The organism is Mesorhizobium sp. ESP-6-2 (assembly GCF_020164675.1).
Classification (GTDB): Bacteria; Pseudomonadota; Alphaproteobacteria; order Rhizobiales; family Rhizobiaceae; genus Mesorhizobium.
Genome location: NZ_JAIUGT010000010.1, coordinates 115,344 through 171,954 on the forward strand (window position 1 = coordinate 115,344; position 56,611 = coordinate 171,954).

Genomic DNA, 56,611 nt, shown 5'->3' on the forward strand with positions numbered 1-56,611 from the left:
AAATCCTTCCGGCCCTGTGGCCGCTGGCATAGGCCATGCCGGCGATACAGCCGCAAAGTGCGATTGCGAGCGCAATTTTGATCTTCATTTGGCTCTTGCCTTGCGAATGGATTGTCACGAAATTGCGGGAACTGAAGAATCCACTCCATTCAAGCTGGGAGCATCCCACAATGGAAGGCACATTGACCGCGTTGTTTGCGAGTTTTCAGAAATACTGGGACGAATGGGCGCCAGCTTTGGGCGTCTCCATCGCAATTGCGGTCTGCCTGGTCTGGACCGTCTACCTGCCAATCGTCGGCCTGCGCCACCTTATGGGATGGTGAGGCGGCCAACGACAAGTTTCTATCCGGAGTGCGCGCTCTGGGAAATTGTCATCCATCTGCGCCGCGAGCGACTTCCATCGACGTGTCATCAGGGGCAATCCAAACCGCCTCGTTGCGTCGTCAAGGGCGCGCCGCTGATCCGAACGGCGATCCGCGCAGGCTTCTGCCCGATTAGGTCATTATGGTCGGCATCCCGCACGATTGCGTTGAGCCGGTAGCCAGCTTTGCGGCGTCCAACGCGACGATTCCAAGGTCCGGTCGTTAGCGCCGCCCGAATGGGACAGAGGTGAACCTCCCCTCCCCTCCCCTCTTTCTGCGGCTCGCCAAGTTTTGGCCAGCGCGCGACTTTATCGGTGGCCTTGATCTAGCTTTCCACAGTGAGTCTCAAGCCATGGCCTGATCGGCTTCGCCGAGAAAGACTTGGGCGTCCTTGGCAGCCGCGATGAACGCATCTCGTGCCATTCTCGGCGGCTTGCGACCGTTGATCACCTCGAGGCAAACCTCCATCGCCCTGAGGCGTTTGGACGATTGTGGCGCAGGCCATTCCCTCAGGAGCAGCCCGGCCGCATCGGCCACGGTGATCACCACCCGATCCCGATCAATGCGCCCGAGCTGAATTATCACTGGCTTGTGGAAGCGCTTCATCCCCAACCTTCCGGTCCCCCCGCCGTGTTGCGAGGCACAACAAGGCTGCCTGCAACGCTCGACGGTGCTTTTGGTTCCCTCAACGCCGACGCCCCGCGAATGTGCGCTCCTCGGTGCCTGGCCGTCTGTGCGGGCTCCGGTAGCGACCGGAGCAGGTGAATCCAATCGACGGACGCAGGCCAGCTTGCGCCAGCCGGTGCACCCGCAGTGTCTGGTCCTCCCCGCCCCTTGACGTTGACGCCTCGTCAAAACGCGTCGGCCGATGCCTTCACGTACATCCGTGAATCAACGAGGAGATCGCCAAGAATGGAGGAGCGCGATTGGCTCCGGAAATCCAGGCGGCGGCTTGCAACGTCGTCGACGGCGGGTCAGCCGTTCCGATCCGGATGAGATCGTCCTTTGTTGCCGGCGGAATTTACCGCAGTAAATTCTTGCACAAACCGCAACGGAAACAATCAGCTAGGCTTTCGGGCTTGCATTTTGGCTGGATGGCGTTCGCGGCGGCGTTAACCTGTTGTTAACCCAAAACTTCTTGCCGGGGCTGCCGAATCGGAGCTTAATGGCGGTTGGTGGGTCATTTCCCGGCAAAAAGCGCCAATTCAGGTTTCCAGAAGTATGAACATCGCAATGCGGCTGCCCAGCTTCGAGTTTGACGACAAGATCCTCGAACATGGGGCGGAGATATCGCGCCGGCTCAATCAGCTTCGCATGGAGAAGTTCCCTCCCAACGCGGCGAAAACCCTGCGCACGTTCTCCATGGCTGAGGTCGCCCACTATCTCGGCGTCTCGCAGAACAATCTGAAACGGCTTCATCTCGAAGGCAAGGGCCCGATGCCTGACCAGGCGGTTTCGGGCCGACGCAGCTATACGGCCGGGCAGATGCTGGAGCTTCGTCATTTTCTCGACCAGCACGGCAGAACCGAAGTCAAGAAATATGTCCCCCATCGCAAGCCGGGAGACAAGCTGCAGGTCATCGCAGTCGTCAATTTCAAAGGTGGTAGCGGCAAGACCACGACGGCGGCCCACCTCGCCCAGCATCTTGCACTTACCGGCCACCGCGTCCTTGCCATCGATCTTGATCCGCAAGCCTCGTTGTCGGCGCTGCATGGCTTCCAGCCGGAGCTCGATCGGAATCTCTCGCTCTATGAAGCAATCCGCTATGATGAGGAGCGCAGGTCGATAGCCGACGTCATCGTGCCCACGAATTTCCCAGGCCTGGACATTGTCCCGGCCAATCTTGAGCTTCAGGAATATGAGTACGACACGCCCTTGGCCATGCAGGACAAAACATCCAATGCCGGGCGCCAGTTCTTCCTGCGCATCGCCAAGGCTCTGAGCGAGGTGGACGACCGTTACGACGTCGTCGTCGTCGACTGTCCGCCGCAGCTCGGCTATCTCACCTTGACCGCCATGTCGGCTGCGACATCCGTGCTGATCACCGTACACCCCCAGATGCTCGATCTCATGTCCATGAGCCAGTTCTTGCTGATGCTGGGCGGGATCTTGAAAACCATCAAAGGGGCGGGAGCGCAGATACAGCTCGACTGGTTCCGCTACTTGATCACGCGTTATGAACCCACCGACATTCCCCAAGCGCAGATGGTCGGCTTCATGCAGTCGATGCTGGCCGGCCAGATCCTTGAGCATCCGATGCTCAAGTCGACAGCCATATCGGATGCTGGACTGACCAAACAGACGCTCTACGAGGTGGAGAAATCGGCCTTCACCCGCACCACCTACGATCGGGCGATGGAGTCGCTCGATGGCGTCAACTCCGAGATCGTGTCCCTGATCCATCGTGCGTGGGGCAGAAGCTGATGTCGGTGATTTTTACTGCAGTAAAAACGGGCGGTTTTGTCCATAAAATCAGGCTCCTAGCTGATTTCGGGAACGGTTGAATGGCACGTAAAGACATATTCGGCAGTGTGATGGGCTCTTCCGCCACCGTCGAGCAAGCCAGGGACGTGTCGGGCTACGCGGTTCGCGGCGCATCGCGTTCCATCATGCAATCCTTCGAGGAGCTGTCGAAAAGCTCGGTCGTGGATCTGGATCCTGAGCTGGTCGACAATTCGTTCGTGGCGGACCGCATCGGGGATGATGAGCAAGAATTCGCCGAACTGGTGCGTGCCATCCGCGAACGCGGGCAAGATTCTCCAATCCTGGTCAGGCCGCATCCCTTGTTCCCTGGGCGCTACCAAACGGTTTTTGGGCATCGAAGGGTCAGGGTCGCCCGTGAGCTGGGCAGGCCTGTGCGCGCCGTTGTCAAGCAAATGGGCGACGTGGAGCACGTTGTCGCCCAAGGACAGGAAAACGCCGCCAGAGCTAACCTGTCGTTCATCGAACGGACGCTTTTCGGTGAGCGCATGCTCGAGAAGGGATATTCCCCCGATATCGTCAAGTCGGCATTGGCGCTCGACGATACGACGTTCTCCAAGATGCGTTCTGTGTCCAGCAACATCACCGAACCCATCATCCTGGCGGTCGGCGCGGCCAAGGGGATTGGCCGTGATCGGTGGTGGCAGTTGGCCAAGCTGATGGAGCATCCAGCCAATGCCGCCAAAGCCCGTGACCATATCCAATCGGGCGAGTTTCTCCAGGCCAGCAGCGATGCCCGTTTCAATCAGCTTTTCGAGGTGCTGGCCGCAAACGGCAAGGCCGCAAGATCGACGCCGCCGCGAGCACAGGCGAGCGCCTGGGCGCCAAAAGACAATTCCGTGAAGGCAAAGATCACCGATGACGGCAAGGTATTCACGCTCGCCCTGAAGTCCAGGGAGGCTTCGGCCTTCGGAACCTTCATCGCCGGCAGGCTCGAGGCGCTCTTCGAGGCGTTCCGAGAGGCACAATCTGGGAAGACAACAGGAGACTAAACCGCAAAAGAAAAAGGCCCCCGAACGTCACCGTCACGGAAGCCCTTCTCAAGTCTGTCGCGAGCTGAGAATCGCAAATCCGCGAATCACTGTCAAGTGTCATGGGCGTCGTTTTGGCGAGCAGATTTCTTTTGCCTGATTAGAGGCAGAGGGAAAATGGTAACGCATATTTCGACGACGCCGTTTGGGCGGCGGCCGATGACGCTTGGCCTGATCGCCAGCCAAGCGGCTGCAAAAGCAATAGATCGAAATACCACGGTGCCCAAATGGCAGGTGTTTCGAGACATCAGAGAGGCCAGGTCCGCCATAGGCGCGACCGATCGCGCCTTGGCGATCCTCAATGCGCTGTTGTCATTTCACCGTGACGACGAGCTTTCAGGGGAGGGCGGACTGGTCGTATTCCCCTCCAACGAGCAACTTATCCATCGCGCCAACGGCATGTCGCCGGCGACGCTCAGGCGACACTTGTCGGTCCTGGTGACTTGCGGCCTGGTGATCAGGCGCGACAGTCCGAACGGCAAACGCTTCGCCCGCAAGGGAGAGGGCGGCCAGATCGAACAGGCCTACGGCTTCGACCTGTCGCCGATCGTGGCGCGCGCGCAGGAGTTCAAGCAATTGGCTGGTGCCGTCCAGGCCGAGCGGAAAGCCTACAGGCTGGTCAAGGAGCGTCTTACCATCTGCCGGCGGGACATCGTCAAGATGATCGAAGCCGGGCTCAACGAGGACGTCCCGGCCGATTGGCGGCGGTTCCAAAGGCAATTTGAAACGATTGTCGGGCGATTGCCGCGGACGGCGTCGCGCCAGGTGCTGGAGTCGATCGCCGATGAGCTGGAAGACCTTTGGGCTCAGGTGCATCAGCTGTTGGAAACATTCGTAAAATCACAAGATTCGAACGCCAATGAGTCCCATTCTGAGCGCCACATACAGAATTCAAATCCAGATTTTATTTCTAACGATGAAACTGAAACCAGCTTTGGAAATAAGAAAGAAGCGAGCGGCAGCGGCGCGCCACACGACAATGTACGCAGCTTGCCCAAGCGGGACATGCCCTTGGCGATGGTGCTGGATGCCTGCCCGGAACTTCTGACCATGGCCCGCGGCGGCCAAATTCGGACCTGGCGCGACTTTGTGGCGGCGGCCGAGCTCGCCCGGCCCCATATGGGAATCAGCCCAAGTGCGTGGCAGGAAGCGGTCGGGGTGATGGGGCCGGAGAAGGCCGCCATCACCGTTGCCGCAATCCTGCAGCGGACCGACCAGATCAACAGTTTGGGCGGCTATCTCAGAAACCTGACGGAGCGTGCTCGTGGTGGCCAGTTTTCGGTGTGGCCGATGATCATGGCGCTGCTGCGGGCGAGGCTTGATGCACAGGCCGGTACTGGTCCCGCGAAATCGTCCTGGAGCGACGTCGGAGAAGGCAGTGAGTCGGTCGATGGTGGTTCCAATAGCGCCGAAATCAGTGAAGCTTTGCGGCTCAGTATGAAAAAGAAGGGCTGGGATCGATAATCGGTTGGACTTCGCTGCCGGCGTGGGAAACCGGGTTCGTCGAAGCGTGCACCAGCCAGTCTATTGGATCGGCACCTGTTCGGATCCTAAGTCGGCAGGGGAGGGGAGCATCTTGCGTCGCTTGATCCCGTGCTGGTTCCCTAGGGGAGGGAAGCGCCTCTTTCGAGGTTGCCTAAAGGCCTGATGCTTTGGTTAGGTTGACTCGGAACCGATCGCGGCGGCGCTGGTACTTGCGGGTCATTTCTGCCGAAGCATGGCCGAGCTGCTTTTGCACATGGCGCTCGTCGACCTCTGCCGACGAGGCGAGACCGGCGCGTAGCGAATGGCCGGCAAACAGCCTTGGCCGTTCGCCCTCCGGCAGATCGCCCCGCACACCGGCCGCCAATGCCGTCCGCTTAACGACCCGGGCTACCTCCTGGTCGTTGAGCCGATCGGCGCCGACTGCCTTGCCCTGGCAGGTGACGCGCCGAAAGATAGGACCGTGTGCGATGCGCGCCAGCTTGAGCCAGGTCTCCAACGCCACCACCGGGCAGGTGGCATCGGACGAGCCGCGCCCGACTTCCACCTCGCGCCAGCCTGTTTTTCCCCGCAAGATCACCAGCATGCCTTTGTCGAGGACGTCCACCCAGCCGCGGCCGTCCCCGGTCTGGTCGCGGCCGACATCCAGGCCCACGATCTCGGAACGGCGGAGCCCGCCAGCGAAGCCGACAAGCAGCATTGCGCGATCGCGCAGGCCACGCAACGTGCCGCGGTCGAGCGTCTCCAGCATGGCAATAAGATCCTCCGGGAGAATGGCTTCCTTCTGTAGAGGCGGTTTTGCGTGGCTGTTGCGAATGCCGGCCAGCACCGTCGCGATATGCCGGTCTTTTCTGTCTAATGGCTGGCCGCGCTGGGCAAAATTCCACGTCAGCGAGGATAGCCGGCGCTCGATAGTCGCCACCGAGCTAGGCTTCTTGTCCCCGGTCGCCGTGCCGGAGGCTTGAGCCGTGATGTAGAGGCCGACCACCTGCGGATCAGGTGGAAACATTTCGACGCCTTGCCGGCGGCACCAGCTGGAAAAATGCTTCCAGTCGGACGCATAGGCGCGCCGCGTGTTGGCCGAACTCGCGGCTTCGACATAATCGCGCGCGCGAACGGCGAGGTGCTCGAGGTGGCCGGGTAAGCGCTGCCGGTTCACAAGATTTGACTCCGGTAGGGCAGGGGAGGGATCATTCCTGACGGCCGTCAACCGCGCATTTGCCCCGTCAGCGGTATCTTGTGCCATCGCGTGGACGATCTCCACGATATCAGGCAGGTCATCTTGTTCGGGCAATTGCGGATCCTCAACTACGATTCGCAACATATCATGTCAGTGACGGTTAGCTGGAACGTCATCCTCGACCGCCAAAAATATGCCCTAAAATCAGAAAATCAGATCGCGGGGGTGATGATGTTCAACAGCTTTCATTTTTGTTGAACATGCGGTATGCTCAACAATAACCCATTTCGTTGAGCATCATGATAACACGCCATTCACCGCTCGCCCATTCGGCCTACCACGATCTGCTATCGTCCCTGCGCGACGAGGTCGTGGCCGAGATCCGCGGAACGCCGACGCGGATCGACCGCAACGGCCGCGTCTACTGGTACGACACCTACCGCGTCGGTTCGGACGTCAAGAAGACCTATATCGGGGAAGATAGCGAGGAACTTCGCCTTCGGATGCAACGCATCCAAGCGCTGCGCGACGACCGCGACGATCGCCGACGCAATCGCGCGCGGCGGGTCCGCCTGCTACGTGCGGAAGGGTTCCTTGGCGTCGATGCAGCAACCGGCAGCCTTCTGCATGCATTTGCTTCCGCCGGAGTTTTCCGCCTCGGCGGGACGGTCGTGGGAACTCAGGCCTTCCGCCTCTACGAGGGCGAGCTCGGCGTTCGCTTCACCCTTGACCAGACTGCTCAAACGAACGACGTCGATATCGCTAGCTTCGAGCGACTCTCGATCGCCCTGGAGGACAGTGTGTCGGCGCCGCTTGAACGGGTTCTCAAGGATTTCTCATTCGAACCGGCGCCGACGCTGGACCCCGGCAAGACCTGGCGCTGGAAGCAAACGCGCAACGAGACGCTCGTCGAATTCCTGACGCCGTCTTTTGCCGAGGAGGAGGGACTGCGTCCACTGCCGGCGCTTGGCGTCCATGCCCAATCCTTGCATCATCTCAACTATCTCCTGGCAGAGCCAATGCTGGCAGCCGTTACCTATCGCGACGGCGTGCTCGTGCAAATTCCGCGACCGGAACGCTTCGCAATCCATAAGGTCATCGTTGCCGATCGCCGCCGCGATGGGCCGGACAGCCTAAAATCCATTAAGGACCGCCTGCAGGCGGAATTCCTGGTCGATGTGCTCGCAACCGATAGGCCGGACGACCTGCGTGAGGCTCTCGAGGACGCTCTGGCGCGCGGCAAGCGCTGGCGGGACAGGATTACGGCCACCTTGAAACGATCGCCATCGCTGCAGGCTGCCCTTGGCGACATGATGCGATAGCAGCCGCACCAGAAAATGTTTGGCGATGAACAAATGCGCGTTCTCAATGAACGCGGTTTCTCGTCGATCTGACGCCTAAACGAGCCCGTCTGCCGTGAAGAAAGGGGTCAGAGAGGCCATTTCTGGGCGGCTTTGCGAAACGAGCGATAATGCAAGATTATCATTCGTTTTAGTCGCGCGACAGGCTGTGCGTTTTGGTGCGAAAATGATGGCGAAAAGCGCACCGGCATTTTACTCTCCAAACCCATGATTCGCCTCGATCCCGCGACCGCCAGTCCCGCCCCGCCCCCGACCGTGCCGGCCTGGGCGCTCGGCACCCGCGCCTCCAGCGACGCTGACGCCGCCTTCCAGGCCGGCGCCGCCCTGGCTTCGCTCGACACGCTCGCACGGGCGCAACCTGCCTGGGCCGGCGCCTGGCGCCAGCGGCTGGCGCTTCGCTGCGCCGCCGCCAGCATGCGGCTCGCCGGCCGCGCCGAGGACGAGGCCGGCTTGCGCGACGCCTGGCAGCTTTGCCCGGCCGGCGCCGATCCCGGTCCCGCCGGCGCCGTTTTTGGTGCCTGGCGGCAACTGGCCGTGCAGCCGCCGGTCGCCACCCCCGACCGGTTCGAAAGGATCGTCGATCAGCTTGGGCTTCATTGGGACGACGAGGCGCTCGCCGACCTCTGCACGCAGATCGAGGACGTGGCGGGCTCGCGGCGGCCGGCGCCATTTGCCGCCGCCGCGATCGCCGCCCGCGTCGTCGCCATGCGCCCTGATGCCGAACTGTTCGCTTGGTGGCTGGCCGACCTGGTGCTGGCGCAAAGCCTGCGCTGGCCGCGGCCGCTGCCGCTGTTTTTGGCTCAGGCCTTTGGCCCGGCCTTCCGCGCCGAGGCCGGCTGCAGTCGCATCCGACCCGGGGACAAAAATTTTGAGCGCGCGGTCTGCATCGCACTGGTGCAAGCGGCGACGGAGGCCTGTCGGTTGGCCGCCGAGCTGTCGCGCCGCGCCGAAAAGCTCTTGGCGGTGGCGTCAAAACTGCGCGCCAAGGGAGCCGGCGACGTGATTTTTTTGCTCCTGAATGAAGATGCCGTCCCGGGCTCGCTGACGACCAAGAACCTGTCGCGTTTTGCGGCGCGACGACTGTTCGAGCGGCTTGCGCAGCTCGATGTCGTGCGTGAGTTGTCGGGCCGCACCAGCTTCCGGCTGTTTGGGCTTTAGCGATGAGCCAAGCGTCCGCCCGCCGCAAGCCGAACGCACAGCCGGCGCTGCTTGACACCGAGCTCGATCACCTGCCGCCGGAACTGCGCTGGCGTGAATGGATGGGCCGCGTCGAAGCAGTGATCTTTTCCGCCAGCGAACCGGTGACACGTAGTGTCCTCGCGCGCGTGGTGGGAAAGAACTGCAATATCGAGCTGATCATCGACGACATCCGTGTTGAACTCGCCGGTCGCCCCTACGAGCTGGTTTCGGTCGCCGGCGGCTGGCAGCACCGGACCAAAAAGGTTTTTGGGGATGTCATCCGCAGTGCATTTGGCGCGGCCGGGCAGGAGGCGAAAGAATTGTCGCAGTCGGAGGCGCTCGTGATGATGTGCATTGCCTATTTCCAGCCGATCACGCGTGGCGAGCTGTCTTCCTTCTTCGGCAAGGAGGTGTCACGCGATCTGATCGGCGTGCTGCGCGCGCAGGACCTGATCGCCTCGGGGCCGCGCAGCCCGCAGCCGGGAGCGCCCTACACCTACGTGACGACCAAGAACTTTCTGTCGCAGTTCGGGCTCGACACGCTGCGCCAGCTGCCGGATTTCGAGATGCTCGAGGACGCCGGACTGCTGTCGAAGGATAAGCTGCTGGCCGGCGACATCATGCCTGAGTTTTCCTCTGATCCGCAGGACGCCGACATCGAAATCGGGGATTAGCGGCCCGGTAATCACGCCAGCCGTGGTGAGCGCCAAAGGGAGTTTGGCGTCTGAACTCGCCCCTGACGAGCGGACTTCCGACTCTTCGCCGGCCCCAAACGCGGATTTGTGAAGACCGGCCCATCCTTTTCGCGAGGCGCAGCTTTCCCTCGTCCCGCCGTATTTTTTGCAGCGCAACCCACAGATGGCGTTGCGCCACGCGCTCCTCAAGGAGCTTGGTCAGCAGCTGAGGAAACTCAATCGCGGCGTGCGCGTCGCACACGCGATTTTCACTGAAACGTGTCCTCGTCCTTGAGTTCGCGCTTCCCATCCTCAAGAAAGCGCGCCAGCAAGGCCTCCATCGCCGCGACGGAGTTCTGGGCATCGTCTTCGCGCAATTTCTCGGCTTGCTCGACAAAACCCGAAACCAGACCTCTCATCTTATCCGGAGAGGTCGTCAGCCGCTTCATCATCTTCACCCCGTTGTGTGCGTAGCCGAGAAACGTGGCGTTGCGCTCGGTGATGTCGACCAGCATCTGGTCGGTGATCCGCTCGCTCGGGGCCGCGAACGCGCCATCCACCCAGTCGACATAAAGAGCGGCGTTCTTCGCCTTGTTCGACGCTTGGTGGAACTCTTCCTGGGACGTCTTAAACGCCTCGATGGCGCCTTTCAGATCGCCACGCGACTTGGCGTCCTTCTCCGCCGCGGACCCCTCGAGCATATAGGCATTGGACTTGTTCTTGGACGAATGCCTGGCAAGTGCGGCCAGAACCTTCTTCTGGTCGACCTCCAAGCCGGTCAGCAGGCTCACCGCCCAAGCCCCCAGAGTGTCGACCTTGGAGCATTCTTCGAGCGAGATCTGGTGCAGGTAGAGCGCCCGCGACACCGCTCCCGCCTTGGCCAGAAGCTCCGCTTCAAAATACAGTTGCTCGGCATTCTCGAACGTCTTTTCAGCCCCCCTGGCAAGAGCCTCCAGGGACACTTGGTCCGATTTCGCTTCGTCGTTGCTCACGCGTCCTCCTTTGCTCAGGACCGGTCAATAGCGCTGTTTCATATAGTGAGGAATAACGAAGCGCGGCACATAAGGCCGCGACCGCGAGCGGTTCATGGCGTCCCAGTACATCGCGACCGCCACCGGCTCGGTGATCGCCGACGGTATATGATAGCCGTAGATCGGGAATTCCACGGTCGATGTCGCCGCGACATGGTACGACCGCCGAAACTCGGGCTGCAGGTAGTCATAGATCGCCCAGCGGATGTTGTTCAGAAACTCACCGATGAGGCTTGCGTGGTAGATGAAAATGTCCTGGTGGAACCATTCGAAGAAGGTTTCGACGGCGAGGTAGCCCTGCTGCTCGCTCACCTGATGACCCGCCCCCGCAAGCAGTTTGCGCAGATGCCCGACATTCGTTGCGAGCCGCGCGAGATTATGCTTGGCCATGTCGCCGCACATCTTGAGGTAGCGGTAGCGCGCCACGCGCAGGTCGGTGACGACATCGATCGAATGAAGGTTGACGCCCGACGCCGTGAATTCCCCCTCCAGCCAGCTCGCGAAGGTCTCTATTGCGGCCGACAGGCCGGAGCCGTCCGCGCCCAGCTTCGGATCGGCACAGACCTGCCTTAGGTGAAACAGGAACGTCAGATCGGACGGGCGCGCGTTGCTCGGCGCCGGCCGGAGGCCAAGCGGGATCGCCTCGCCCTTGAACGCGCGAATCTCCGAGAGGAAGTCGCCGAGCAGGATGATGAAGAGCCGCGCGTGTCCGCTGGTCTGGAACATAAGATTCGACGGGTCCGCCCGCTCGATCTTCATGAACATCGCCCAGTTGACCATGCCATCGATCATCTCCCAGGCCGAATTGAGGATGATCGCCTCGCGCTCCGTATCGTTCATCGTTATCCCAGCGTAGTCTTGCGCGTATTTTCTTCAGTGACGGCGGCAACGCCCCCAAACCGGACCCAATATATGACCAGCGACTGGACGCCGATATTCGTTCTGCCCAATATTCCGCTCGACACCGCGATCGGTTGCGACATCGCGGCGCTCGCCCCCGCGCACGATCGCCGGGTTGCGGCGCAGAAGCGGACGCACCCGATGTTCCGGCGCTTCCTCAACCGCTTCGGCGACAATTTCGGCGCCAAGTTCCAGCCGACCGTCCTGCTCCTTCACACCGCAGCACCCGCCGTCTTTCGCGAGATCGGCGCGCTCGCGAGTTTCCGTGACCTCATTGCGCTCGCCGCCGTCACACGCGGCCGGGCGCTCGAACTCCGATATCCCCGTGGACACCGGATCCTCTTCGGCGAGGCCTTCGCCATCTACCCCTGGATGCTCGACCGTCACTACGAGGACATGATCGGCAGCACGCCCGCCATCCTCGGCACACATGAGGTCGCCCGCTTCAAGGGGCAGTCCTCGCCTGCGCTGTTCCGCACGCAATTGAGCGGCAGCGACATCGACCAGCCGCTCCTCGCGGCGCTGATGACGCGATGGCGACGTCGCTACGAGGCTTCGGAACCGGCATGGGAAGACATCGCTTTGATGCGTTCGCTCAACATGGCGTACCAGGCTTCCCTCCTGCCGGCAGGGACGGATACGACCTTCTATGACGTCGGCCGCATCGTCTCACTCTGGGTCAGCGCGTTTGAGATCCTCGTTCATCCCGGCGGAAGCGGCCAGGCCAACCGCGACAAGGTGTTCGAGCTCATCGAGCGCACGCCATGGGAAATCCCGGCAAGCGGCCGGCTGACACACGACACCGGCGGCAAGACCAAGGTCAAGCGCACCCTCGCGTCCTGGCTCTACCAGGGGCTCTACGACTGCCGGAACGACTTCCTGCATGGCAACCCGGTCGAGCGCAGCAACCTTCTCCTCGCGACGCCGCAGCGGTCGATCTTCGAGTATGCCGCGCCGCTTTATCGCATCGCGCTGACCTCCTTCCTGCCCCTGCCTTACCCCGCCGCGATGCCATCAGCCCAAGACGCGGCGTCCTTCGGCGCCTATATCGCCGACCATATGGAGTTCATGGGGCCGCAGAAGGACGCAGAGGAGGCACTGCTGGCAGCAATGCAGCCGCCAGAACGCGGCAGGCGCCGACCTCGCGTCATGCGACCCGCACCCTAGCCGAGCGGCTCCTCGGCCGGCTCCTCGACCATGTTTTCGGCAAGCTCGGACAGCCACGGCGACACGTCTTCGATCCGGACCGCCGCGCCATGCGCCGCAAAATAGTCCCCGACCGTCCGGAACGCTGTTCCAAACCGGTTGGCGAACATCTTCTGCAGCTTGTCGTTGCGACTGAGCACGCTCGACAGCGCCCGGCCGCCGCGCAGAAAGCGCAACGCATGGTCCGTGCCCAGGAGGTAGAGGTATTTGCGCTTGGCGGAGTGATGTTCCGCCAGTAACAGATAGTCCTTGAACACCGAATTCTGGCGAATGGACTCGGCGCCGCCGCGCCAGCGGATGAACTTGAATTCGGCAACCCTGAGGTTCGTCTCGAGGTCGAAATCGCGCCCCGTGTTCCCGGCGCCGAGCGACAAATATTCCACATGCTCGCCCGGCTCGAGGATATGCGGCAGGCACAGCAGGATGCCCAGCGCATGGATCGTGACATTGACCTGGCCGGCGAGCCGCTTCAGTTCTGCCGCGGCCGCCAGTGCCTCCCGTCCGGCGCCAGCACTTTCGAGCAGGCCCGCGCAATCCGCGGCCGTCACGCCGCGCACTGCGCATTCGATGCGCGACAAGGTCTGCGTCAGGTCCGGCCCGCTGAACCGGTGGACCAGCTCGACGATTCGTGCCGGGTCCGCGTTCAATTCCGGCCTGCCAGTTCGAGTTGCATCCACTCTGTCAGGACCTCGTCCAACTCGGCATCGACATAGACGTCCGAGCGGGGCGCCTTGCCCGCCTTCACGTCGATCACCAGATGCAGGCCCACGGCATATCCGTAGGGTCCGGCCTGCTCGGTCATGCCCCTGAGCTTCCAGATGTCGCCGTCGAAGACCTTGTTCGATGCCTTCTTGACCTCGACCACCAAGAGGTTCTCGCGCTTGCCCACCCGATGGACGATCAGGTCGGGCACGATCGCGTCCTTGCCGATCAACTCGTCATCGCTGAGCCCGTAGCGAAGCCGTTTGATGACGTCCTCGCGCCGATTCCATTCGAGGTCGATCGACCAGCCCGCATATTGACCATGCAGCAGATGCCGGATCCGGGCGACGAGCGCGCGCTCGGCCGGATCGGCGTAGGCCAGATCCTTGTCTTCGAGCAAAGCCCGGACCGCGGTCGCAAAAGTCGCCAGCGTTACTTGCAATTCGCCCCTCATCGCATCCACTTACCATGAATTGTCGACTAGCAAACAGGAGGTCAGCGGGTGAACATCGATAAGGCTGAAGTCGAGCACTACGGCCTCTATCTCAAAGACAAGTCGCGGCCGCCCAGCCGCGGCGGCAACAAGCGGCCCTGGCACCAGCACGTCATCACCATCGGCGGCGAGCGGTACTCGTTCCTCGCGCAATGGTCCGGCAAGTTCGTCTATAGCGGCGAGACCGTCAGTTTCGCCTGGGACTGGGGTGAAAGCGGCAAATATCGAAATGCCGATTGCCTTTCCGTCGTTGCCTGGGACCAGGACGGCAAGCCGAAGCGCCGCGGCGAGCGAGGCAGCAAACCTTGGCGCACTGCCGACACGCGCCTGCCTGCCCGCCGCGGCGAATGGAACGACTGATCGCGAGGCCGGAGGGCGAGTCGGACAATGTGGAGCTTCACATGAATCCTGAGATTGCCGACCAGCGCTTGGGACTCGACAACCTGCTCGACGGCCGCGACTACCTATTCCGATTGCTCGATTCGATCGACTGGGACGCTCAGCTCGGCGCCATCCGGTCCGTGCTCGTAAGCAACCGGTCCGCGGCAGAGGGCGTCGCCGCCGACATCGCGGAACTCGGCGAACGGGCGGAAACCTATTCGGGTCCGCACCATCATCACGTGGTCGACGAGCACGTCGATGCGATGTGGCGTTCCACGTACAGCGATGCCGCCGTCAGCCTGTCGGAATCGGCATGATCGTGCCGATGCGCGGGATGCGCCTGATTCGAGCCGAGGCAGAATTGCAGTCACGATCTAGCGGCCGATCTCGTCCTCGAATTGCTTCAGTCGCATGTTCAGCTCGCCATTGCTGCATAGCGAAAAGAAGACCCGGTCGGTCGCCTGCCAATAGCCGGCCTGGGTTTCGCTGACGAGCGTGAGCGCCTTTCGCACGAGCGCGGGGAACAGCACCTCGAGCTTTTGCAAGGCATAGTCCAGCGTCTTCTCGTGGAGCAGGGCCCAATCGTCTTTCCAATCGTGCCGATCCATCCTGTATAGCTCGATTAGCTCTTCCAGCGGCCATTCACTCTCCAGATAGAGCGAGGCCATCCGGCAGGACTCGTAGAGTGCCCGGAACTGCAGGTGCCGCTCGACTTCGACCTCCATGAAGCTATCGCGATTCTGGTTCATGCGGATGAAGTCGGCAAAGGTGTCCATCTGGCTGATCAGGTTCGTGATATGAAACGCGAATTCCGGCTGGAGCCGCTCGCGCGCATAGAACCAGCGGAATAGCCGAGGTCCATCGCTCGATTTGAGTGAAAGCGAGTGGGATAGCGGAAAGGTCATCGAGCCCTGCTTTTCAATTTTTTCAAAATTGCCCCGGATGACCTCCTTGACCGGCACAAAATAGATGTCTTTCGCGGCGAGATCCGCGACCAGCAGGAAGACCGGCACTGGCAGACCGTGCCAGTATGCTGCCGTGCTGGTCTTGATTTGCGGTGACGCCGCCAACTTCTTGCCGCCGTTGCCCTTCTTCCACGTGATCGAGTCCACCCCTTTGAGCTGGGCAGACATCAGTTGGCCGGTCACCTCGTCGTTCTTGTCGACGAGCTCGATGTACGCGTCGATGCCGTAGTCGCGTTCCGTAACCTCGCGCACGATCCAGTCTTTGGGCGCCAGACTATCGAGGATCCGCCAAGACTCCGTCTCGGTGACGTGCGTTTTCGACCGTTTGGGAAATTTGAGCTTCATTATGTCCTTCGTCGCACCAGTACCACCTATGGGTAGTATCGCTTTATCTTCGCTGCCGACGGCAACGTCAGTACACAGCACGGAGTTGATTGTCGCGCCACAATTTCTGCGGGGCCGGAAAGCCGGATTTCCATTTTGTGCCTTTCAGAGTTCGAGGGAAATCTTTCTGTATGGCTCAGCTGAGATTTCGACCACGCATTTGCAGGGAGATCCGCAACATCCCTTGGAGTGAGAGTGCGGACCGGGGTGCCGTAACGCGTTGAGGCTTGGGAGAGGCTTTCGGCGCCCGTCGCCGAGAACTCCCATGACCAATGTTGAGATTCTGGACGCTGCCGGCGATAGGCACGCAACAGTTTTGGTCAGCCAAGCAAAAGGGTCAAGCGAATGCACCGTCAAAAAAGGGGCGAGAGGTCCGACCTAAATTTCGTGACCTCACGCACTAGGCTGTTGCGGAACGCTGCCGGACTTTGATACCGAGCCAAGCTGCCTTCACCCGTGCGCCGTAACGGCTTGGGCTGGATTAACTTAGCGTCGGCATTCTGCCTGAGCTCCTTGTTCTCGGGCCCGGAGAGTCCTTCGAATGGCATTTCGATTTGTTCACACGGCCGACATCCATCTCGATTCTCCACTGCGTTCGCTCGCACTCAGAAATTCTGACCTCGCCGAGCTGGTCGGAGATGCTAGCCGCCAGGCATTCACCGCGATCGTGGATCTGTGTCTTGCGGAGCGTGTCGATGCGCTTGTGATCGCCGGCGATCTTTACGATGGCGACCAGACTTCGATGAAGACGGCGCGCTTCCTGGCCGCGCAGATGGCGCGTCTCCATCAAGCTGGCGTCGGGGTCTACATGATCCGCGGCAATCATGACGCCATGTCGCGGATTACGAAGCAGCTCGTCTTGCCCGACACGGTGACCATTTTCGGCGGCCGCTGCCAATCCGTGATCCAGCCTGGCTCTGGAGTGGACGTTGCGTTCCATGGGCTCAGCTTCGCCAGCCCCAAGGCGCCTGAAAGCCTGCTGCCCAAATATGCTGCCCCGCAAGAGGGAGCTGCGAACATCGGCATCATGCACACGAGCCTGGCCGGTTCCCCAGGCCATGACGTCTATGCTCCCTGCAGCGTCGCCGACCTGCATGGTCACGGCTTTAACTACTGGGCGCTTGGCCACATTCATGTTCGCCAGGTGTATTCCGGTGCGAGCACGCTCGTGATGCCAGGCATCCCTCAGGGGAGGGACATCAATGAAGCGGGCGAGAAATCGGTCACGCTGGTCACCATTCGCGACGATCGCTCTGTCGAGATCGAGGAGAGGCTCACCAGTGTCGCGCAGTTCGAGCGGGTGAGCGTCGATCTGACCGAGGCGTCGGAATGGAGCGAGGCCATCATTCGTATCCGAGCAGGGCTGGAGCAATGCCGGGAGGTTGCCAGATCGCGCTACCTTGTTGCCCGCCTTCGCCTGGTCGGCACTTCTGCCCTTTCTTGGTCGCTGATGCGCGACCGGGACTTGACCGTCGCAGAAGCCGAGCAGGCAGCGGAGCAGGTAGGCGACACCTGGGTGGAGAAGCTGGAGCTTGATCTTTCGGCTTCCGCTGTCGGTGCTTTGGGAGATGCTGCCGATCCCACTCTGGAACTCGCAGAGTCGATGCGCGCCAATGCGGGCTCAGAAGCATTTCGAGCCGAAGCGCGGGAATTCGTGTTGAAGACGATCGCGGACCTGCCGCCCGATGCGCGGGGTTTCGCCGGCAGGGACGAAGCGGGGCTTGAACAGTTTCTCGACGATGTGCTTGCCGGAAGCGTCGACCTGGTCGCCGCGAGGCTCAAGGTAGGTGCGACGCGATGAGATTGCGGCGCCTCGATCTGACCCGCTACGGCAAGTTTACCGATAAGGCGATCAACTTCGGAGAGAAGCCGGTTTCAGGTCCCGATCTACATATCGTGTTCGGCCTGAATGAGGCCGGCAAATCGACCGCGCTTTCCGCCTACCTGGACCTACTCTTCGGCATCGAAGAGCGCAGCCGCTACAATTTCCTGCACGAATATAGCTCCATGCGCATCGGCGGGCTGCTCGAATTCGAGACGCAGACGCTTGCCGTTTCACGCACCAAGAGTCGCAGCAACTCACTGCACGACGCCGAAGGCCAGCCACTGAGCGAAATTGCCATTTCGGCGCACCTCGCGGGCTTGTCCCGCGATGCCTACAGCAGCATGTTCTCGCTGGATGACGAGACGCTGGAGGTAGGGGGCAAGTCGATCCTTGAATCGCGTGGCGATCTCGGCAAGCTCCTTTTCACCGCGAGCGCAGGACTAGGCCATGCCAGCGATGTGTTGACCGCCTTGGAGACGGAGGCAGACGGGCTTCACCGAAAACAAGCCCAGAGCACGGAAATCGCGTTGCTGAAGAAACGCTTCACGGAGCTCAAGTCACGCAAGGAGGCGATCGACACGCTGGCCTCGACATTTGAGGCGCTCGAGGCGGAACGGGTGGAAACCCAGGACAAGTATGACCGCGGCCTGGCTGAACGCGCGATGTTGTCGGCGCGGCTCGCCACGATCGACCGATATGTGCGCGCCGCTCCGCTCCTGGCCGAAATCGCACGCAAGGCAAGCAGGCTGGCTGAGCTGCCTGACATACCATCTCCTCTCAGGACCTGGAGTGGCAGCGTCGCGGAATTGATCGATCAGGACGCGCAGCTGAGGACCCGTCTGCAGGCGAATGCCGATGAGATCGATCGGGCGAAGGCCAAGATCGAGGCAATCACTGTCGACGACGCTGTCCTGGCGATCTCCGAACAGGTGCGCGGACTTGCCGATCGCAAAGCGCGCTATTTGTCCGCGGGAATGGATCTGCCGACCCGCAAGATGGAAGTGCAGATACTCGACCAGGTCGTAGCGAGCTGTCTCGCCGCGCTTGGAAGGTCGGCGGAACAGGATCCGTCTCGCCTCATCCTGCCTGCCTTTGTGGTTGGCTCGCTCCGCACCATGGTCGAGCAACGCTCCGGCATCACGACGAGCCTGCGGATGGCCCGCGATGAAGCCGCTGCCGCGCTCGACAGCCTCAACGCTGCACGAGGTCGCGTTGGCGAGGAGAGGGCGGTGCCCGAGCCCGCAAGAGCCAGGCTGATGGCAGCCGTATCAGAGGCGAAGGCCAGTAGTCACGCACGCGAGATAAGAGAGGCGCGCGCGTTGGAGGACGAGCGGCAAACAAGGCTGGCGAATGCGATGCGGCGCCTTCGGCCGTGGTCGGGAGAAGCGGAGGCCCTTTCGAAGATGCCGATCCCGCCAACCATGCAGATGGCTGGGTGGAAGACATTGGCCGCGGACCTTCAAAGGGAGAAGGCGGTCTTCTCCGAGCGCTTGGCTGAGCATGAACAAAGTCGGATGGCGATGTTGTCACGTCTGGCTGCTGCTCGCGCCTCGGCCGACATCGCCGACGATGACACAGCCGAAGCCATTCGACGTGAGAGGGACGAGGCCTGGCGAAATCACCGCGCCGACCTCAAGGCGGAAACCGCAGATGTCTTTGCCGCGGCATTGGCCAAGGACGACCATGTCGGCGCGGCTCGATTGGCCCATGCTGGCGATCTGGCGGATTTACGCGCAATCAAGCAAAGGGCTGCCGAGACCGAAGCGGCCATAGAGCGCGTGAGCGGTCAGCTTGCCGGGGTGGCCGAGCGGGCAGAAATGGCATCCACTGAGATCAAGCAAATGGCCAACACTTTGCTTGAGGATTGCCAGGCGCAGTCGCTCGACCTCTTGATCGGGCTTCTCGACGAGCGCCTTTCCGCGCGCGCCGACGCGCTTGCCGCCTGGGACGATATCCTGCAAGCACGCGCAAGGATCGAACGCGCAACGGCCGAGGGGGAGCGGATCCATCTCGGATTGGCCTCGGCTCTTCAAAGCGTTGGAATTCAGCCGCAGCCTGGTGAGGCCCTGGAGGCCATGGTGGTTGCTGCAGACCGCTTTCTGGACAGGCAGGCGAAGGTCGACGCGGAACGCGCGGAAGCGTTGAGGAGCGTCGCCGCGAAGGAAGAGGAGCTGGCCGCCAGGCGGCTCGCTGTTGAAATCGCCGAGCGGCGAGAGGGTGCATGGCAGGCCGAAGTTAAGGAAGCGCTCCAGGGCACCTGGCTCGAAGAAGGCATCGCCGGAACGGGGCTTGGGAGCGTGCTCGATCAATTGTCGGAGCTGTCAAAGGCCCTGCAGGATCGTGAGGCCATGCGTATCCGCATAAGCAAGATGGAGGCGGATAGGACTGCATTTGCTGAAGAGGTGGCCCGCCTTGGTGCGCAAGTCGGCGAGCGTGCGATGGGCGACGCGCCAGAACAGGTGAGCGTCAGGCTGACTGAGCGTCTGGAGCAAGCCGAGCGTGCTCGTGAGGCGAGGGCAGATCTCCTCCTTGACGTTCAGAAGTTGCACGAGGTTCGAGAGGCACTGAACGCTGATGTCGCGGCAAACGTGACCACAAAGCAGGAAGTGCTCGATGCCTTTGGGGTGAAAACTCTGCCGGAGGTCGTGGAGCGCGATGAACAGCTTCGCGAACGAGACGCCCTGCAGAGTGCCGTGGCCGAGCTTGAGGAAAGACTGACGAGCGAGCTCGCCCTCGCCGATTTCGCCCAGGCGCGATCCTTGCTCGAAGGCCTCGATCTCGATGGGATAGCAATTGAAAAGGCGGAAATCGAACGACGCCTCGCCGACCTCGATGACTCACTCCAACAGCAGCTCGTCCGGCGAACCCGGGCGACTGACAAGATCGATGCGATCGGCGGCGACAGCGCAGTTGCCCGCATTGATGCCGATCGTCGCACCGTCCTTCTCGAAATTGAGGAAAAGGCTGTCCGTTATATCGAATTGAAGCTTGGAGTGATGTCAGCGTCGAGCGCGCTCCGGGTCTATCGCGAACGTCACCGCTCCGGAATGATGAGCGAGGCGTCCGACGCGTTCGCACTGATCACACGCGGCCAGTACACAGGCTTGACGACCCAGCCAGTGAAGGGCGGCGAGGTCCTCATCGCAACGCAGCAGGATGGCCAATCGAAGGTCGCAGACGCTCTTTCGAAAGGCGCGCGTTTCCAGCTCTACCTGGCCCTACGGCTCGCCGGATACTATGAGTTTGCCAAGCTCAGGCCCGCTGTACCGTTCATCGCCGACGACATTATGGAAACGTTCGATCATCTCCGGTCGGAGGAAGTTTTCCGGTTGTTCGGCGAGATGGCATGCGTAGGCCAGGTAATCTATCTGACCCATCACCGGCACCTATGCGAGATTGCGAAGTCGGTCATTCCCAACGTTATGATCCACGAGCTCAGGTGATCTACGCGGCATTGCGGTTGGGCCCGCACTCGCCGGCAAGCGACACTGGAGAAAACAGCGGAGGGGGTGCCCCCTTTCTCTGAAGTGTCAAATTGTGGAATGCGCCCATCCTGCGCACTGAGAGTTGCTCATCCACCGATGGACTGCGCCGTCCGCGCTATTTCGATCGGCTCTCAATGGTATTTCTGCCCCCTGTTGTCGAAGGCGATCTTCGTCCCCTCGAGCACATCGACGACCGCTCGGTTTATGGTGCCGTCCTCGATAGAACCTGAATGATAGGAGATTCGGGCGCCGTTTTTTCGGTCGAAAGTCGCGTGAATGATCTGCTCGGCATCGCAGACGACCGCCAGGTTGGGATTGTGTGTCACCATGATGATCTGCCGCGACTTCTTAGCCTCGTTCAACACCGGGACAAGCAGGCTCACCACCGTCTCGTTGTCCAGGTTCTCCTCAGGCTGGTCCAGGACAATGGGATTGCGCCCCTTGTCGACGAGCAGGTAGAAAATCAGAAGCAGCGCGCCGCGCTGCCCGGGTGATAGCTGTTCGATCTGCGCATCTTGAAAGAGAAGCGTGTACTTCGGTTCGAGATAAGGAAGGCCGAAAAGGTAGCTATAAACTTCGGCAGGTTCCTTGTCCTTACGCATGAGCGACCGGATGCCGGGGCCGCTGATTGCTGTCTCTGCACTCTCTGCCAAGAGGGCAGCAATGTCCTCGGCAAATCCAATTGCATCAGCCGCGCTATCGAAGCGATACTTCTCAAATCGGCTGCGCACTGCTGCAAAGCTCTCGTCTTCACCGCGAAGCTCACCTTTGCTTTGCTTAATAGCACTGAACAGGTTCGCCGCAATACCGTCCGGAGAGCCAAGCAGCTTTGCTTGGAACTGAAGCTTGTATTCTTCGCGAATTAGGGCGTTACTCTGTATCAATCGCTGCAGTGGTGCAAACAAGGCCTCACGGGCAGCGCGCTGTTCCCCGAGTACAGCAAAGATCTGGCCGGTGATCTCCTGTCGCGAGGCCTGTCGCTGAGCCAGCAGAGACGGAAGCTCTTCGATCTGCTCCAAGCGACGTTGCAAGCCCTTGAGGCTTTCGGGCTCAGTTTCAGAGCCTTCGATCGCTTCCAGAGCGGCCTGCCAGTCCTTTAATGCCTTTACGCTGGCTTGATACTTCTGCTGTGGTTCGTTCAGCTTCTCTGCCAGGAGCGTGTGCTCCGCAATCAGTTCGGATTGTGTCGTCGCGGCACTCTCGATCTTTTTCGCTATCTCTCTATCTTTTGCCACGAGGGCCTGCTGGCGCTCGGCAACCAGTGGGTGGTTAACGTTGAGAGCAACGAGCTCGTCGGCCTTGAGATCGACAAGGGCGAGGTCCTCAGCGATTTCGGATATGAAGGTTGCGAATTGTTTTTCGAACAATCCCGTCCGCTCGCTGATACTGCGAAGCGACCGTTGCTTGCGGCCGACTGCCTGCCGTTCCTCGCCGGCCTTCTTGCCTTCTGCCGCCAGCGTCTCGAGCGCCGTGGCGATTTCCGCAAGCCGGACATTTGCCTGCTTCTGATCCGCGGTGAGCTCTTCCGTAGGCTGTGCGACGGGCGGCGGCTTGATTGCCAAGTGCTCCTCGATCTGCTTCCTCTTCAGCCTGATCTGCTCGTCGAGGTTCTTCCGGACAGTTGGATGGAGCTGGTCTTCGGTTTCGACGATCTGCTCGTTGAGAGCACGCAGCGATTTGCGAAGCTCGTTCACTCGAGCGCGGAACACGATCTCCTGCTTTTCGATGAGCTGGTCAAAGCTGAGGGCGTCGAGACGCACGTCGGTCGGGGCGTGCGAAAAAATAACTTCGCGCAACTCCCTTTCGAACTCGTCTGTCTTCCCCGACACGTGATCGTTGCAGAGGGCTTCGAACCGACCCTGAGGTATGTAGCGAACCAATTCGACACGTCCCGGCGAGGGATCTTCGGAGAGGCTCATCACGCACGGATCGCCCGCAAGCCAGGAAAGCTCTCCAACGAACTGACGGGCCGGCTCCCCCGCCTTTCCGCGGAAGCGATCGCGCTTCAGGAACGAAAAGTGGGCGCTTTGCTGGGAGTTGCCCAGCAACGCCACGATGTCGGCCAGCGCACTTTTTCCGCTTCCCTTGTTCCCAATGACCGCGATGAGATCGGGGTTCAGCGGAATTTCAGTTCCATGCAGCCAAGTGTCGGAAAGTGTGCTCCCCGTCGCCCTGCTGATGCGAACGCGATCGATGTAGAACGTTTTGTGTTGGCTGATACGCTCCAACTTCGGCGGCCGTTCACCGAGGTACGAGCGCTTGGCCGGTTCCTTTAGCGCCTGCAGCAAACCTTTCCACGTTGGATCGGCCTTGATCCATGTGCGCTTACCCGACGGGAAATCGCCATAGCCACGCTTGTCGTTGGTGCCATTGCCGCGGAAACAGTGAGCATCGCTACCCGAAACGGCGAGCCGGGGAATGCCTCTCAGCGCCGCCTGGAAATTGCCGAACCACTTCTTATTGGTTTCTGTCTCGACGCCGCAAAACGCCGCCCACAAATCCGATTTTCGCGTCTCGAAAATCGGTGAGGATTGAAATAGCCCCAACGCGTACGCGTAGTGATCGTACCACTTGACTGAGTCCAGCCCGTCATTGGTAGAGAAGGGCATAAATCCGATTGCCCGGCCCCCCGGCACATTCCGGATCGCCTCCTTGTAGGAGTCGACGTTCACCTCGGCGATTTCGCTGCCGGCCCTCAAAGCTTCTGTTTCGTCCGACGCGACCTTGCTCTTGTCAAACCCGTGGCTGGCAAGCTTATCGGCACCCGCGAAGCGAGCGTAGTCAATGAGTGCATCAGGAGAGAGAGGCTGACTGATTAGTTCCAGCTTCAAGCCAGAAAGAAAGTCCTTGAGATGCTGATCGCTGATCTCATTGGAGAAAAGGACGTGCGCATTAAGCCGGCCCTGCATTGGTGCCGACAGGCGAAGCTCTATGCCTGGGAATACGGTCTTCTCAAGTGCTGGCGCACCGTGTTCGGCCTGCCGTGTCTTCAATGCAAACCACCCGTCGAAGGACCAGTAATCCATGAGGCCGAAGGCTATTGGCGTTGCCTCGTTCAAAACACGGATCATTTCGTCGACAAGGTGTTTGTTTCGGCCAGCGTCGGATCCGAACCGCTCACCATTCCAGTGAAAGGATGCTGGCGAATGGATGTGCAAATCCCACTCGCGCCATTCCGATCCTCTTGAGTACATCTTTCCCCCCGACTGACGCACAACTCAGCAACGCAAGTGATTCTGCTCGCTTCTTCTTCTCTACTCAGTTCTCGAGCGATCGGTGAAGCGCTGAACGCAGTTTCTCAACAGAGTTCTGAGGACAGGGTTGACCGAGTCGTACTGCAGTCGATCATCATCCAGGAACCTCCTCGAGGTCGAATATGCGCCCCAGCCTGGCCGAGCACCAAACCTACGGGCAATCACCTTCGTCGTCCACGCTCTTCTCCTTCGGCATGCAGGGTCCGAACTCTATGGCGGCGAGCGTTGGCGCTCATCGCGTAATCCTTGTGACGCCGATCCGCTTTCCAGGAAGTTGTTACCGCTGCCTAGTATGACTCACCGACGCGTTGGAATAGCTAACTCAGCGACGGGCCGCCGGGCAGGCCAAGATCGATCAGCTGACATACCTTGACCGCGACCCGCTGGAGGACGGCCCATGGACCGATGTAGCCCACTTCCTGCAAAGTATCTCGTCTTCGGATGCGATCCAGGCGGCGTTAAGCGGGCGCGCCCCGGCCTTGGTGGAGGAGGGTGCGAAGGCGCTGCGGCGAGCGCTGCTGAAATGAGTCCAAGGGACGACCGCCTTTACCGTCGCTTCGAGGAGGCGGCAGTATTCTTCGGAATTGAATAAAATAATGCCTGCAAATCTAGAGCTCTTTGAATAGGCTCAACAGAAAGTGGCAGTTTGGCCTGATTCACCCTAGGGGTGAGACGGCGCGGAGGGAAATATTGGCTGCAGGGACAGTTGCAGGTGCGGTGTCGGCCTATGGCGCATCGCTGAAACCGAAACTTTCGAATCCGGCAATCGGCGGGCAGCCCGAAGACCAGCTTCGCGGGCCTCTTGAGGTGCTGGTCAAGTCGCTCGCAGAGGTCGGCGGTTTCGCGGCCGGCGATGTCCACCTGGTCGGCGAGACCAGCCTCGCCGACATCAAGACCCGGCCAGATTTTGCGGTAACGGCCAACAAGGCGCTGGTCGGATTCATCGAAGTCAAGGCACCGGGCAAGGGTGCCGATCCGCGCCGCTTCACCGATCCGCACGACAAAGAACAATGGGGCAAACTGAAATCGCTGCCCAATCTCCTCTATACCGATGGACAGTCCTTCAGCCTGTGGCAGGACGGTGAGATCGTGGGCAAGGTCGTCGCGCTCGAAGGCAATATCGAAAGCGACGGAGCGAAGCTCGCCGCCCCCGACGCGCTGCTTACTCTGATCGTCAATTTCCTGACCTGGAAACCCATACCGCCCGCCAACGCCAAGCAGCTCGCGGAGATTTCGGCGCGACTGTGCCGTCTTTTGCGCGATGAGGTGATCGAGCAACTGGAGCGCAAGAGCCAAGGGCTGACGGACCTCGCGAGCGACTGGCGCAGGCTGCTGTTTCCGGAGGCCAACGACTACCGTTTCGCCGATGGCTATGCGCAGGCCGTGACGTTCGGCTTGCTGGTCGCTCGCGCCATCGACATTCCGCTCTCCGGCGGCATCCACCAGGCAGCCTACCAGTTGCGCGGTTCCAATTCGCTGATCGGTACCGCGCTCGGCCTTCTTACTGACGATCCCGAAAACCAGAAGGCGCTGGAGACGTCGCTCGCCACGCTGACCCGCGTGCTGAACGAGGTGAACTGGCACACCATCAGCAAGGACAAGCCGGAAGCCTGGCTCTATTTCTACGAGGATTTTCTCGAAGTCTACGACAACGATCTGAGGAAGCTGACCGGCTCCTACTACACGCCGCCGGAGGTGGTGGCAGCGATGACGCGGTTGGTGGACGAAACCTTGCGCGGGCCGCTGTTCTCGCGCCCGGCCGGCCTGGCCTCCATCGACGTAACGCTTGCCGATCCGGCCATGGGCACAGGCACCTTCCTGCTCGGCGTGATGCGCAAGATCGCAACCACCATTGAGGCAGACCAGGGGAAGGGCGCGGTACGCGGAGCGATCGAGGCGGCGATGGGCCGACTGATCGGCTTCGAGCTTCAGTTCGGCCCCTTCGCCGTCGCCCAGCTTCGCCTGATCGCGGAATTGCAGGCGCTGACAAAGCCGGATGCCACGAAGCCGCCGAAACTGCCTGACTTGCAGCTTTTCGTCACCAACACGCTCGGCAACCCGTATATCGAGGAGGATACGCTGGTGCAGAGCGGCCCGATCGCACAATCGCGGCGGGAGGCCAACAGGATCAAGCAGCAGCGCGACATTACCGTGGTGCTCGGTAACCCGCCTTACAAGGAAAAGGCGCGCGGGATGGGTGCCTGGATCGAGCAGGGCAGCGGTGAGAAGAATCTGGTCGCACCGATGGACTGGTGGGCACCACCGCCGGAATGGAAGGTCAGCGCCCACGCCAAGCACCTGAAGAATCTCTATGTCTATTTCTGGCGCTGGGCTACGTGGAAGGTGTTTGGCACCGGCAATCGCGCAGCGACGGGAAACCCCGACCGCGATGAGGAAGGTATCGTCTGCTTCATTACCGTCGCCGGCTTCCTGAATGGTCCCGGCTTCCAGAAGATGCGCGACGACCTGAGGCGCACCTGCTCTGACATCTGGGCCATCGATTGTTCACCGGACGGCCACCAGCCGGAAGTACGGACACGAATCTTCCAGGGTGTGCAGCAGCCTGTCTGTATCGTGCTGGCCGCGAAGCCGTTGGGCAAGGATCGGAATGCGCCGGCCAATGTGCGATTTCGCGCGTTACCCACGGGTCCGCGCGGAGACAAGTTTGCCGCGCTGAAGATGCTGAGCCTTGACGCGCCGGACTGGCTGGACTGTCCCTCGGATTGGCGCGCGCCATTCTTTCCGGCGGCGAGCGGTGACTGGGCGACCTTCCCGCCGCTGAAATCTTTCTTCGTCTACGACGGGTCTGGCGTGATGCCGGGACGTACCTGGATCATCGCACCGGACCGTCAGTCGCTTGAGGCACGCTGGGCGCGGCTTACTTCGGAGAAGGACGCGGCGAAACAGGAGCCTGTTTCATCCGCACCAAGGTGGAGACAAAACCGCTTCCAAGAAATCACAGGTAGGCTTGGCCGGGCATCAGCACCGCACCCAAGCGGTCAAGGACGATCCGCTGCCAGTGATCGCGCCCACCCACTACAGCTTCCGTTCATTCGACCGCCAATGGATCATTCCGGATGCAAGGCTCATCAATCGCCCGAACCCCGAGCTGTGGGATAGCTATTCAGCGAAGCAACTCTTTCTGACAGCCCTAGAGCGAGTTTCGCCGAGATCTGGTCCGTCCATCACGTTCACAGGGCTGATTCCAGACCTCGATCATTATCATGGCCGTGGCGGTCGCGCCCATCCGCTCTGGCGCGATGCCTCGGCGAAGGTTCCGAATATCCCGCCGCAACTGCTCGGTGCGTTGGCCGAGGTCTACGGCCATGCAGTATCGGCCGAGGACCTAATGGCCTATTTGGCGGCGGTGATGGCGCACCCGGCCTTCACCGCGCGGTTCCAGGAAGACCTCGTGCAGCCGGGCCTACGTGTGCCGCTGACAGCGGATCCGGCGCTCTTCTCGGAGGCTGCTGCGCTCGGCCGCGAGGTGATCTGGCTGCACAGCTATGGTGAGCGCTTCGCCGATCTCACGGCCGGACGGCCGAAAGTGCCGCCTCGCATGGCAGAGAACGCTCGGCCGTTCGTTCCGGAGGGTGGCGGCATTCCCGGCGCGCCGGAGCCGCTACCCGACACGATGGAGTATGACGCGACGAAGAATCGGCTTCATGTCGGCAAAGGTTTCGTCGACAATGTCTCGCCGGAAATGTGGAACTACGAGGTCTCGGGTAAACAGGTGGTGTGGCACTGGTTCAGTTACCGTCGGCTTGATCGTACGCGGCCGCAGATCGGCGACAAGCGCCCGCCTTCCCCGCTCGACAAGATACAGCCCGATCATTGGCTCGCCGAATACACCAGCGACCTTATCAACCTCCTCAATGTGTTGGGGCGCCTGATCGCGCTGGAGCCTCGCCAAGCAGACCTCATGAAGCTCATCCTAACGGCCGAGCTCATCAAAGTCGATCATCTGAAGACGGCGCTGGGCGTTGGGAGCAACTGACAGGCGTGTGTCAGGAAACCGGGGATAAGTCAGCTTGCGACCGTCGCATGACCTGTTCGGCTGGGGCATAGTGTAGGCTTGAGAATCGCACCAGTAGGACCATGGCCAGGAATCAGCTCGACCTTTTCGGCGCCGACCAGCCCGAGCTTTTCGACGAGGACGCGCCGCCCGTCTATTACCACGGCGATCCCGACCGCGTGCGAGCGAGGCTGCATAGGCTGATTGCCGAGGCGCGGGCGGCTGAAACGCTGCCGTGGGACGCTGACAGCGTGCGGCTTTACCGCAAGATCGTGCCGCAGATGGTGCTGTGGCTGCCCGAAGACGAAGCAAAGCAGCTTTGTTTCGATTTCGAGGAGGAGATGCGGCGGCTGCTGGCGGCGTAAAACTCGGGGCTGTCATCCATGGCATTAGAATTGAAGAACAGGGTTGTTGAACTTTTGTCAGCGAACCCAGGGAAGCGATTCAAAGCTAGGGACATAGCGATATGGATTGCAGAAACATACCCTGAGGCTGCGGCGGCGAAGATAAGGCGCAGCGTAGCAATCCAGACCCATGATCAGCTTCTTTATCAGCTTGTCGCCGAGATCGGGGCTAATCGTCCCGTGTGGCAAAAGCAGCTTCCGCAACTGCGCAGCACCGAAGGCGTGCGACCGCGCCTCTTCTATTGGTCCGACAAGACCGAAGCACAGGAAGTGGCTGATGTGGAGAGCGGCAAGGAACCTGTCCTTGAGTTCGCGACCGTACCGGAAGATGCCGTTCCCGCTGCCGCCGGCGAGACCGAAAGGAAGGTTCTGCGGCGAAGTGAGCATGATCTGTATCCGCTCCTCGTAGAATTTTTGGAAGCGGAGCATGGTGTTCAAGGCCATCGCATCGATGAGAAGAAATCTTCCAATGCGTACGGGAGTGGCGGCAACAAGTGGCTGTTTCCAGACGTAGTGGGTATGGAAAACCTGTCGGACGGCCTTCACCCCGAGGTTGTGACAGCAATCCGGGAGAGCCGCGACAGGCAAGTCCGTCTCTGGTCGTTTGAGGTAAAGCTTCTCATCAACCGTTCGAATGCCCGCGAGACGTATTTTCAGGCCGTCTCGAATTCCTCATGGGCCAATTACGGCTACCTTGTTGCCGCCAATTTCGAAGGTTCCGAAACTCTCAAGGAATTGCGAATTCTGTATGCGATGCACGGCATCGGCCTGATCCGCCTCGATGAGGAAAATCCTATCGAGAGCGAAATCCTTGTTCCGGCGCGCGAGAAGCCAGATATCGAATGGCCTATGTGCAGCCGCCTCGCAACGGAGAACAAAGACTTCAAGCAGTTCATGACCAAGGTTCGCCACTTCTTCCAGACGGGCGACATGTAGTCGATAATCCTTCCACCACGCAGAGATAAATCGAGGGGTCGATTGTAGGGGGCGACGATGGATCCGAGGAGAAGGTTAGACGAGAAGAGCGAAAGGCTTCGCTCGTCAAGGGTTCCCTTCATTGAGATCTATCGAGAGGCGGTCCTTGAAGAGCAGCCGCTTGGAAAACCACTGGGACGCGAGGTCATCGTTATCCGGATCGAAAAAAGCCATTTTGTGCTCTACTCGTTGTTTTTTGGGTTTTCCTGGCCCTCATCATCCTTGGCATAGCTTCCGGGTAAATGCCCTATGTTGAGGGTGGTTGCCGTGGGCGAACGGTCAGCCGGCCACCGAACAAGAATACCTGCACCGAGGATATTCGGAGCAGCCCAGGAATTCGCCGAACCTGCCGCTCTTTCTAATGAGGTGACCGCTACAGTTCTCTGTCGGGCATGGGGGCTTTGGCGCTTTGTTGCGATATTTCTGTTTCTTGAACTCCCAAGGGTGGATATTGTCCTTGAAGGCCCATATGCCCCGCTTTGCTCGTTTGGCGTCCTCCAAGGCATCGAGGTAACGCTGATCGGGTCCGTATCGCTCCAGAACCCATGCCCAGCCATTGACGACCATCTCTAGCTCGATGTTTCTCGTCACGCGGAAGGGCGCCCCAAAATTCGTTATGACATGAGGGCATGACGATGATGTTCTGAACTCACCGGTGGCGTAATCCAGCGTCAGATAGGGGACGCAAACGACGCGGCCGTACGTGTCTACTGAGCGCCCGGTATTCATCTTCATCAAGATGGCAAGTTCGACCCACTTGTCGCCGATCAAGGCGGTGAGGAAATCCCTGGCCTCTTGGCCCCCGGGCTGATCCATTTCCGGAGCATCGATGAACCCGAATCTAGCGGTTATCTCAATCTCGGCTTGATCCCTTGGGTTTCCTGTGACCTCGGAAACCTTGACCCGAGTGAGAAACCCGTCACCATCGAATATCTTTAGCACCGGAACACTAATCGTGTCCGTTTGCGGATCCTCAGGCACAATGATCACGGAATTTACTTCTTGAGTCATTGTAGCGGCGGCCAAGGGATAGGAATGGCAAGACTATATCTTCCACGTTTCGTTTAGGAAGCCGATATCGCCTTCACGATTTTCGAGACCACGGTGTTCGGCCAGCATGGTGGATGACCGATGAAGGGTTCCTACTTTGGTTGTTCGGCAGCCGTGGTGCTGGATGCGCTGAAGGACATCGGGTTCAACGCCCTAGCGCTCTCCAACAACCATGCCTTCGATCTCGGCCCGCTTGGCGTTCTGTCGACGCTCGAAGAGGCGGCGGAGCGAGGCTTCCATCACGCCGACATCGGTGTCGATGCCGAGGATGCGCGTCGCCCGGGAATGAAAACCTATGGCGCGAGAAAGGTGGCGCTTGTAAGCCGGGAGCCGAGATGATCGAGGACTTGGCGGCCCGTTCACGCTCGCACGGCCTGTCGATCGCCGTCAAAAAGGGTGCCGAAATGCTATGTGGCCGCCTGCGAGCTGAACCGACTGCTTAGCGCCTTCAATACAGTCGTTTAGGCCGGTGTCACCAGTTCCTAAAGCTGCCTTTCATCCGGAACCGGTTTCATCGTCAGGTTGGGGATTGCTAGGAATGGCGGGTTTGGATGAGTGCTTCCATGTCGGGACGCTGACAATAGAGTCGAGATATGGCACCCAAGACAGCATGATTTGCAGACACCCGAAGTAAGCGCGGGATCGACGGAGGGGCGGTCGATGCATCCACGGTTTCTGGAGAAGGTTGGTGGCCTTCACACGTTGTACGAGAAGCTGATGGCGATGAAGCCGCACGCCGGTACACCGCCACCAACAAAGATTCCCGTCAGCGGCGTCTACCTGTTCAGCGAAGGTGACGAGCCCCTGTACGTTGGCCGTTCAAACCGGCTGCGTGAGCGCTATTTCCTCCACACCCGAAACGGGTCGCGCCACAACCAGGCGAGTTTCGCCTTCCGGATTGCAGTCCAATTGCTAGACCTCCCCGCCGCCCGCTATACGAAGGAGGGTGGTCGCAAGGAAATCGCACTCATGGAAGATTTCATCCGGGAGTTTGCGGCAGCCAAGACGCGCATTCGCAACATGAACTACCGCTATGTTGAGGAAACGGATCAGACGCGGCAGGCGCTGCTTGAAATCTACGTCGCAACGGTTCTGGACACTCCATACAACGACTTTAGGACTCACTAACATGCGGCGGCTCTACCACTTCCTGAAGGGCCAATATGCGGTCGCCGCCATCGAGAAGCGGCGCCTACGCATCTCCCGCATCGAAGACCTCAATGACGCTTTCGAATTCATAGGCATCGCGCTCGACGACAAGCGCGACCGCATCCACCTGTCCTCGTATCGTCGCCGGCTGGGCATGGAGCAGGGCATTATCTGCATGAGCGAAACTTGGTCCAAGCCGCAGATGTGGGGGCACTATGGCGAAAGTTTTCGCGGGATGGTGCTTGGGTTTGACATTTCGGAAGACGACTTCTTCAAGGTCCGTTACCGCAAAACCAGGCCGCGCCTTGCCGACCTCGGACTGTCATCGTATGCCGAAATCGGACCTGAGCACCTTAAAGACTTGGCGCGGATAAAGTCTGACGGCTGGGCATATGAAGACGAGTGGCGCTGGCAACTGCCACTGGTCAATCCCGAGGTCATCCAGGGCCAGGCGCACTACTTCCAGCCATTCGGGCCCGGCCTGCGGCTGAAGGAAGCCATTGCCGGTCCAAAGTTCCGCGAGCGCTCCTACGAGCAGATGCGGGAGATGGTGAAGGGGATGGGCGTCGAGGTAATGCTGGCACGGGGCGACTTCGCCAAGTTCGAGGTCACCCGTCAACGCCAGTTTAGTTTATGGCCGCCTGTTGATCCGCAGACACCTTAGCGGCAACAAAGCGTTGGCAGTTCGGCAGTTCGGCTGGGTAGGAGCGAAAAGAAGGCAGGCTGCTCGCCCAAGACGTAGCTCAACGTCTGATATCACGGCGGCGACCGGAAGGAGTCATCCTGCCTTCGACCCCGTTGTGGCTGTCTGGAACGCGCCTTCGCCATTCGAGGTGCCATCGGAAGCCGCCAAATGCGGACGTAGGATTTGGCCTCCGCTTAGGCTGGCATGAGGCACAGTATCGACGGTACGCTCGTCTATGAGTTGCGGTGGAGGCTGCGAACTGGCATCGCTTGACTTGCACATGGGCAGGCGGCCAGAAGCAGGCTGACTTATGTTAGGATTTGGATCGAAACGAAATGACGCTCGACATCAGGGGAAGCATCAAGAACACCAAGCTCAGCTTGAACCAATACGTGGTCTTTGAAGAACTTATCGCCAATGCGATCGATGCCTATCTCATTCGGCGAGCGAGCGACCAATCCGCGCCGGACATGAATATTGCAATCGAAGTCGATTTCTTGCGTGCAGACTTGCTCGACGATCGCGAACTAATGAACGTTTCGTGCGGCGACAACGGATGCGGTCTCGGCGACGACCAACTCAAGGCCTTCCTGACAAAGGATACGTCTTACAAGGACGATCTCTCCATCTCTGGCATCGGAAAGTGCAAGGGCGCGGGACGCATCCAGTTCTTCCATCATTTCGCAGCGATGAGGATCACCAGTACCTACAGGGACGGTGACGCTCTGCTGAAGCGCGAGTTTCGGTATTCCGAACCGCAGAAGCAAATCGAGGCTGACGATTTTACCACGGCGCCGGTCGCTGAAGCCGACATCGGGACCGTCATCCGGCTTGAGCAATTCAAAGAGGCGGTTCGCCCGCGCGTATCCCACGGTGAGGCCCTCAGCACCCTCTTCTCGGCGCCGGGGCTGAAAAAGCAGATGCTCGTCGCTTTCCTGCAGCGGCTCGTCGGACTCGGTGAACAGCTCGGCAACTTCGAGATCCGGTTCACCACACGGCACTGGAAGGACGACCAAGCGAAGATCGAAGCGCTACGGCTCGCCGACCTGCCGGCAGTCACTGCCGAGCGTGCTGTTGATGTCGAAGAGCGTGATCCTGCATCAGGGGACCGTCTCGGCACGCGGCAAACATTCAACCTCTCCCACTATCAGCTCGATGCCGAACAGTATGATCTTCCGCGCAACGCCATCGCCTTCTGTGCCAAGTCCACGCCTGTGAAGGACATCACGGGTCACTACCTCAGGACGCGTACCGAGCAAAACAACCCGGTCGGCGGTTTCCATCATATCGTGCTGATCGAGGCTGACTATCTGGACGCACGCGTCAACGAGCAGCGCGACGACTTCGACAATATTCCCGACGAGATTCCTAGCGGCGATATGTTTTCGGCGGAAAAATTGTCCTACGCTGACATTCATGAGGCGCTCGACCCGGTCATCGACGAGATGGTCACTCCTGCCGACTGGAAGAAGGAGGCGGTGCTCAAGGAGGCCACCCACCAGTTCGGTATCAGCGAAGCGATGCTACAGGATACCAAGACCAGGATCGTGTACGGCGAATCCGCCCAGTCGGTCGCTGAACGCGTGTTGAGCAAATACCAGAAGGCCATCATCGACGAGACCGCCGCGATCTTCAGCCTCAAGGAGGAGATCATGGCAGCCGAGCCGGACTCCGACGAGTTCCGCCAGAAAATCCATGAGCTTTCCTGGAAATATACGTCATCGCTCAAGAATTTCGACATGGCGAACCTGTCGCAGCTAATCGTGCGTCGCGCCGCGATCGTCGATATCCTCGATCTCGCCTGCGGCCAGCGGCTTGCCATGCAGGCGGCCGCCGACGGCGCCAGACGCAAGGATGAGCAGATCATCCACAGCATCTTTTTCCCGATGCGCAAGGACAGCACCGAAACGACTGATCACGATATCTGGTTGCTGAGCGAAGAGTACCAATATTATGACTATATCGCGTCGGATTTGCCGCTCGCGAACATCAAATGGAACGATGACACCAATGTATTTGAGAGTGACATCGACGAGGCACTTCGAAAAATTCTTGCGAAACGCACGAGCGACAACGGGGGCAAGCGTCCCGACATCGCGGTGTTCAGTAAGGAGGGCTCGGCGATCATCGTCGAATTCAAGGCGCCTGGTGTTCCCACTGACGAGCATATCGGCGATCTTTCCGAATATGCTCAGCTGCTTGCGGCGAAATCCGGCGGCAAACTCAGAAAATTCTATGGCTATCTGATCGGCGATAGCGTCAATACGCTGCGTCTGAGCGGGAACTGGACGCCGTTCCCGACCGGCAAGGGCTGGTTCCAATCAAGCGAACTGAAGGATCCCGAGACGCGGCAATCGCTGGGTGAGACCTATTTCGAGATACTGCATTTCAGTGATGTGATCGACCGCGCCAAAAAACGCATTGGCGTCTACCAGGACAAACTCAAACTGGACTTCCGTCGCGACAACATTTGAACTGCGACCGCGCCCCTGGGTACGCCTAGCGCGTTTGAGTTCCGGGAGCGGACTGGCAGGACTCGGCCCCTCGGGCACCAGCTAAACGTCGACGATAACGGGAGGTCCTAAGCCGCCAACCCGTAGTCGTTTCAGTGATGGGCTGCTGAGATCGACTTCAATTTCTGATGTGAACGGAACTGCGTAAGTTTCGGCGTCGAATCCCCTGAAAGCGACCCCGGCAGCCTTCATCGCCTTAAATACCTTGCAAACGGCAGAAACGAAGATGGGCATCAAGTCCAAATAGATTTGATCCTTCGGGTATCGGTCACGTAAGCCGCGGTCGCGGATTGCCGGAAGTTTGAGCTGCATATCGATGCCTTCCATCCTCCGCACAGCCTTGTCGCTGCCGACGATGGTATCGAGGTACGGCGAGGCGCATGAAGGATCAAGCCGAGCGTCCAGATCGTCCAGCCTGACGTAATGGGACATCTGGATTGGACTGCCATGAAGCGTGGGGTGGCTCGCAAGCAGGAAGGAAGCGCCGCACCAGCGATCCAGATCGGTATCGAGGTACAGACGCCGATTCAAACTGTGGAACAGGGGATGATTACGATGATGGATTGCATTGCGTACCGCTAAGAGCACGGTGGTATCGCCGTTGCCGAAATATGGGAACAGGCCCTTCGAGACATCATAGAGCGTGTGAAAGGCCTCAAGCTTCATTTCGAAAGTGCGATCCAGGTTGTCAATCGCCTCCTCGGGATCAACTTTGAATAGCTCACCAAAGCGCATGTGCGTCTCGACATACATTCGCATGATGTTCGCTAAGCTGCCGATCGCTCTTTCTATGATCTGATTGCTGCTCAATCGTGTCGTTCCGATATGGTGGCCATCGTGCAGTCGCCACGACCAAGCCGTTGTCCCAACGACGCGTGCCGGGGAGCGCTTCTTGTAGACCGACGGTCTTGATTGACCAAGATCAATGGCAGCCTTCCGACCTTTGAAGTCCAGCAGCCGCCAGTCCGCTTCCGGCCCCGAAGCTGCCTTGGCGCGCGCCGAGGCCAGCGCCGTAAGCCCTTCGACCCGTATTGAATCACATCCCGGAATCCGGTGGCAAGCCGATCGTCGCAGTCCACAGCGGAAAGGCTTTTTTCATGACGTCGATGTTGAGAGGGTGATGCCGGTGGCCTACCTTTGCGTAAGCACACTGAGTCCGCGGACGTTGACGCCATGGTCACGCCGAAACTATGGGGTCGCCGATGGAAGGGCAGGAACTGATTGAGATCGCGGATCGGTTGAAGGTCCTGGCAGATGGGCTTGAGGTCGACGAACTCACCCAAGGATTGCGACGCATCGGTGCGGTGTGCGAGCAGGTCGGGCAGGCCTGGAGTGGGTCCAACCTCGGCTACCATTCCGTCGTATACTATGCAGGTTTGGCACGGCCTCCCGCCGGCGCACATTTCAGCATCGAGTCTGGGATAGCAGACGCGTGGCCGTTGGATGGCTCGGTCGGGACCTGGGAAGAGTATCGCTATGACGACGTGGTGGCGGAGATTAAACGCCGTGGTGGCAATCCCGATCTGAAAAAGATGGAGGTCGAATCTCGTGCGGTGGCGCAAGCGGTCGATGAAGCGAAGCAAACGATCGCCTCTTTGCTCTCCGAGGCGTTGCGCGACCGTCCAGACAGTTTCCTCGAGGATGTGAAATCAAAGATCGCAGACGAGCGCGTCCTTTCAGAGCAGGATGGCGCGCGGGCGATGCTGCCCCGGGGCCAAATCATCTCGCGTGACATGCGCGCGATGACGCAAGGCATGCGCTTAGCGCCACACCAAGCCGTCACGCTTAAGATGGCGTTACTCGGGGCACCGGGCATCGTCGCGCGTAAGATCTCCGGTCTTGCACGGCAGGCCGGTTCCCATCTTCTCCGGGTGGAAGGGCGGAAGCGAAAATCCGCGCTGGTGGGCACCAATGTGTTCATTGGCCACGGCCGCAGTCTCCTTTGGCGCGCGCTCAAAGACTTCGTCCAGGACCGGCTGCATTTGCCGGCCGACGAGTTCAATCGCGTCCCCGTGGCAGGCGTTACAAATATCGCCCGGTTGTCCGAGATGCTCGATTCCGCGGCGATCGCTTTCATCATCCTCACCGCCGAGGATGAAATGAAGGATGGCAAGCTACAGGCACGCATGAATGTCATTCACGAGGTCGGCCTGTTTCAAGGTCGACTCGGTTTCACCCGGGCGCTTGTGATGCTTGAGGAAGGATGCGAAGAGTTTTCTAACATCCAGGGCCTTGGCCAGTTGCGGTTTCCCGTAGGCAATATCACAGCTTCGTTTGAGGACGTTCGACGTGTCCTTGAGCGTGAAGGTCTGATCGATACCCGCTAGCTGTCATCGACGCACGCCTGGCGCCCCTGCTAAGAGCGGTCGGGCCGGCTTCCATCCCTAACGCTTTAGGCTTTGGCCGTAGACGCGGAGCGAGAGTCCTTACGGCTTCGCCTCCCGTGCGCCCATACCGCCCCGCATCGATTTCGCTTGTCCCGGCCCGAGTTTCTTCGGAGCTCGGGTGACCAAGACGTTGAAGTCGTGGAAGGTGCCTCAAGCCGGGCGGAATGCCGACCAGGCTGCGATCTCGACCGTCCCACGTCCGCTTTCGGTGCCTTCGGTCGGTTGCGGGATGGCTTGTATGGGGTCGGATGCTAAATGGCAGCTTGCCGCCAAACCCGGCCAAGACCGGACAGTCCGTTGTCGGCCCCAAAGTTGTCAATGGCGTGTCTATAACAAGTTGGGTCGTCTGCCCGAACCGTTGCCCTTCATCCCGGATTGTTTGGGCGGCGCGCGGTGGTATCGTCAACCAAGACTGCTTAGGCGTATTTAGCACGGTGCCGTTCCTCTGGGGCTACCCAGCTTTCGATGAAATCCAGCGGGTCTACACCTCCCATCATTGCCCTCGCGAGGGTCAGACGCTCCTCCAGGCGGGGCCGCCGCTCATCGGCAGCATACTTCAGGCGCTCTTCCGCATCCGCGAAAAATCGCTCTACAGTCATGGCTCTTCCCCACCGCTCGATGATTTCCTCAAGCTGCTGCCGGCTGTCGGCAAGGGCCTGAGCTGTTTTCCGGGCATCCTCTTGCCTTAGGTAGCGCTCCCACTCCTCCTCGCGCTCTTTTTTCCTTTTCGCTTCAGCCAGATCCTCGGCGACCATGAGGCGCTGCAAATTGTCCTTCGCCGCTTTCAAAGTCTCGACGATCTGCGGGATCAACGTGGCAAGCGCTTCCTGCTCCGTTTCTTGCCAGCTGACGGACCAATCGACGCCCTTTTTCGGGGAATAGGCAATCACCCGAAAACGTCCCGACGGCATATCCTGCTCTGTTGTCCAGGAATGCGTCAGCTGCCAAGGTTTGGCTGATCTTATGAGCCTGCTATCCTCGCGATGGTATTCACCATTGAGGGATCGCATCGACACTCGTTCGGTCATCTCGGTGAGAGCGAGCCCGATTGGCACCGTGTCGATATAGAAGACGGTCGGCCGGTCCGGAGCCCAGATGCTTCCGGAGTGATAGCGTCCGTATTTGCGATCCTTTCGCTCCAGTTCCTGTTCCTTGACGTGGATGCGACCAAAGTCATCGGCGGCCTGAGCGATGTGAACTCTGTACCCCTGCTTGTCCAGAGCGAGGTACAGGTCATTGGCGATCGACAGAGCGCGCGGCAACGCGGTTTCCGATGAAATCACGTCCGGCAGGATCCTCTTGTAGGGCCTGAGGAACTCGCCGTCTTTGATGTCACGCGTTTTTCGTAAATGCTCTTCGACACCGAACAACAGCGGATGATGCGCTGGCCGATCAGGTTTCGCTACCCGCCTTGTCTTGCGTGCCGCGATTTCTTCCGGCGTCCTCTTCGGCCGTGGCTTTGGGATCGACGGCGTGATCTCGATGGTTTCATCCGGTGCCTCCGGCAGGGCTGGCAGATCTGCTGCAAGCCCGAGAGATTTGCGGGTCCAGTAGCCCGATCCGGGGTAGGGGACTTGGTATCGCTTGCAGATGGCGGCCAGCACTGTGCCGGAAATTCCAAGCTCCGGGGCGACTTTGCTGAGCGGCCTGTCACAGACCCGCTTATAAAGCTCCAGACGTGTCAGTTGCATTAGCGATAGGTCTCAGTTCAATCGCGACCGATATCGTCCTGCCGGATAACGGCAGGCGCTGGATCTCGCCGCTTGTCCCCGACTTATCAGCGGTTTGGATAATTTTTGCGACGGCGGCGCTGGTCAGGCCACCGTTTCGATGTTCGTCTTTTGTACTCAAGAAGTCGCATAAAAGGCATTGTCGAATTCTCCATCCGCGCGTTTCGAGAATCCAACTTGAGGTGATTGGTCGCGCCCGGACGCGTTCATTCAACCGATGCGGGCCGTCCCGCTTGGCATGCGATCGCCTTGAGCCCGCGCCTTAGCCGCTACTTAGATCGTGAATGGCCGGCTGTAGACCGTCAGGCGTGATATCAACCGCCGCAAGCGTAATCGGCAACTTGAAACGACGGGGGCCGGCGCTGCCTGGATTGAGGTATAGCACACCCTCAACGGTTTTGAGTTGCGGCACATGGGAATGGCCCGACACGACCATGTCAATACCGAGCGATGCTGGTGAGACCTGCAGCATTTTCAAATCATGCAGGACGTAGAACGTTCGGCCTGCGAGACGCACCAACGCCGTGTCCGCATAGGTCGAAGCCCACTCGGCTGTATCGACGTTTCCTCTGATCGCGGTGACCGGTGCGATCCGCTGCAGCGCGGCAAGGATTTCGGGACTGCCGATGTCCCCGCCATGGATGATGTGGTTTACCCCGGCCAGGCGCCGTTCCGCTTCAGGCCTCAGCAGGCCGTGCGTGTCAGCGATGATGCCTATCCTGAATGTCATGTCGCGGTCATATGGTGAGCACATCGAGATCAGCCGCAATGCGGCTGTTCGGAAATGCCCGCACGGCTTCCGCAAGGAGTTCGTCGTCGGCATAGCGGCCGGAGATATGCGTAAGAACGAGGTCCTTCACACCGCTCGTCGCGGCCAGAGTTGCCGCTTGCGCCGCCGTGAGATGGCCGTAGTCGCGCGCCATGGCCGCATCTCGTTCCAGAAAAGTGGCCTCGATCACCAGAAGGTCGGCGCCGCGGACATGTTCGGCAAGCCCATCGGTGGACTCCGTATCGCCGATGATGACCAGCTTCTTGCCTGCTTCCAGCGGCCCCAACACGTCTTCGGAAGCAACTATCTGGCCATCAGCGAGGGTGATAGACCGGCCTTCTACCAGTTCCTTCCTGATTGGACCGTCTGGCACGCCCAGAGACGTGAGGTGCTCGGCGCGAAGGTGGCGGCGCGGTGGTGTCTCGAGCACGAAGCCATAGCTATCTGTGTCGCGGTGACGAACTTGAAAGCAGTCGATCATGAATTCGTCCGCGTCGAAAAACCGGCCGGGCGTCAGCGGCTCAAGCGCTAGCGGGATCGGCGCTCGTCCTTCACCCCACAGACCAGCGAGCATGCGCATGACGACGTCGAGGGTATCCGGGCCTCCGTGGACGGTGAGGAGATCTTCGCTTTGACGCAGCCGGAGCGTCGAGAACAGGCCGGGGATGCCAAGGATATGGTCGAAATGCGCATGAGTGAGCAGCAGGCGATGAAGCCGCCTGAAGCCGGCGCCGCTGCGCAGCAGCTGGCGCTGCGTGCCTTCCCCGCAGTCGACCAGAATTCGGTGGCCTGCGGCCTCGACAAGCAGGGCAGGGTGATTTCGCTCGGTAGAGGGTACGCTGGCCGAGGTGCCAAGAAACGTCAGTCTGAAAATCATGGAGCCAGTCTAGCCCGCGAGCGGCGAGGCCTCAAAGCGGGCAAACAACGCTTTCCACGCGGCCAGTCTGCCGTGGCCATCTTTGACTATTTTGAGGCCACGCCCTGCTCAGACTTTATCCCCAGGTTTGACCATCACCGTGGACGAGGTCGTGGTCAACTGCGGTCGCATAAATCGCGGTTGGAGCGATTGGAACGCTGCATCTCCGCTCTCTGCAACGGCAGCAAGCAAGCATCAGCTCGCTGAGTTAGTGCGTACAACGTTCCTGCTTCAGAACAACATCGGGCCGGCACGAAGCGACCTGAACGACGCCGGCCACGCCAAACGCTCGCCCCCAAACTTTAAGCATCAGCTGGAATGAATCCGTTTTGAATCCGTCCGCTCTATGGAGGACTGAACCGAGCAGATTGCCAGTCGGCGAAACGTCTCGATAGCCATACGAGCCGGCCGCGCAATAGCTGACGATTTGCCCATGCCATGTGCTTGAGAAGCGGTGGCGCTCGCCGGGAAAATTGGCTTGAACGCGCCGATCCCACGGTGAGCTGCGTCGATGGCGTATTCAAGCAAATGGTTGCGATTGCCGCTTGGACCTACCGAGATTGATAAAAAGGGGCGCGCAACGCATTAGCTGGGCTCAGCGGCCAAGTGTCCTATGATCTGGGCGGCATCCCTCGAGATTTCGCCAGTGCAGTTCGATTGGCTGACCGGTACAAATATCAGTTTCAGTGGTGGGCTACTATTTGGTTGGCGTGCAAGCTCTTAAGGAGATACGCAAAGGTCCGGATCGTGGCATTGATGGGCAAATGTATTTCATGAACGGGCCTCGAGGCTGGGGCCGCGTGCTGACGTCTGTCAAAGGCGGTCAGCATGTAGGCACCAAAGATGTACGCGAGTTCAAGGCCGTCATCGATCGTGAGCGGGCCGAAATGGGTTTATTCATTTGCCTCAGAGATCCAACGCGCGACATGAGGTCGGAAGCTGCATCATTTGGTTTCGTCGATACCGCTCATGGTCACTTTCCGAGATTGCAGATCGTTTCAATCGAGCGATGGTTCAACCGAAAGCGCCCAGTTATTCCATCGCTGGGGCATGTCTCACGGGGGTTTTTTCGCCAATCTTCCAAACCCGACAAGAGCTACAAAAAGAAGCGTCCGGACCCAGCGGCACCCGAGTTCCCCTTCAGCTTTATCGGCGATGGTAAGGGCGAGGTCGTACATTTTAACCCAGCTGTGGTGCCAAAGGACAAGGCGCATATGGGCGGCCTGCTCTAAGTCGCAACCAACCCGCCGCCGCTCGTTGGCCGATGCTGGTTTGATCCAGCGCAGACCCTTGCTGACATCCTAGCCGGCCTTCTAGCGCCGGCACAAACAGCCTCGTGGAACATAATCGCGCTGAAGAGCTTCGGCCCTTGCACTGTTCCCATCCAGTGCAATTCCTCGATGACACTCGCCCGCTGCCGAAGGGTGGCGGGCTTTTTCATTCGACCCGGAACGACCAGCGCCGTGAGAGGTTAGGCGTCTGGCCGATGCCTCCCCCTCCGCCCTCCGTCGACGTCGGCTCAAATTGCCCGTCTCGGCTCACGCCGGGGCGGGCTTTTTCGTGTCCCTTCGGAACTTCATCGGGAATGGCTTGTTAGCCGAGCGGCGGCAGGTGCTTCAGCGGCCGGGCCGCCAACCAATGACCCAATCTTGGTCGGCCCGCGCTTCCCCCGAGTTGGCGCGGGCCATCCTCTCTCCAGAATGGTGTTTCTATGACCAATGATATCCCCGAAAAGAAAGCTCGTCAGGGCGGGCGCGGACTTCCGGCTCTCGCTGTTTTGCTCTGCGGACTGCTATTGGCAATGATCGCGTGGGGCATTGCTGAAATCTATGGCGAGCAGGCCAAGACGCCGGCAACACAGGAGAAGCCCGCGCCACAGGAGAATAGTCAGGCGCCGGCATCCATCAGCCCGAATCCTGCGCAAAGCGATCCCGTTAAGTCCAAAACCGACAATATGAATGCCGAGCCGGTCGATAAGAACCCAAAGGTGGACAAGAACCCAACACCCCAATCGACCACTGGTGGCGATCAACAAGGTACCCAACCGTCACAGCCGGCCTCGCCGTAGTTGATTCTGGAACGGCTCGTTTGTCTCGGGGCGCCTAGCCGGTTGACCAACGCCATTCCGCTAAGACTGGGCACTTTCATGCAGATGCCCCGCTGGCTCCGGCCGGCGGGGCTTTTTTTATTGTTCGTGCTTGCGCCGGTTAGTTCTCGAAAGACGTGACACCAAAAGCGGTAGTCGGCGTTTCGACCAGCTAGATTCGCGTCTAGCGCACCAAGCGACGGCGATCGCAGCATCCTGCCCGTAAAGCTCGATCGCGGCGATAACCGCTCACTCGGGACTGCCAGTTCCGCAATGGTCAATGCTGCGTCGATGGGCTTGGCTTCAGTGCGTGACATCGTATCGCTCCCGAACGTTGCTGCCAAAGTAGCGCGTTCGAGCGGGCAGTCTATCATAGGTATTGACGGCGCACTCAACCGGCATTTCCCCCGCCCGATGGGGTTTTTTGCAGGGGCGGTGCGGAACAATCAAGCTTAACATTTGTTATACCGGCCATGCCTGGCCGCCCGCCACCTGTCCCGGTTCGTATATTGCTTCTCGCGATCCTCCTTGATCTCGCTGTCAAGGAACATCTTGAACGAGGCGAGGGCTCAGGGGCAAGCGACTGTCGGGTCAAGGCCCGTCTCGACGACGGTGGGGCTTTTTTTATCGCCCACGAAACCAAACCATCTCCGGCAAGTTCGGATCCCAAAGGAGGCTCCGATGACTACCGGCGACGGACGCGAAGATGATCCGGGCATCCAGTTCCTTGCCCGGCGCCTGGCTAAAGAGGTGGGCATCTCCGAGGCAGAGGCGCGTGGCCTGATCAAGCTCATCGGCACCGACTGGAATTCCCTGGTTCGCGAAGCCAAGATTTGGAAAGACCTAAAGGGCTCTGCCAGTTAGCTTCCGACGCACTGTCCGGTTGCTCCTCGGCTATGCCTTGATGCTGGGCGCCGGTGGTTTCACCGAGCGCTTCCCGAGAAGTGACGACCCCCAATACAGCGCTCCGCTCGCTCAGCCGGCGGGTTTTTGCGTTTCAGCTATCACAGGTCGATTTCGCCTAGTCCGCGGCACCTGAAGCAAGGGAATTCGTAGGTGACGGGGTCACCTGTGGGAACTCTCCAAATCGGTCCCTCCGATATAGCGGGCCAACGCTTCCCATCAGCATAGATCATGGTGGCCAACGCAAGGTCGTAGCGATCGTCAATGTCTTCGACCGGGAGCCTCCAAAGCCTTTGCCTTTGCATTGCGGACAGTTGATCAGCATGAGCACCTCCTCAACCGGTCAAACATTCAATTCAGCTAAAATGTTCCGGAACTGAATCGGGCGTCGCGGCTTGAGTCGCGTCTGTGGCGCGGGGTCTTTCAATTGCCTAAGCATTCCGGTGAGGGGCCGGCTGAAGTTCATCAAGCCTATGGAGCCCGAGCTCGTCGAGCGCCCGCCAGAGGGCGGCGACTGGAGCCATGAGGTCAAATTCGACGGGTACCGCACCCAGGTCATAAAAGACGTCGACGGCATCCGCTTCTTCACCAAGAACGGGTACGACTGGACGGATCGGTATCGCAGTCTCGCCGGCGACGTTGCGGCGATCGAAGCGGGGAGCTTCATCCTCGATTGCGAAGCCATCAGTCAACGAAGCGGGCATGTCCAATTTCCACGCCCGGCAATCGGTCGTCGCCGGCCGCAATCCGAAGGATCTCTATCTCGTCGCCTTCGATCTGTTGCACATCAACAGCCACGATCTGCGCGACATGCCGCTGGAAGACCGTCGCGAGATCCTGCACGAGATGATCCCGACCGGCGGTAGGATACAGTTCAGCGAGGCGCTGCCCGGCACCGGCGACGCTGTTTACCACCTGGTCGACCAGGCAGGCCTTGAAGGCGTGGTCTCGAAGCGGAAGGACAGCACTACAGCAGCGGCCCGACGATGAACTGGCGCAAGATCAAGTGCTACGACGTCAAGGACATGGACATCATCGGCGTGCAGCGAGAGCGGGGCAAGCCAGCCATGGTCTTGATGGCCGACAAGGGCCACTATCGCGGCGGCGCCTTCGTCACCTTCAAAGCCGACAAACGACAGGTTTTATGGGACAGGGTGCAGGGCAAGGTTGGGGGGCTGGTGCCAAAGGGGCATAAGAAGGACAAGGCCGAATGGCTGAAGCCAGGTCTGGTCGGAAGGGCGAAGTTCCTGAAGGGCGAAGAGAGTTTGCGCCACGCGAAGCTGCTAGACTACCGAGAGGATGAATGATGGCCGTAGCCAAGAAGGATCAGGAGCGCGTCACCTACGCGTCGATGTACGGCGCACAGGCCCGCAAGGATGGCAAGGAACGCGCCGTGCCCGACTTCTGGCAGGAGCATGCCGAAGCCTGGCTTCAGGGATACGACGGCTTGCCGATCGGGGGCGAGATAAAGCCTGTTGCCACCACGATGGAAGCGGAGGCTGATGAAGACGCAGTATCCGCATCACGCCGGCACAATAACATTTGAGGTTTCGCCTCAAAGATTTCGCGGGGAACATTTCTGGAAGCCGGCTCTTCTTTGGCGTGTCAGACAAAAGGAGGCTGTCATGTCGCAACGTAAGATCGATCGCGAAAAAATCGAAAGGACGGACCGGGAATGCAAGCTTGTCCTCGATGCCGAGCGAAAGGCGCGGTACGAAAAAACGGCCAGGTTGCGGGAACAACGGCTTAAAGCGATGGAGTTGCGCGCGCAGGAACTTAAGCCGGCGACGAAGCTTAAAGCTCAATGACCACACGCGGCATCAACTTCCTCGATCGGTGGATCGCCAATAACATCCCCGAGACAACGAAATCGGGTGCAATCTCCGTTCACGAGCTAACCCATCAGCTGTTTGCCGACGCCAAGTCGCTTGGGATCAAGCGAGACGAGATCGATGAGGAAGTCGACAGCCTTTATCGCACAATCTTCGACGCCATCGTGCACTACGATGCAGGGCGTCCGGAATGAGCGATCCCGACCCGACGGCTTGACTGGTTCCCGCCTTGTTTCCATTTTGGTCTTCGCTGACGTGAGGTGTGGTTGGCCTAATGTGTGGACGTGTTTTCGTTAAATCGACAATCCCGGATATGGTTCGCCGGTTTGAATTCGCCCATGCTGGCGATGTCGAGCGGCTGGGCAACAGCTTTCCGCTCTGGAACGGCGCACCCAGCCTGACATACCCGATCATCATCCGGGAGGAGCTGTCGACCAGCATGGCGGGCTTTGTCTCCGCGCGCTGGGGACTGGTCCCCGGCTGGGCACGCGACGGTGGTGGCCGGCCGCCGCCTGTCAACGCTCGGTGCGAGACGATCGCCACCAACGGCCTTTTCAAGAAGGCCTATGCCTCATGCCGCTGCCTGGTGCCGATAGACGGCTATTTCGAGTGGCAGAAGCTTGACCCCTCCGGAAAGAAGAAGCCTTACGCCATCGCTATGAAGTCGGGCGAGCCGTTCGCGCTGGCCGGCATCTGGGAGGAATATTCCGACAGGGCGACGGGCGAGCTGATCCGCACCTTCGCAGTTGCCACGTGCGAGCCCAATGAGCTCATGGCGAAAAGTCATGACCGCATGCCAGTGATCCTGGCGCCGGGCGACTACATGCGCTGGCCGGGCCCGAGCTGGACCCACGGGATTTGATGAAGCCGTTCCCGTCCGACCTGATGAAGATGTGGCCAATCGACAGCAAGGTCGGATCGCCGCGCAACAATACCCCCGATATCATTGATGAAATCGGCCGCGGGCCGGCCGACCTGTTTGACATCTGATCGGCCCGAGTTGGGAACTCGCCATAGCCGGCGAGACAGAGCACCACACAACAGCGCCTCGACGTGGCCTAGTAATCACCGTTTTGCGTCGTCACTATCAGCGGCGGCACGCGACAGGAAGGTCTGCGTCGTCTGGCCAAGATGGCTCTTCAGCCACTCCGCCATTGCTTCTTCTTCGCGCAGATTCTGCTCGCACGCCTGCACGATTTGAGTTTCGCCCTCGGCGTTGGCGGCCGCGATTAGGATTGTATAAGATGCAATTTCCATGTGCTCGAATGTGTAGCTGGCTAGAGAGCCCTTCATCACCTCATCGCCGGCAAATACCCCACTTATGGATTGTGCGAGCGCCGTGAGCTTGCCGCTTGCGACCTTCATGGTGGACGATCCTTCGCTGACCCCGTCAAGACAGGTCTTCAGCCGGGCAGCCTGTTGCCTTGTTTCTTCGAGATGTAGGCGGATGCGCTCACTGAGCTCCGGGTAATTCTCGATACGGCTCAATTGTCCCGAGAGCATCGTCTCGGCCTGTTCCTCCATGGCGTGCGCGTCTCTCAGCCACTGGATCATCCATTCGCGCGATTCTGACGACATAGGTGCCTCCTGAGTTTGCTAAAAAAACGAACCTCGAGAATCAAGGATTGTTCCGACCGCGCGTGCGTTGCCGGTAGTTCGAATGCGCTCTTGACGGGCAAGGAAAATGTTCCTTATTCGTTCTCATGGCGCACGACCCGATAGACACGCTGGGCAAGGCGACCCGGCACAACATGCTTGTGAAGGTGGAATGCAGTTGCGGGAATGTCCGCTACTGCCGGTCGGCGGATTTGATGATGGTGTACGGCGGTGGCGTCGACCCGCTGAAGCTGAAATTCGACTGCAACCGCTGCAAGCCTCAGATCAAGGTCACGCTGCTCGAGGTGCATCCCGAGCACCTGCCGAAACGACTCATGATCCACAAGCCGATGAAGATCGGCGGCAAGATCACCTGGCACACCGAACGGTTCCGCGGATGACAACATCCCCCGATACAGCGTGACGGAACATTAGGTATGGCTAACGATTGATGGGGTGCGGCAGGTGGTGCCACCGATCGCCTGCTGAAGATCGGCCCTCCGATCGGCCCGCGCTCACCGGCAAAGTGGCGCGGGCTTTTCAAGCTACGCCGGAATCGAGGAAGATACTGTCAGCGTTTACAATACGATTCTCGATGCGGTCGTCTACCATGACGCTGGCTTGGCCGATTGACCTAGCCTGCACTAAATCGGCTTGATGGCGTCCGATCGCCTCACCGTTCGTCTCGCCGATCAACGCGGTTGGCAGGTCGTGGACGGCAGTACGATCCTCGGGACATTTGAGTCGAAGGAAGGCGCATTTCGGTATGTCATGGATCGAGGCGCCCGCGTTCGTCTCCAGTGGGGCCGGACGGTCATTGGCGGCCCGCCGTCGCCATTTGACTTCTGCGGCGACTTTCAGGGGCGTAGCGTCGGGCGCATCAAGAAAGAGCTTCACGGCCCATCCGCCGGCCGCTGGTTCTGGTCATGTTTCGTTGGCGTGGCCAGAGGATCGACTGACACCAGGGTTGAAGCTGTGTTCCAGGTCGAGCGCGCCTATACGCGCATTGTGGTGAAGGCGGACTATCCCAAATAGCCGAGCCAGACCAAAGCGCGATATCCCAATTGGGCGGTGGCCGCGACAACCGCAAAGATGAAGGCGAGGGTGAGGATGAGATTCACGTCTCCGGGCAACCTAGCGGCCATTGCTCTTCTCCTGTGAGGGAACCTTGGGAGTAGCTCGATAGGGGTACTCCATAGATTCGGCGCACGCTGGCCTCATAGCCGAATGTCCTCCTCCGGCTCTGGGTCGGCTTCAGGCAGGTCAATCGCGTGAATGCACATCTCCAGATATCTAGCGAGCGAGCCGCATAATTGAACCACTCACCTCTGAGGCGGTATTCCGCGAAACGCTTGTGAAACTCCTTCTCGCGACGTTTACCGCCAGGAAGGATCTTAACGATTCGGGCATCGATGGCGCTGCCAGTCTGGAGGGATTTGAACCGACTTCTAAGGTTGGTCGAGCGGCCGATCTTGACGGCCTTGCCAGCCTTCATGAAGTTCAGCCGGCGGCGACGGGCGTTTGGGAACTGGCGGCGGCACATATGAGGCGCGGCGGGCTTCCTCTGCTGCATTGATCTCGGCCATGCGCTGTTCGAAATAGCTAGCCATATTGCCTCGCGGAATAATGCGGAACGATACGGGAACAATACTGTCTAACCCAGGCGATGAAAACGGCAGAATTGCGCGGTTCGTCGAGTCCGCCAGCGACTAACATAATCGTTACTTGTCAACGGGTTACAAAGCGGTTCGCCATATTGATTCAAGAAGCTGATCCAGTCACTCGCTGACCGCATTCATCTCTTTCGAATGGCAGCTTTGCGCCCAATTTCTGACATTCGAGAACGTTGGTCGGCGGCACAGAAGCGGATGTTCGTGATGACGCGTCCGCCGGACGCGCCCCGATCTGACCGACGCTCCTTACGCGCGATTCCGCGAAGCGGGCGAGCGCTATGGTCTGGAATCGGGATAGATGATCGTGTGCAAGGTCGTCGAAGATGATGGCGACGTCGAACTGCGCGTAGCAGGTGACTGGATCCGGCAGGCCAGATACCCGGCAATGGATTGTTGCTGGCATATGCTGAGACAATGTCGACGGTTAACTCAGCTAGTTCGGCAGAGCGGGTATCAGTTTGGTTGGTCATTGGTGGTCCCTTTGTCTCATTTATCCCCTCTGTTGGTTGATGATCAACGCTGCAACCGCTCTCCTAAGCTTCGACTATCGAACTGCAGTGGAGCCGACGCAGAATGCGTACGGTCGCCGGACAAGAGGCTCGTGGAGTGAAGTTGGCTGCCCAGGATCCGGTTTGGCTGGGGTTCTTGGAAGCTTTTCGAACTTTCTGTCTTGCTCCTCCAGCCGAATTGCGTGTGCTTATGAAAGAGATTGGGACTTCACGTCACGCATTGGGAGAAACTTGATCATCGAGCCGTTCGCTCGCTATAGGGTTCGAGTCGGAGGAGCGCTACCGCCTTTCCCCCACTCAGAGAGCTACAGTGCCGGGCGTGATCGACCTGTCTCGGGGATGTGACCCGAAAGCTGTCCATGACGCGAACGGCAGCTTTGCTCCTCGTGTCCTTCAATTTGCAGGTCCGGACGTACCCACCGAAAGCTAGCATGTCTCGCGGCCTCCACACACCAATCGGCGGGCACTTTGGAGTACATGCCCGCGCGCTTCTTGGTGTTGTCTGAAAGACCGGAGCCTGTCTGGCCATGCTGCAGCGCATGATGGAGAGTGCTGTAGGCCTCGACAAGTTCCTTGAGGCTGAAGCCAAAATTCCGACCGCTCGGGTTTGGCACGATCCAGATCGTCGCGCCAGCCATCCGAACGTCTTGGCGGCCCCACCCGACGTTGCGGTTGCGGGTGATTGCAGTGTAAGCCGGTTTGCCCAGGAAGGCGATATTGCGGGGTCTGTAACGAGCAATTTTGCGAGAGAGCTCAACGCCGCCCGCGGCAAATTCTTTTTGCGTGACATCAATCGCGGCGGCAGTCGGCCGATCGACGACCGTGGTGAGGCCGAGGCCAAACGAAAGGATGGACGCGTCGTCCTCGGGCTCGATTTGTGTCGGCGTAAAGCCCGCCTGGTGGATCACTTGCCAGAAGCGATTGCCCTTGCCGGCGAAGTGGTGGCCGGTCTGTGCCGCGTCCAGTCCAGGATTGAGACCGCAAAACACGACGGAGAGGTTATCGGCCAGGAGGTCGGGTAAGGTCGTGGTCATTTGTCGCCCCCTGTCATCGATGTCGGTAGGGTTTTGGCAACACGTTGGGCGCCCTGCATCCACGGGCTTCACTGAGCGAGCCGCTGTGAAGCCCCTGATGCACTGCTATTGCCGCGTGCCTGTCGAGCGTTGCCATCACGATTGCGAGACCAGCTTCAGCCCGATGACGCCGGCCAGGATGAGCGCGATGCAAAGAAGCCGCAAAGGCGAGGGCGAGTCGCCGAGAAAGGCAATGCCGACGATCGCCGTTCCGGCCGCACCGATCCCTGTCCAGACCGCATAGCCCGATCCGACCGGGATCGACTTCAGGGCGACCGAGAGCAAAATGACGCTGCAGAGACCAGCTATGACGGTAAGCGAGGACGGCACCAGCCGCGTGAAGCCGACCGATGATTTGAGGAAGAAGGCAAACGCTATTTCCAATGCGCCGGCCAGAGTGAGTAATGCCCATGCCATATGGGTTCTCCGTGTTCTTCAGCTGATGTGAGCGCCGCCGTCAGGTCCTGGCCGCGGCACCCACGGGTCGGAGGTCACGCCTTCGCGGCGGCCGGCGTCGAACGGAACGAGATTCCGAAGCGATTGAAGGCGTTCATCAGGCCGACCGCATAGGTGAGGTCGGCGAGTTCCTTGTCCGTGAACTCGGCAGTGGCAGCCGCGTAATCCTCGTCCGTCACGCCGGTTTCGGCGACACGGGTGACCGTCTCGGCCCAAGCCAATGCCGCCCGCTCACGCGAACTGAAGATCTTGCCGGCGTCACGCCACACGGGGACCAGGACAAGCTTGTCGATCGTCAGCCCCGACTTGAGGAGATCGCGCGAGTGCATGTCGATGCAGAAGGCGCAGCCATTGATCTGGGACACGCGCAGATAGACGATGTCGATCAGGTCCTTGGGAAGGCCACTCTTCAGCAAGGTGACGTAGACGTTCCCGAAGGCCTTGTAGCCCTCGGGGGACGCGGTGGCGTAGTCGATGCGGTTAGACATAATGAATCCCTGCTTCCATTAGTTGAGAACGCCAAGATGAGGGTTCTTGGCCTATAACTGAAGAGCCATAATCTGGTTATGGATATAGGCCATAATTCCCCCTTGGAGCGGTCGAAAAGCAGACATGTCGAGCAACCCGGGCCCAAGGAGATATGATCCGAATGGGGAAAAGCACTGGGGCGAACGGGTGCGAGACCGAAATCTTGCCTTCAGGGCAGTACCCGGCTTGCCGGAAAGGGTTGGGCTAGTGGGTCCGATCGCCGAGCGACTCGATGAAACCCAACGCGTGGGGGAGGAGGCCTTCGCGGAAATAGAACCGCTGGGCCAGGACCTTTTGCAGCCCGGTCTCCAGGACCAGCTGCTTGCAGCCAAGCTCGCGAGCGTATTTGCGGGCGGCGTCGAGCAGAAGCGCGCCAATGCCGCTCTTTCTGAACGAGGCATTCACCACCAGATCGTCGACAAAGACGTAGCGGCCGTAGAAAAGACTTTCCTGGGATCGGTAGCCGACAAGCCCAACGATCTCGCCGTCCGACCAGGCCGCCGTCAAGCGGTAGCCTTGCGCCTTCTGGCGGATCACCTGCTGGACAAAGGATTCCACATTTCCGAGGTTTGGACGCAGCTCCAGCATCGTGGCGTAGGAAGCCGCAATATCGGCGAAGCCTTCAACATCCTCGATTTCCACGCCCTGACCCATCTTCTTCATTTCCGATCGACACCACCTATGTGTCATTCCTGGAGATGCCTCCGCCCCCGGTGACAACCTCAAAGTTTACACCTCTTGAACTAGGCTCGAAGGGCCATGATCGGGCATATCCAGTAGGCCATGTGGGAGCGCCGGGCGCCGTCAGAGCAGGTTGAGGATGCGTTTTGCCAAGGTCTCGGCGTTTCTTTGCGAGTCGACATTGGTGAAGTTCAACAGCAGGGCAGACGCAGCTTCTTTTTCTGTCGACCAGTCACTGAGGGCTTCGGCATAGAGCCCGGCGCCGCGCATGCGTGCAACAAGGGCGCGGTCTGATTGCTGACCGTGGAGTCGCAAGATCAAATGCATCCCACCAGGCTGGGTATCGACCCGCATGTGTTTGCCAAGGACGGCTTCGAGCCCGTTTACTGCCATTTCCCGGCGTTCACCGTAAAGCTTGCGCATGCGTTGGATGTGCCGCGCGAAGTGGCCCTCCGTCATGAAGGCCGTGACGATCGCCTGGGTGAGTTCCGGACTGCCGCCGGTGAAGGCCTCGCTGATCTGCTCAAACCGCTCCACCTGAGCTTCCGGCACCACGAGATAGGCGAGCCGCAGGCTGGGAAACAGAACCTTGCTGAAGGTGCCGGCATAGAGAACCCGCCCGTCCCGATCGAGGCTCTTCAGTGCGGGCAGAGGGCGGCTCACATATCGATACTCGCCATCATAGTCGTCCTCAATGATCCAGGCGTCGCTCCTGGCCGCCCAGTCCAGCACCTCCAGGCGCCGTGACAAGGACAGCGACAGGCAGAGCGGGGATTGATGGGCCGGGGTTAGGACGACTGCGCGAGCACGCGGCGCAAGCTTGATGCCCTGCGACACCATCACGCCGTCACGGTCGACTGGCACCGAGACCGGGTTGATGCGCATATGTCCTAATATTTGGCGCGTCGGCGGATAGCCGGGGCTCTCCAGCCAGACGCGATCGCCGGGCCGCATGAGGGCGTGACAGATCAGCTCGATCGAATGGCGGTACCCAGTGGTCACGAAAATCTGTGAAGCCGTGCAGCTTATACCTCGCGAGACCTGCAGATAGGCGGCGATACGGGCACGCAGTTCCGGCAGGCCGTTGACGATCGGGTGTACCATGTCGGCCGGCTGCATGGCCCGCACGCACTGGGCGCCAAGGCGGGCCCAGATTTTGCGCGGAAAGGCGTCGAGCGCCGGCAAGCCCATCTGGAAGGGCAGGATCGAATCCGGGCGAAAGCTGGTGGAGAGGCCGACATCGGGTTGTGGTGGGGGGCTTGCGACAGGCGCACGTTTGAGGTCTGGCGTTACAATCGTCCCGGCCTGACCCCGTGCCTGGATATAGCCCTCAGCCGCCAGCAGCGAGTAGGCTGTATCTATGGTGCCCCTCGCCAGGCCGAGTTCCTTGGTCAGGGCTCGGGCAGACGGGATGCGATCGCCGGGCTTGAGTACGCCGCTGGCGATTGAATCGCGAAAGCGGTCGTAGATCTGCCGGTAGAGAGGGACAGTGCCAGCCGGGTTAAGGGACGCAACGAAATTGGTTTTGGTTTGAGTCATGGACCAGTGACTTTCGTAATTTTGTCACTTGAGCCTATACCATGTTGGTGGTGTCTGGCCATTCCTTCTGCAGCATTCGCGGGCAAATGGCTAGGGTCCGCGGGATGATTGCCGACTGTGTGCCCTCGCGCGCTGCGGCGTAGGACATCTCACGAGCCAACGATTGCCGGGGCCCAATGGGGTTGGGCGAAGTGCCGGTTTCCCCAGTCGTTGACAAGTCCATGCGCCAGCGACGTTTCGGATAAGAGAAATCTATACGTTGCCGTCTGACGTGCACGGAGATTTTTCTCAGGCGCTGGAAAAGTCCCCGCTTCACGGACTGAGCTGTCTAGCGCAGGCATGCTTGTGACTCACCCTGATTAACCGCGTCTTGCTCCCAGGCCGTCGTCAACTGCGCCACGGCTGTGCCGCTCATGGACCAGTTACGGTTTCACTTCATGGACCTTGGAGATGGACCATGAGGCACGTTACTACCGCGCTATCGCTGCCCGATTGCAGCAATGGATTGATCGGAAGTGTTGAGAAAGATGACCAAGATTTTGCGCCTGACCTTCAGCCCGAGGGGCGAAAACTCGGAAAGTTACAAGCTGTCGGCGAAGATCGTCGAATTGCTTCTGCAAAAGGAGCCTGGCGCCACCGTCACCCACCACACTTTCGGCGATGGGCTGATTGCGCATGTCGATGAAAACTACGCGATCTCACAAGGCGCGGCCGCGGACGTCTCCGAGGACGGCTCGATGGCGCGCTCGGAAGAGCTGGTGAAGGAGCTGGAGGCAGCCGACATCGTCGTCATCGGCACGCCGATGCACAATCTGACTGTTCCGTCCGCCCTGAAGGCGTGGATCGATCACATCGTGCGTGCTCGCCGCACCTTCAACATCACGTCCGCCGGCAAGATCGGCACGCTTCGGGATCGTCCCGTTTACATCGCCATCGCCTCTGGCGGCCGCTTCTCTGGCGAGAAGGCTCGCCAACCCGATTTCCTCACGCCCTATCTGAAGGCGGTGCTGGGCATTGCCGGGTTGCATGACCTGAGATTCTTCTCCGTTCAAGGCACTGGTGCTGGTCCGGAGGTTACCGCCGAGACGCGGGCACACACACATCAGGAACTGGCAGAGCACTTTGCCGGGATTTCTGCTGCTGCTTAAACGATCGCATGGTCGGCACACCGGCCATGCGCGGCGCGCAACCGACTGAATGGGTTGACGGTAGATGGCTCTCCGTCTGCGGCCGGTTGCGCGCCACCTTTTTTTAGGCCTTGCGGCTGCGGGGCGCGCCGCTGGGCTGGCGCCTCGGGCCAGGTAGCCAACGGCCAGCAAATGGCCTGCCGCCCGCTCCGCACCCTGCTGCCAGCCATCTCCGTTCCGCTAGACTTGCAGCGGCGGCTGTCCGGCTCCAGCGCGGCGAGCCAACAAATTCAACTTGTATTGTCTTGCTATTGATAGTACGTATTTGCGGGAGCGCCTGGCTCACCGTCGGCTTCGCAAACTCCTGCACTTCGCTGCCGGTTCTCTTGAACATCGATTGTGAGGTGTGGAAATGTCTGAGGGTCAGACCCCTATCATCGGTATCATTGGCGGCACTGGCGACCTGGGCTCGGGCTTGGCCAAGGGATGGGCCGCCGCCGGCTACGAGGTCGTCATCGGCTCGCGCAGCAAGGAAAAAGCTGAGGCGCTGGCGCCCAGCCTCGGCGCCTCGGTCACCGGGGCAGACAATCTTGAGACCGCAAGGCGCTCCGACATCGTCGTCCTGGCGGTGCCCTTTGCAAGCCATGACGCCACCTTGCATGAGATCAAAGAGGCCGTGCAGGGCAAGATCGTCGTCGATGCCGCCGTGCCGCTGGTGCCGCCAAAGGTTTCGACCGTCCAACTGCCTGAGGCCGGTTCGGCCGCCCAGATCGCCCAGAAGCTGCTGGGCGAGGGGGTTCGCGTGGTGTCAGCCTTCCACAATGTCGGTGCCGCCAAGCTGCACAAAGGCGGCCGCGTGGAATGCGACGTGTTGGTGTTTTCCGATGACAAGGACGCCCGCTCACAGGTCATTGCGCTTGCGGGCGCTGTGGCCACGCGCGGCGTCGGCGGCGGCTCGTTGGCAAATTCCGCTGCCGCCGAGGCGCTCACCTCGGTGCTGATCTGGATCAACCGCCAATACAAGGTGCCGGGGGCCGGTATCGCAATCACGGGCCTGGCCGAGGGCCTCGGAGCCTGATCGATGTCTGCCGTTGTCGCTATGTCGCTCCACGCGGTGCCTGAAATGCCGCTGATTGCGCCGGGGGATGACCTCGCCGCCATCATTGGGGCCAGGCTGCGCGACAGCGGGATCGGCCTCCAGGATGGGGATATCGTCGTCCTTGCCCAGAAGATCGTCTCGAAGGCCGAGGACCGCTACATCGATCTGACGAGCGTGACGCCCTCACAGGCAGCCAGGGATCTGGCCGCCAAGACCGGCAAGGATCCCCGCCATGTCGAGGTGGTGCTCTCGGAGGCAGACGAGATCGTCAAGACCGGCCCGCACGTCATCGTCGTGGCGCACCGGCTGGGTTTCGTCATGGCCAATGCCGGGGTGGATGAATCCAACATCGATCATGGCGGTGGCGCGCGGGTCTTGCTGTTGCCGAAGGATCCGGATCAGTCCGCCGCAGGGCTCAGGCAGGAGCTGGAGGCGATGTTTGGCGTATCATGCGGCGTAATCATCAATGACAGCTTCGGCAGACCCTGGCGCAACGGCGTGGTGGGTGTCGCCTTGGGCGCCGCGGGCGTGCCCTCCCTG

The 56,611-nt window shown here is 60.0% G+C and carries 54 protein-coding genes and 3 pseudogenes (2 of these 57 only partly in view); 35 read left to right on the forward strand and 22 right to left on the reverse strand.

Going from position 1 to position 56,611, the window contains the following annotated elements; genetic code table 11:
* Positions 1–88, reverse strand: the 5' portion of a protein-coding gene (locus LB532_RS23850; protein WP_140640751.1) for a hypothetical protein. 137 nt of this gene lie to the left of the window's left edge; only the first 88 of its 225 coding nucleotides appear in the window; its start codon is at positions 86–88; its stop codon lies off the left edge, out of view.
* Positions 89–170: 82 nt separating this feature from the next.
* Here LB532_RS23850 and LB532_RS23855 point away from each other — a divergent pair, with 82 nt between their 5' ends.
* The gene (locus LB532_RS23855; RefSeq protein WP_181169401.1) at positions 171–323 is read left to right on the forward strand and encodes a hypothetical protein; all 153 of its coding nucleotides are present in this window, start codon (positions 171–173) and stop codon (positions 321–323) included.
* Positions 324–707: 384 nt separating this feature from the next.
* On the opposite strand, the gene LB532_RS23860 is transcribed toward LB532_RS23855, so the two are convergent.
* Positions 708–968 (reverse strand): DUF982 domain-containing protein, encoded by a 261-nt coding sequence (locus LB532_RS23860; RefSeq protein WP_140640753.1) that lies wholly within the window; start codon positions 966–968, stop codon positions 708–710.
* Positions 969–1,583: 615 nt separating this feature from the next.
* Here LB532_RS23860 and repA point away from each other — a divergent pair.
* The 3 genes from repA to repC all read left to right on the forward strand — a co-directional run bounded on the left by repA (position 1,584) and on the right by repC (position 5,338).
* Positions 1,584–2,786, forward strand: coding sequence for a plasmid partitioning protein RepA (gene repA, locus LB532_RS23865; RefSeq protein ID WP_140640755.1), 1,203 nt, complete (start codon positions 1,584–1,586; stop codon positions 2,784–2,786).
* 80 nt (positions 2,787–2,866) lie between these two features.
* The gene (repB, locus tag LB532_RS23870; RefSeq protein WP_140640757.1) at positions 2,867–3,835 is read left to right on the forward strand and encodes a plasmid partitioning protein RepB; all 969 of its coding nucleotides are present in this window, start codon (positions 2,867–2,869) and stop codon (positions 3,833–3,835) included.
* A gap of 156 nt (positions 3,836–3,991) precedes the next feature.
* Complete coding sequence (gene repC, locus LB532_RS23875; RefSeq protein ID WP_140640759.1) at positions 3,992–5,338, forward strand: plasmid replication protein RepC; 1,347 nt, start codon at positions 3,992–3,994, stop codon at positions 5,336–5,338.
* Between the two features lie 172 nt (positions 5,339–5,510).
* Here repC and LB532_RS23880 read toward each other — a convergent pair whose 3' ends face one another.
* The gene (locus LB532_RS23880; protein ID WP_140641013.1) at positions 5,511–6,602 is read right to left on the reverse strand and encodes a site-specific integrase; all 1,092 of its coding nucleotides are present in this window, start codon (positions 6,600–6,602) and stop codon (positions 5,511–5,513) included.
* A 305-nt stretch (positions 6,603–6,907) separates the two neighbouring features.
* Between LB532_RS23880 and LB532_RS23885 the strand changes: the two genes are divergently transcribed.
* The 3 genes from LB532_RS23885 to scpB all read left to right on the forward strand — a co-directional run bounded on the left by LB532_RS23885 (position 6,908) and on the right by scpB (position 9,750).
* Positions 6,908–7,858: a GSU2403 family nucleotidyltransferase fold protein gene (locus tag LB532_RS23885; protein WP_224557279.1), complete on the forward strand. Its 951-nt coding sequence runs from the start codon at positions 6,908–6,910 to the stop codon at positions 7,856–7,858.
* Between the two features lie 246 nt (positions 7,859–8,104).
* Positions 8,105–9,055 carry a DUF1403 family protein gene (locus LB532_RS23890; protein ID WP_140640763.1) on the forward strand — a complete coding sequence of 317 codons (951 nt, stop codon included), beginning with the start codon at positions 8,105–8,107 and terminating at the stop codon, positions 9,053–9,055.
* A gap of 2 nt (positions 9,056–9,057) precedes the next feature.
* Entirely contained in the window at positions 9,058–9,750 is a 693-nt protein-coding gene (gene scpB / locus LB532_RS23895; protein WP_140640765.1) for an SMC-Scp complex subunit ScpB, read from the forward strand.
* Positions 9,751–10,019: 269 nt separating this feature from the next.
* Here the strand turns inward: scpB and LB532_RS23900 are convergent, their stop codons facing one another.
* Positions 10,020–10,742 (reverse strand): AbiV family abortive infection protein, encoded by a 723-nt coding sequence (locus LB532_RS23900; protein ID WP_140640767.1) that lies wholly within the window; start codon positions 10,740–10,742, stop codon positions 10,020–10,022.
* Between the two features lie 24 nt (positions 10,743–10,766).
* The gene (locus tag LB532_RS23905) at positions 10,767–11,621 is read right to left on the reverse strand and encodes a hypothetical protein (RefSeq protein ID WP_140640769.1); all 855 of its coding nucleotides are present in this window, start codon (positions 11,619–11,621) and stop codon (positions 10,767–10,769) included.
* A 72-nt stretch (positions 11,622–11,693) separates the two neighbouring features.
* Between LB532_RS23905 and LB532_RS23910 the strand changes: the two genes are divergently transcribed.
* Positions 11,694–12,848, forward strand: a complete 1,155-nt coding sequence (locus LB532_RS23910; protein ID WP_140640771.1) for a hypothetical protein — start codon at positions 11,694–11,696, stop codon at positions 12,846–12,848.
* Here the strand turns inward: LB532_RS23910 and LB532_RS23915 are convergent.
* Together LB532_RS23915 and LB532_RS23920 are read right to left on the reverse strand one after the other, a co-directional pair.
* Complete coding sequence (locus LB532_RS23915) at positions 12,845–13,534, reverse strand: hypothetical protein (RefSeq protein ID WP_140640773.1); 690 nt, start codon at positions 13,532–13,534, stop codon at positions 12,845–12,847. The genes LB532_RS23910 and LB532_RS23915 overlap by 4 nt on opposite strands.
* Positions 13,531–14,043 (reverse strand): hypothetical protein, encoded by a 513-nt coding sequence (locus LB532_RS23920; RefSeq protein ID WP_140640775.1) that lies wholly within the window; start codon positions 14,041–14,043, stop codon positions 13,531–13,533. The genes LB532_RS23915 and LB532_RS23920 overlap by 4 nt, the downstream gene beginning before the upstream one ends.
* A gap of 48 nt (positions 14,044–14,091) precedes the next feature.
* Between LB532_RS23920 and LB532_RS23925 the strand changes: the two genes are divergently transcribed.
* A complete protein-coding gene (locus LB532_RS23925; RefSeq protein WP_140640777.1) occupies positions 14,092–14,442 on the forward strand; it encodes a hypothetical protein in 351 nt (116 codons plus the stop codon).
* The gene (locus tag LB532_RS23930) at positions 14,430–14,780 is read left to right on the forward strand and encodes a hypothetical protein (RefSeq protein WP_140640779.1); all 351 of its coding nucleotides are present in this window, start codon (positions 14,430–14,432) and stop codon (positions 14,778–14,780) included. Before LB532_RS23925 ends, LB532_RS23930 begins: the two co-directional genes overlap by 13 nt.
* A gap of 57 nt (positions 14,781–14,837) precedes the next feature.
* Here LB532_RS23930 and LB532_RS23935 read toward each other — a convergent pair whose 3' ends face one another.
* The gene (locus LB532_RS23935) at positions 14,838–15,773 is read right to left on the reverse strand and encodes a DUF4365 domain-containing protein (RefSeq protein ID WP_140640781.1); all 936 of its coding nucleotides are present in this window, start codon (positions 15,771–15,773) and stop codon (positions 14,838–14,840) included.
* Between the two features lie 580 nt (positions 15,774–16,353).
* Here LB532_RS23935 and LB532_RS23940 point away from each other — a divergent pair.
* Positions 16,354–17,613 (forward strand): exonuclease SbcCD subunit D, encoded by a 1,260-nt coding sequence (locus LB532_RS23940; RefSeq protein WP_140640783.1) that lies wholly within the window; start codon positions 16,354–16,356, stop codon positions 17,611–17,613.
* On the forward strand, positions 17,610–21,080 hold the full coding sequence (locus tag LB532_RS23945; RefSeq protein WP_140640785.1) for an ATP-binding protein: 3,471 nt from the start codon (positions 17,610–17,612) through the stop codon (positions 21,078–21,080). Before LB532_RS23940 ends, LB532_RS23945 begins: the two co-directional genes overlap by 4 nt.
* Positions 21,081–21,253: 173 nt before the next feature.
* Here the strand turns inward: LB532_RS23945 and LB532_RS23950 are convergent, their stop codons facing one another.
* The gene (locus LB532_RS23950; protein WP_140640787.1) at positions 21,254–24,316 is read right to left on the reverse strand and encodes a TrlF family AAA-like ATPase; all 3,063 of its coding nucleotides are present in this window, start codon (positions 24,314–24,316) and stop codon (positions 21,254–21,256) included.
* A 750-nt stretch (positions 24,317–25,066) separates the two neighbouring features.
* On the opposite strand from LB532_RS23950, the gene LB532_RS23955 reads away from it, so the two are divergent.
* The 4 genes from LB532_RS23955 to LB532_RS23970 all read left to right on the forward strand — a co-directional run bounded on the left by LB532_RS23955 (position 25,067) and on the right by LB532_RS23970 (position 29,731).
* Positions 25,067–27,496: an N-6 DNA methylase gene (locus LB532_RS23955; RefSeq protein WP_224557283.1), complete on the forward strand. Its 2,430-nt coding sequence runs from the start codon at positions 25,067–25,069 to the stop codon at positions 27,494–27,496.
* Positions 27,396–28,373, forward strand: a complete 978-nt coding sequence (locus LB532_RS23960) for a type ISP restriction/modification enzyme (RefSeq protein ID WP_246674445.1) — start codon at positions 27,396–27,398, stop codon at positions 28,371–28,373. The genes LB532_RS23955 and LB532_RS23960 overlap by 101 nt, the downstream gene beginning before the upstream one ends.
* A gap of 101 nt (positions 28,374–28,474) precedes the next feature.
* Entirely contained in the window at positions 28,475–28,756 is a 282-nt protein-coding gene (locus LB532_RS23965; RefSeq protein WP_140640789.1) for a hypothetical protein, read from the forward strand.
* A gap of 18 nt (positions 28,757–28,774) precedes the next feature.
* Positions 28,775–29,731, forward strand: coding sequence for a COG2958 family protein (locus LB532_RS23970; RefSeq protein ID WP_140640791.1), 957 nt, complete (start codon positions 28,775–28,777; stop codon positions 29,729–29,731).
* A 318-nt stretch (positions 29,732–30,049) separates the two neighbouring features.
* Here the strand turns inward: LB532_RS23970 and LB532_RS23975 are convergent, their stop codons facing one another.
* Entirely contained in the window at positions 30,050–30,781 is a 732-nt protein-coding gene (locus tag LB532_RS23975) for a topoisomerase DNA-binding C4 zinc finger domain-containing protein (protein ID WP_140641015.1), read from the reverse strand.
* A gap of 60 nt (positions 30,782–30,841) precedes the next feature.
* Between LB532_RS23975 and LB532_RS23980 the strand changes: the two are divergent.
* From LB532_RS23980 to LB532_RS23995, 4 genes and pseudogenes are all read left to right on the forward strand, one after another.
* Positions 30,842–31,150: pseudogene (locus tag LB532_RS23980) on the forward strand (CapA family protein); the annotation flags it as partial.
* Between the two features lie 330 nt (positions 31,151–31,480).
* Positions 31,481–31,948, forward strand: coding sequence for a hypothetical protein (locus LB532_RS23985; protein ID WP_126089354.1), 468 nt, complete (start codon positions 31,481–31,483; stop codon positions 31,946–31,948).
* Position 31,949: 1 nt separating this feature from the next.
* Positions 31,950–32,633 carry a DUF2971 domain-containing protein gene (locus LB532_RS23990; RefSeq protein WP_224557286.1) on the forward strand — a complete coding sequence of 228 codons (684 nt, stop codon included), beginning with the start codon at positions 31,950–31,952 and terminating at the stop codon, positions 32,631–32,633.
* Positions 32,634–32,989: 356 nt separating this feature from the next.
* Positions 32,990–35,128, forward strand: a complete 2,139-nt coding sequence (locus tag LB532_RS23995) for a type I restriction enzyme HsdR N-terminal domain-containing protein (protein WP_140640797.1) — start codon at positions 32,990–32,992, stop codon at positions 35,126–35,128.
* Between the two features lie 81 nt (positions 35,129–35,209).
* Here the strand turns inward: LB532_RS23995 and LB532_RS24000 are convergent, their stop codons facing one another.
* Positions 35,210–35,977, reverse strand: coding sequence for a hypothetical protein (locus tag LB532_RS24000; RefSeq protein ID WP_224557289.1), 768 nt, complete (start codon positions 35,975–35,977; stop codon positions 35,210–35,212).
* A gap of 392 nt (positions 35,978–36,369) precedes the next feature.
* Here LB532_RS24000 and LB532_RS24005 point away from each other — a divergent pair, with 392 nt between their 5' ends.
* Positions 36,370–37,494, forward strand: coding sequence for a TIR domain-containing protein (locus LB532_RS24005; protein WP_140640799.1), 1,125 nt, complete (start codon positions 36,370–36,372; stop codon positions 37,492–37,494).
* Positions 37,495–37,970: 476 nt separating this feature from the next.
* On the opposite strand, the gene LB532_RS24010 is transcribed toward LB532_RS24005, so the two are convergent.
* The 3 genes from LB532_RS24010 to rnz all read right to left on the reverse strand — a co-directional run bounded on the left by LB532_RS24010 (position 37,971) and on the right by rnz (position 40,927).
* Positions 37,971–39,245, reverse strand: a complete 1,275-nt coding sequence (locus tag LB532_RS24010) for a hypothetical protein (protein ID WP_140640801.1) — start codon at positions 39,243–39,245, stop codon at positions 37,971–37,973.
* A gap of 301 nt (positions 39,246–39,546) precedes the next feature.
* Positions 39,547–40,014, reverse strand: a complete 468-nt coding sequence (locus tag LB532_RS24015) for a metallophosphoesterase family protein (protein WP_140640803.1) — start codon at positions 40,012–40,014, stop codon at positions 39,547–39,549.
* A 7-nt stretch (positions 40,015–40,021) separates the two neighbouring features.
* Positions 40,022–40,927, reverse strand: coding sequence for a ribonuclease Z (rnz, locus tag LB532_RS24020; protein ID WP_140641019.1), 906 nt, complete (start codon positions 40,925–40,927; stop codon positions 40,022–40,024).
* A 731-nt stretch (positions 40,928–41,658) separates the two neighbouring features.
* On the opposite strand from rnz, the gene LB532_RS24025 reads away from it, so the two are divergent.
* From LB532_RS24025 to LB532_RS24060, 10 genes and pseudogenes are all read left to right on the forward strand, one after another.
* On the forward strand, positions 41,659–42,201 hold the full coding sequence (locus tag LB532_RS24025) for a restriction endonuclease (RefSeq protein ID WP_210239902.1): 543 nt from the start codon (positions 41,659–41,661) through the stop codon (positions 42,199–42,201).
* 479 nt (positions 42,202–42,680) lie between these two features.
* Positions 42,681–43,037, forward strand: coding sequence for a hypothetical protein (locus LB532_RS24030; protein ID WP_140640805.1), 357 nt, complete (start codon positions 42,681–42,683; stop codon positions 43,035–43,037).
* Positions 43,038–43,736: 699 nt separating this feature from the next.
* Entirely contained in the window at positions 43,737–43,919 is a 183-nt protein-coding gene (locus LB532_RS24035) for a hypothetical protein (RefSeq protein WP_140640807.1), read from the forward strand.
* A 512-nt stretch (positions 43,920–44,431) separates the two neighbouring features.
* Positions 44,432–44,635 (forward strand): annotated as a pseudogene (locus tag LB532_RS30230) (ATP-dependent DNA ligase); the annotation flags it as partial.
* Between the two features lie 25 nt (positions 44,636–44,660).
* On the forward strand, positions 44,661–44,948 hold the full coding sequence (locus tag LB532_RS30235; protein WP_318011240.1) for a hypothetical protein: 288 nt from the start codon (positions 44,661–44,663) through the stop codon (positions 44,946–44,948).
* Positions 44,945–45,265, forward strand: a complete 321-nt coding sequence (locus tag LB532_RS30240; RefSeq protein WP_318011241.1) for a hypothetical protein — start codon at positions 44,945–44,947, stop codon at positions 45,263–45,265. Before LB532_RS30235 ends, LB532_RS30240 begins: the two co-directional genes overlap by 4 nt.
* Positions 45,262–45,504, forward strand: a complete 243-nt coding sequence (locus LB532_RS24045; RefSeq protein WP_224557292.1) for a hypothetical protein — start codon at positions 45,262–45,264, stop codon at positions 45,502–45,504. Before LB532_RS30240 ends, LB532_RS24045 begins: the two co-directional genes overlap by 4 nt.
* Before the next feature lie 79 nt (positions 45,505–45,583).
* Positions 45,584–45,766 carry a hypothetical protein gene (locus tag LB532_RS24050; RefSeq protein ID WP_140640809.1) on the forward strand — a complete coding sequence of 61 codons (183 nt, stop codon included), beginning with the start codon at positions 45,584–45,586 and terminating at the stop codon, positions 45,764–45,766.
* Positions 45,763–45,984: a DUF768 domain-containing protein gene (locus tag LB532_RS24055; RefSeq protein WP_140640811.1), complete on the forward strand. Its 222-nt coding sequence runs from the start codon at positions 45,763–45,765 to the stop codon at positions 45,982–45,984. Before LB532_RS24050 ends, LB532_RS24055 begins: the two co-directional genes overlap by 4 nt.
* A gap of 80 nt (positions 45,985–46,064) precedes the next feature.
* A pseudogene (locus LB532_RS24060) lies at positions 46,065–46,780 on the forward strand (SOS response-associated peptidase).
* A 75-nt stretch (positions 46,781–46,855) separates the two neighbouring features.
* On the opposite strand, the gene LB532_RS24065 reads toward LB532_RS24060, so the two are convergent.
* Positions 46,856–47,368 carry a ferritin-like domain-containing protein gene (locus LB532_RS24065; protein WP_140640813.1) on the reverse strand — a complete coding sequence of 171 codons (513 nt, stop codon included), beginning with the start codon at positions 47,366–47,368 and terminating at the stop codon, positions 46,856–46,858.
* Between the two features lie 125 nt (positions 47,369–47,493).
* Here LB532_RS24065 and LB532_RS24070 point away from each other — a divergent pair, with 125 nt between their 5' ends.
* Entirely contained in the window at positions 47,494–47,787 is a 294-nt protein-coding gene (locus LB532_RS24070; RefSeq protein ID WP_140640815.1) for a hypothetical protein, read from the forward strand.
* 139 nt (positions 47,788–47,926) lie between these two features.
* Here LB532_RS24070 and LB532_RS24075 read toward each other — a convergent pair whose 3' ends face one another.
* The 7 genes from LB532_RS24075 to LB532_RS24105 form a co-directional block, all read right to left on the reverse strand.
* Positions 47,927–48,283 carry a hypothetical protein gene (locus LB532_RS24075; protein WP_181169403.1) on the reverse strand — a complete coding sequence of 119 codons (357 nt, stop codon included), beginning with the start codon at positions 48,281–48,283 and terminating at the stop codon, positions 47,927–47,929.
* A 220-nt stretch (positions 48,284–48,503) separates the two neighbouring features.
* On the reverse strand, positions 48,504–48,959 hold the full coding sequence (locus tag LB532_RS30340; RefSeq protein WP_411908893.1) for a GIY-YIG nuclease family protein: 456 nt from the start codon (positions 48,957–48,959) through the stop codon (positions 48,504–48,506).
* Between the two features lie 914 nt (positions 48,960–49,873).
* Entirely contained in the window at positions 49,874–50,602 is a 729-nt protein-coding gene (gene mug / locus LB532_RS24085; protein ID WP_140640821.1) for a G/U mismatch-specific DNA glycosylase, read from the reverse strand.
* Between the two features lie 135 nt (positions 50,603–50,737).
* Entirely contained in the window at positions 50,738–51,058 is a 321-nt protein-coding gene (locus LB532_RS24090; protein ID WP_140640823.1) for a DMT family transporter, read from the reverse strand.
* Positions 51,059–51,132: 74 nt separating this feature from the next.
* Positions 51,133–51,585: a carboxymuconolactone decarboxylase family protein gene (locus LB532_RS24095; RefSeq protein ID WP_140640825.1), complete on the reverse strand. Its 453-nt coding sequence runs from the start codon at positions 51,583–51,585 to the stop codon at positions 51,133–51,135.
* 244 nt (positions 51,586–51,829) lie between these two features.
* Complete coding sequence (locus tag LB532_RS24100; protein ID WP_224557324.1) at positions 51,830–52,315, reverse strand: GNAT family N-acetyltransferase; 486 nt, start codon at positions 52,313–52,315, stop codon at positions 51,830–51,832.
* A gap of 114 nt (positions 52,316–52,429) precedes the next feature.
* A complete protein-coding gene (locus LB532_RS24105) occupies positions 52,430–53,845 on the reverse strand; it encodes a PLP-dependent aminotransferase family protein (protein ID WP_140640826.1) in 1,416 nt (471 codons plus the stop codon).
* A 539-nt stretch (positions 53,846–54,384) separates the two neighbouring features.
* On the opposite strand from LB532_RS24105, the gene LB532_RS24110 reads away from it, so the two are divergent.
* From LB532_RS24110 to cofE, 3 genes are all read left to right on the forward strand, one after another.
* Positions 54,385–54,993, forward strand: coding sequence for an FMN-dependent NADH-azoreductase (locus LB532_RS24110; protein ID WP_246674446.1), 609 nt, complete (start codon positions 54,385–54,387; stop codon positions 54,991–54,993).
* 391 nt (positions 54,994–55,384) lie between these two features.
* Positions 55,385–56,050, forward strand: a complete 666-nt coding sequence (gene npdG, locus LB532_RS24115) for an NADPH-dependent F420 reductase (protein ID WP_140640830.1) — start codon at positions 55,385–55,387, stop codon at positions 56,048–56,050.
* 3 nt (positions 56,051–56,053) lie between these two features.
* Positions 56,054–56,611 carry the 5' portion of a coenzyme F420-0:L-glutamate ligase gene (gene cofE, locus LB532_RS24120; RefSeq protein WP_140640832.1) on the forward strand. Its footprint extends 213 nt past the window's final position, so only the first 558 of its 771 coding nucleotides appear in the window; its start codon is at positions 56,054–56,056; its stop codon lies beyond the right edge, outside the window.

Excerpts from the sequence above, each read along its gene's own strand:
- LB532_RS23855 (WP_181169401.1), top strand. The coding sequence starts at position 171 with ATGGAAGGCACATTGACCGCGTTGTTTGCGAGTTTTCAGAAATACTGG.
- LB532_RS23860 (WP_140640753.1), bottom strand. The coding sequence starts at position 968 with ATGAAGCGCTTCCACAAGCCAGTGATAATTCAGCTCGGGCGCATTGAT.
- repA (WP_140640755.1), top strand. The coding sequence starts at position 1,584 with ATGAACATCGCAATGCGGCTGCCCAGCTTCGAGTTTGACGACAAGATC.
- repB (WP_140640757.1), top strand. The coding sequence starts at position 2,867 with ATGGCACGTAAAGACATATTCGGCAGTGTGATGGGCTCTTCCGCCACC.
- repC (WP_140640759.1), top strand. The coding sequence starts at position 3,992 with ATGGTAACGCATATTTCGACGACGCCGTTTGGGCGGCGGCCGATGACG.
- LB532_RS23880 (WP_140641013.1), bottom strand. The coding sequence starts at position 6,602 with ATGGCACAAGATACCGCTGACGGGGCAAATGCGCGGTTGACGGCCGTC.
- LB532_RS23890 (WP_140640763.1), top strand. The coding sequence starts at position 8,105 with ATGATTCGCCTCGATCCCGCGACCGCCAGTCCCGCCCCGCCCCCGACC.
- scpB (WP_140640765.1), top strand. The coding sequence starts at position 9,058 with ATGAGCCAAGCGTCCGCCCGCCGCAAGCCGAACGCACAGCCGGCGCTG.
- LB532_RS23905 (WP_140640769.1), bottom strand. The coding sequence starts at position 11,621 with ATGAACGATACGGAGCGCGAGGCGATCATCCTCAATTCGGCCTGGGAG.
- LB532_RS23910 (WP_140640771.1), top strand. The coding sequence starts at position 11,694 with ATGACCAGCGACTGGACGCCGATATTCGTTCTGCCCAATATTCCGCTC.
- LB532_RS23920 (WP_140640775.1), bottom strand. The coding sequence starts at position 14,043 with ATGAGGGGCGAATTGCAAGTAACGCTGGCGACTTTTGCGACCGCGGTC.
- LB532_RS23930 (WP_140640779.1), top strand. The coding sequence starts at position 14,430 with ATGGAACGACTGATCGCGAGGCCGGAGGGCGAGTCGGACAATGTGGAG.
- LB532_RS23935 (WP_140640781.1), bottom strand. The coding sequence starts at position 15,773 with ATGAAGCTCAAATTTCCCAAACGGTCGAAAACGCACGTCACCGAGACG.
- LB532_RS23940 (WP_140640783.1), top strand. The coding sequence starts at position 16,354 with ATGGCATTTCGATTTGTTCACACGGCCGACATCCATCTCGATTCTCCA.
- LB532_RS23945 (WP_140640785.1), top strand. The coding sequence starts at position 17,610 with ATGAGATTGCGGCGCCTCGATCTGACCCGCTACGGCAAGTTTACCGAT.
- LB532_RS23950 (WP_140640787.1), bottom strand. The coding sequence starts at position 24,316 with ATGTACTCAAGAGGATCGGAATGGCGCGAGTGGGATTTGCACATCCAT.
- LB532_RS23965 (WP_140640789.1), top strand. The coding sequence starts at position 28,475 with ATGGCCAGGAATCAGCTCGACCTTTTCGGCGCCGACCAGCCCGAGCTT.
- LB532_RS23970 (WP_140640791.1), top strand. The coding sequence starts at position 28,775 with ATGGCATTAGAATTGAAGAACAGGGTTGTTGAACTTTTGTCAGCGAAC.
- LB532_RS23975 (WP_140641015.1), bottom strand. The coding sequence starts at position 30,781 with ATGACTCAAGAAGTAAATTCCGTGATCATTGTGCCTGAGGATCCGCAA.
- LB532_RS23985 (WP_126089354.1), top strand. The coding sequence starts at position 31,481 with ATGCATCCACGGTTTCTGGAGAAGGTTGGTGGCCTTCACACGTTGTAC.
- LB532_RS23990 (WP_224557286.1), top strand. The coding sequence starts at position 31,950 with ATGCGGCGGCTCTACCACTTCCTGAAGGGCCAATATGCGGTCGCCGCC.
- LB532_RS23995 (WP_140640797.1), top strand. The coding sequence starts at position 32,990 with ATGACGCTCGACATCAGGGGAAGCATCAAGAACACCAAGCTCAGCTTG.
- LB532_RS24005 (WP_140640799.1), top strand. The coding sequence starts at position 36,370 with ATGGAAGGGCAGGAACTGATTGAGATCGCGGATCGGTTGAAGGTCCTG.
- LB532_RS24010 (WP_140640801.1), bottom strand. The coding sequence starts at position 39,245 with ATGCAACTGACACGTCTGGAGCTTTATAAGCGGGTCTGTGACAGGCCG.
- LB532_RS24015 (WP_140640803.1), bottom strand. The coding sequence starts at position 40,014 with ATGACATTCAGGATAGGCATCATCGCTGACACGCACGGCCTGCTGAGG.
- LB532_RS24030 (WP_140640805.1), top strand. The coding sequence starts at position 42,681 with ATGACCAATGATATCCCCGAAAAGAAAGCTCGTCAGGGCGGGCGCGGA.
- LB532_RS24035 (WP_140640807.1), top strand. The coding sequence starts at position 43,737 with ATGACTACCGGCGACGGACGCGAAGATGATCCGGGCATCCAGTTCCTT.
- LB532_RS30235 (WP_318011240.1), top strand. The coding sequence starts at position 44,661 with ATGTCCAATTTCCACGCCCGGCAATCGGTCGTCGCCGGCCGCAATCCG.
- LB532_RS30240 (WP_318011241.1), top strand. The coding sequence starts at position 44,945 with ATGAACTGGCGCAAGATCAAGTGCTACGACGTCAAGGACATGGACATC.
- LB532_RS24045 (WP_224557292.1), top strand. The coding sequence starts at position 45,262 with ATGATGGCCGTAGCCAAGAAGGATCAGGAGCGCGTCACCTACGCGTCG.
- LB532_RS24050 (WP_140640809.1), top strand. The coding sequence starts at position 45,584 with ATGTCGCAACGTAAGATCGATCGCGAAAAAATCGAAAGGACGGACCGG.
- LB532_RS24055 (WP_140640811.1), top strand. The coding sequence starts at position 45,763 with ATGACCACACGCGGCATCAACTTCCTCGATCGGTGGATCGCCAATAAC.
- LB532_RS24065 (WP_140640813.1), bottom strand. The coding sequence starts at position 47,368 with ATGTCGTCAGAATCGCGCGAATGGATGATCCAGTGGCTGAGAGACGCG.
- LB532_RS24070 (WP_140640815.1), top strand. The coding sequence starts at position 47,494 with ATGGCGCACGACCCGATAGACACGCTGGGCAAGGCGACCCGGCACAAC.
- LB532_RS30340 (WP_411908893.1), bottom strand. The coding sequence starts at position 48,959 with ATGCAGCAGAGGAAGCCCGCCGCGCCTCATATGTGCCGCCGCCAGTTC.
- mug (WP_140640821.1), bottom strand. The coding sequence starts at position 50,602 with ATGACCACGACCTTACCCGACCTCCTGGCCGATAACCTCTCCGTCGTG.
- LB532_RS24090 (WP_140640823.1), bottom strand. The coding sequence starts at position 51,058 with ATGGCATGGGCATTACTCACTCTGGCCGGCGCATTGGAAATAGCGTTT.
- LB532_RS24095 (WP_140640825.1), bottom strand. The coding sequence starts at position 51,585 with ATGTCTAACCGCATCGACTACGCCACCGCGTCCCCCGAGGGCTACAAG.
- LB532_RS24100 (WP_224557324.1), bottom strand. The coding sequence starts at position 52,315 with ATGACACATAGGTGGTGTCGATCGGAAATGAAGAAGATGGGTCAGGGC.
- LB532_RS24105 (WP_140640826.1), bottom strand. The coding sequence starts at position 53,845 with ATGACTCAAACCAAAACCAATTTCGTTGCGTCCCTTAACCCGGCTGGC.
- npdG (WP_140640830.1), top strand. The coding sequence starts at position 55,385 with ATGTCTGAGGGTCAGACCCCTATCATCGGTATCATTGGCGGCACTGGC.